Origin of the sequence: Streptomyces sp. NPDC059092 (genome assembly GCF_042756365.1) — a bacterium.
Taxonomy (GTDB): domain Bacteria; phylum Actinomycetota; class Actinomycetes; order Streptomycetales; family Streptomycetaceae; genus Streptomyces.
The window spans coordinates 1-51,040 of sequence record NZ_JBHZEJ010000049.1 but is presented as its reverse complement, the minus strand read 5'-3'; the positions used below and the strand labels follow the sequence as shown (position 1 = coordinate 51,040).

Genomic DNA, 51,040 nt, shown 5'->3' with positions numbered 1-51,040 from the left:
CCGTAGGCCTGTCCGGCCTGCCCATGGCCCCTCCGGCCCGGTGGCGGACCGTGGTGGAATGAGATCGGGCGGTGGCCCGGCCAGTGCGTCTGGCCGGGCGCTCCTGTCTTCCCCAGGGCTGCCGCCCGGTTACCTGATCTCGGTGCGGACCTCGCCGCGCAGCTTGGCCGCCTGGGCGGCGGCGTCCTCCAGGGACATGCTCTTGCCGGTGAGGACACCGGCCGCGTCGCTGTAGACCACGTACGTGACGGTGCTGTGGTCGCCCCAGACGCAGACCGGCGCGGTGACGCTGGTGGGGCCGCCCGTCGTGGCGGCCGAGCCCAGGCCGACCTTCATCTCCTGGCACTTCATGACGCCGTTCTCGAACCCGGCGGGCGTGAACTCCTGTGGCTCACCGACCAGTTCGACCTTCCCCGCGCCACCGCTGTCGCCGCCCGCGCTCTTCGACGCCTCCGTCGACTTGGCGAACATCTTGTCGACGACCGCCGCCGGGTCGTCGATCGTGCCGTAGACCCCGCTGAACTGGATCTGCTTGACCGAGGCGGTGCCCTTGCCGGCCACGTAGTCGCCGGTGACGTTCTTGGGGTCGGAGATGCCCCACCCCTCGGCTTCCTTGACGTCGCTGTCGGTGAATTCGGCGTTGCCCGACGACTTGGCGCTCTTCTCGAACTCGCCGTTCAGCACCGTCGCCGGCGTCGTCAGCTCGTACTTCTTGCCGTCGTCCGCGACCGAGCCGCCGCCCCCGCCCCCGCTGGACGTGAGCATGTACACCCCACCGGCTATCACCGCGAGCGCCACCACGGCGATCCCGATGATCAGCCCGGTCTTCTTCTTCGGGGGGCTCGGAGGGGGCGGGTAGGCGCCGCCGCCGTACGGGGGCTGCTGGCCGTACGGGCCGGGCTGCGGCTGTTGTCCGTACGGACCCGGCTGAGGCGGCTGGCCGTACGGGTTCGGCTGGCCGTACCCCGGGGGCTGCTGCGGCGGGCCGCCCTGCGGGGGCTGCGGCGGGTAACCGTAGCCGGGCTGAGGCGGTCCCTGCGGCGGCTGCTGGCCGTACGGGCCCGGCTGGCCGTACGGTCCGGGCTGCTGCGGCTGCCCGCCGTACGGGCCCGGCTGGTTGTAGCTCATGTGCGCTGTCCCCTCGATCCTTATGTTTTTCGTACATCCTGACGGGAGATCCACTCCGGCGGGGCGCGGGGGGCCGCACTGTTACCGAACATCTCGTTTCTGCACAGCGCCGTGACACCTCTAAACTGGCCCGCGTGACCGAGAACCCAGCGCAGCAGCCAGCCAGCAACCCCGAACTGCCGACCCAGTACGTGCCGGCCGAGGTAGAGGGGAAGCTGTACGAGCGCTGGGTGGACCGCGGTTACTTCGAGGCGGACGAGAAGAGCGAGAAGCCCCCCTTCACGGTCGTCATCCCTCCGCCGAACGTCACCGGCAGTCTGCACCTGGGCCACGCCTTCGAGCACACACTCATCGACGCCGTCACGCGCCGCAAGCGCATGCAGGGGTACGAGACGCTGTGGCAGCCCGGCATGGACCACGCGGGCATCGCCACGCAGAACGTCGTCGAGCGCGAGCTGGCCAAGGAAGGCAAGTCCCGGCACGACCTCGGGCGCGAGGCGTTCGTCGAGCGCGTCTGGCAGTGGAAGGCCGAGTCCGGCGGGCAGATCTCCGGGCAGATGCGCCGCCTCGGCGACGGCGTCGACTGGTCCCGTGAACGCTTCACCATGGACGAAGGTCTCTCCCAGGCCGTCCAGACCATCTTCAAGAAGCTCTACGACGACGAGCTGATCTACCGCGCCGAGCGCATCATCAACTGGTGCCCGCGCTGCCTGACCGCGATCTCCGACATCGAGGTCGAGTACCAGGACGACGACGGCGAGCTGGTCTCGCTCAAGTACGGGGACGGCGAGGACTCCGTCGTCGTCGCGACCACCCGCGCCGAGACGATGCTCGGGGACACGGCCGTCGCCGTCCACCCGGACGACCCGCGGTACGCGCACCTCGTCGGCCGGCGGATCAGGCTGCCGCTCACCGACCGTACGATCCCGGTCGTCGCGGACGCGCACGTCGACCCGGAGTTCGGCACGGGCGCCGTCAAGGTGACCCCGGCGCACGACCCGAACGACTTCGAGATCGGCCGCCGCCACGACCTGCCGAACATCACGGTCATGGACGAGCGCGCCGTCATCACCGTCCCAGGACCCTTCGAGGGTCTGGACCGGTTGGAGGCGCGCAGCGCCATCGTCGCCGCGCTGCGGGCCGAGGGCCGGATCGTCGCCGAGAAGCGCCCGTACACCCACTCCGTCGGGCACTGCTCGCGCTGCAAGACGACCGTCGAGCCCCGGCTGTCCATGCAGTGGTGGGTCAAGGTCGACCCGCTGGCGCGGGCCGCCGGCGACGCCGTCCGCGACGGGAAGGTCGCGATCCATCCGAAGGAGATGGAGCCGCGCTACTTCGCGTGGGTCGACAACCTCCGTGACTGGTGCATCTCGCGCCAGCTCTGGTGGGGCCACCGCATCCCCGTCTGGTACGGCCCGAACGGCGAGGAGATCTGCGTCGGTCCCGACGACGAGGCGCCGACCGGCGAGGGCTGGACCCAGGACACCGACGTCCTGGACACCTGGTTCTCGTCCGGGCTGTGGCCGTTCTCCACGCTGGGCTGGCCCGAACAGACCGAGAGCCTGGAGAAGTTCTATCCGAACTCGGTCCTGATCACCGGCTACGACATCCTCTTCTTCTGGGTCGCCCGGATGATGATGTTCGGCCTGTACGCGATGGACGGCACCCCGCCGTTCCACACCATCGCGCTGCACGGCATGGTCCGTGACCAGTTCGGCAAGAAGATGTCGAAGTCCTTCGGGAACGCGGTCAATCCGCTCGACTGGATGGACAAGTACGGTTCCGACGCGGTCCGTTTCACCCTCGCGCGCGGCGCCAACCCCGGCGTCGACGTCCCGATCGGTGAGGACTGGGTCCAGGGTTCCCGCAACTTCGCCAACAAGGTCTGGAACGCGACGCGCTTCGCGATGATGAACGGCGCGACCGTCGAGGGACCGCTGCCCGACGCGGCCGACATGTCCGCCACCGACCGGTGGATCCTCTCCCGGCTCGGCGCCGTGGTCGCGGAGGTCGACGCGTACTACGAGGACTACCAGTTCGCGAAGCTCTCCGACTCCCTCTTCCACTTCGCGTGGGACGAGGTCTTCGACTGGTACGTCGAGCTGTCCAAGACGTCCTTCTTCGAGGGCGGCGAGTCCGCGAAGGTCTCCGGGCGCGTCCTCGGCGAGGTCCTGGACACCACCCTGCGTCTCCTGCACCCGGTCATCCCGTTCGTCACCGAGACGCTGTGGACCACGCTCACCGGCAAGGAGTCCGTCGTCGTCGCCGAGTGGCCGGCCGACAGCGGGTTCCGTGACGCGGCGGCCGAGCGGGAGATCGAACACCTCCAGCAGGTGATCACCGAGGTCCGCCGGTTCCGCGCCGACCAGGGCCTCCAGCCCGGCCAGAAGGTCCCGGCCCGGCTCGACCTGTCGGGCACCTCGCTCGCCGCGCACGAGGCGGCCATCCGCCAGCTCCTGCGGCTCCAGCCGGAGGGCGACGGCTTCCACGCGACCGCCACGCTGCCGGTCGCCGGGGCCACCGTCGCGCTGGACCTGTCCGGCACGATCGACGTCGAGGCGGAGCGCAAGCGCCTGACGAAGGACCTCGGCGCGGCGGAGAAGGAGAAGGCGCAGGCGCTCGCGAAGCTCGGCAACGAGGCGTTCCTCGCCAAGGCGCCGGACAACGTGGTCGACAAGATCCGCGGTCGGCTCGCCAAGGCGGAGGCCGACATCGAGCGCCTCACCGCGCAGGTGGCGGCGCTGCCGCAGGGCTGACGTCCTCACTCGTACGCGTGTTCCGAAGCGCGACCCGGATCCCCTCCGGCCCACACGGCCAGGGGGGATCCGCGTCGTACGGAAGGTGCGCGGAAGGTGTACGGGGGGCGTCCGTTCCGCCGGGGGAGGGGCGCGCCGGTGTCGGTGTCGGTGGTCCTCCGTAGACTGGCCCTGTGAGCGAGCACCGTCCTTCCGACCAGCCCGGCGAGCCCAGTGATTTCGACGAGTTCGACGAATTCGACGAGATCACCGCGGCCGCGACCGACCGAGACCCCGACCTCGCGGTGATCGAGGCAGGCAGCCGTACGCTGCGCGCCCAGGCCGGGGCGGCGCAGGACGACGGCGTGCCGGCCCGTCCCAAGGACCCCGAGGTGGACAGAGCCCTCCACGCCGTCGAGCAGGAGCTGGCGGGGCGCTGGGGTGAGACCAAGCTCGACCCGTCCCGCGTCAGGATCGAGGCGCTGCTGAACGTGCTGGGCGACCCCCAGCGCACCTACCCGACGATCCACATCACCGGCACCAACGGCAAGACGTCCACGGCCCGGATGATCGAGTCCCTGCTCGGCGCCTTCGCCCTGCGCACCGGCCGCTACACCAGCCCGCACATCCAGTCGATCACCGAGCGGATCAGCCTGGACGGGGCCCCGATCTCCGCCGAGCGGTTCATCGAGACGTACGAGGACATCAAGGCGTACGTCGAGATGATCGACGGCACGCAGGAGCACCGGCTCTCGTTCTTCGAGGTGCTGACGGCCATGGCGTACGCGGCCTTCGCGGACGCCCCGGTGGACGTCGGAGTCGTCGAGGTCGGCATGGGCGGCACCTGGGACGCGACGAACGTCATCGACGCGTCGGTCGCCGTCGTCACCCCCATCGACCTGGACCACACGGACCGGCTCGGCTCCACGCCCGGCGAGATCGCCGCGGAGAAGGCCGGGATCATCAAGGACGGCGCGACGGTCGTCCTGGCGCAGCAGCCGGTGGACGCCGCGCAGGTGATGCTGAAGAAGGCCGTCGACATGGACGCGACGGTGGCCCGCTCCGGCATGGAGTTCGGGGTCGTCGCCCGGGAGATCGCGGTCGGCGGCCAGCTGCTGACGCTGCGCGGCCTCGGCGGGGAGTACGAGCAGGTCTTCCTCCCCCTGCACGGGGCGCACCAGGCGCACAACGCGGCGGTGGCGCTGGCGGCGGTGGAGGCGTTCTTCGGGATCGGCGCCCAGCACGCGCGGCAGCTCGACATGGACACCGTCCGCAAGGCGTTCGCCTCGGTCTCCTCGCCGGGCCGGCTCGAAGTCGTACGGCGCTCCCCGACCGTCGTGCTGGACGCGGCGCACAACCCGGCGGGCGCGCGCGCCGCGGCGGACGGCGTCACCGAGTCGTTCGGCTTCAGCCGGCTGATCGGGGTGGTGGGATCGAGCGACGGCAAGGACGTCCGCGGGGTCCTGGAGGCGCTGGAGCCGATCTGTACGGAGGTCGTGGTCACGCGGAACTCCAGTCAGCGCGCGATGGACGTGGACGAGCTGGCGGCTGTCGCCGTCGAGGTCTTCGGTGACGACCGCGTCCAGGTCGAGCCGCGGCTCGACGACGCGCTGGAGGCGGCGATCACGCTCGCGGAGGAGGAGTCCGAGTTCTCCGGGGCCGGGGTGCTGGTGACCGGATCCGTGATCACGGTCGGCGAGGCCCGGCTGCTGCTGAAGAGGGGCTGAATTCCGTGCGAACGCTCTGCGCGTCGACCTTGATCGGTGAATTCTTCGTGATCGGTTTCGCCGGTCTGGTCGCCATGAAATCGGACGACCTGTCGGTGGGGACGGTCTGGACGGTCTGTGGCGTCGCCATGCTGTTCTCCCTGCTGCTCTGCGGGATGATCACGCGTCCCGGTGGGGTCCAGCTCGGCTGGGCGCTCCAGGCCGGCCTGTTCGCGGGCGGTTTCGTGGTCCCGGCGATGTTCGTGCTGGGGGTGCTGTTCGGGGCGCTGTGGTGGGCTTCGGTGCACTACGGCCGGGTGATCGACGAGGCGAAGGCCCGCTGGGCCGCGCAGGCATCGGCAGAGGCTGACGCTGCGTAACCGGTGATGCGGGGTGCCCTGTAGCCTCAGTGCTCCCGGACGCGGTCTCAGCCTCCGAGGCCCGGATTCCGGCACCCCGCATTCCCCACAGAAGGAGCCCGTACAGTGAGCCAGCGCACGCTCGTCCTGCTCAAGCCCGACGCCGTACGCCGTCACCTCGTCGGCGAGATCATCGGCCGCATCGAGCGCAAGGCGGACTGGACCCTGATCGCGCTGGAGCTGCGCACGCTCGACCAGGACACGCTGGAGCAGCACTACGGCGAGCACAAGGGCAAGCCGTTCTACGAGCCGCTGGTCGCGTTCATGGCGTCCGGCCCCGTCGTCGCGCTCGTCGTCGAGGGCGAGCGGGTCATCGAGGGCATCCGCGCCCTTTCCGGTCCCACTGACCCGATCGCCGCAGCGCCCGGGTCCATCCGGGGGGACTTCGGGACCATCGTCCGGGAGAACCTGATCCACGCCTCGGACTCCGAGGAGTCCGCCATTCGGGAACTGAAGATCTTTTTCCCGGGTCTTTCCTGACCGCATGTCAGCCAAACGGAGCTGAAGACCTGGGGCGACCGAAGGAATTCGGTCGCCTTTGGGTATATCCAAGCCACTTCCGGGAACGCATCGGTCCGACACTTCGTCACCGTTACTGAGGTGGGCCAGCGCGCCGCCGTCGCACCGGCGGCACTACGATGGAACCCTCCACGCCACAGCACCCACCTCGCCATCCTGAAAAGCCGTCAACGCTTGGGAAGGCCAGACGCATCCTCATGGGGAACCACATGTCGTTCATCGGCCGTGACATGGCTGTCGACCTCGGGACCGCCAACACGCTGGTGTACGTCAGGGGCCGCGGGATCGTACTCAACGAGCCGTCCGTGGTCGCCATCAACACCAACACCGGCGGCATTCTGGCGGTCGGCTCAGAAGCCAAGAAGATGATCGGCCGGACACCGGGCAACATCGTTGCCGTCCGGCCGCTGAAGGACGGCGTGATCGCCGACTTCGAGATCACCGAGCGCATGCTGCGCTACTTCATCCTCAAGATCCACAAGCGCCGCTACCTCGCCCGTCCGCGCGTCGTCGTCTGTGTGCCCTCCGGCATCACCGGGGTCGAGCGCCGCGCCGTGATCGAGGCGTCCACCCAGGCCGGCGCGCGCCAGGTGCACATCATCGAGGAGCCGATGGCCGCGGCCATCGGCTCGGGACTCCCCGTCCACGAGGCCACCGGCAACATGGTCGTCGACATCGGTGGCGGCACCACCGAGGTCGCCGTCATCTCGCTCGGCGGCATCGTGACGGCGCAGTCCATCCGCGTCGCCGGCGACGAGCTGGACAACGCGATCATCCAGCACATCAAGAAGGAGTACTCGCTCCTCCTCGGCGAGCGGACCGCCGAAAGCATCAAGATCACCATCGGTTCGGCGTACGACCTCGACAAGGACGAGCACACCGAGATCCGTGGCCGTGACCTGGTCTCCGGCCTGCCGAAGACCGTCGTCATCTCGGCCGCCGAGGTCCGCAAGGCCATCGAGGAGCCGGTCAACGCGATCGTCGACGCCGTGAAGACGACGCTCGACAAGTGCCCGCCCGAGCTGTCCGGCGATGTGATGGACCGGGGGATCGTGCTCACCGGCGGCGGCGCCCTGCTGCGCGGTCTCGACGAGCGGCTCCGTCGGGAGACGGGCATGCCGATCCACATCGCGGAGGACCCGCTCGACTCGGTCGCGCTGGGATCCGGCAAGTGCGTCGAAGAGTTCGAAGCGCTCCAGCAGGTGCTGGACGCACAGCCCCGTCGGTGACGGATTCACCGAAGATCCGCCGAACGGGTGCCTGACGTCCCGTCCGGCGGATCGTTGAATTACAGGCACCACCCATAACAGGCGCCACCCGCGACAGGCACCACCCATAACAGGCACCACCCATTCCTACGAGGAAGGCACGGCCGCCGCACGTGAGGGACACACGAGAGAGCCGTCTGCTCTTGGTGCTGCTGATCGCCATCGCGTTCGCGCTGATCACGGTGGACATCCGCGGCGGTGAGGATTCCCCCGTGGACGGCGCGCGCCAGGCCGCCGCCACGGTTTTCGGCCCGGTGGAGAACGGCGTCGCGGCGGCGGTGAACCCGGTCGGCAACGCCATAGGGGCCGTACGGGACTCCGGCACCCGGCACACCCGGATCGCCGCCCTGGAACGGGAGAACACCGAACTCAAGCAGCGGCTCGGCAGCGACGACCGCAACCGCAGCCAGGTCCGCGAGCTGGACAAGATGCTCCAGCGGGCCGGCGCCGGCCAGTACGGCATCAAGGGCGCCCAGGTCATCGCCATAGGAGCGGCCCAGGGCTTCTCCTGGACGGTCACCATCGACATGGGCCGTAACGACGGCATCGAGCGCGACATGACCGTACTCAACGGGGACGGCCTGGTCGGCCGGGTCACCACCCTCGGCCCCAACACCGCGACCGTGCTGCTCGCCAACGACCCCGGTTTCACCGTCGGCACCCGGATGGAGGGCTCCGACGAACTCGGCTTCGCCACCGGCCAGGGCGACCGGCCGCTCTCCGTACAGCTCCTCAACGGCAAGGCGAAGATCCGCAAGGGCGACCGGCTGGTCACCTTCGGGTCGAGCAGGGACAAGCCGTTCGTACCCGGCGTGCCGGTCGGCGAGGTCGTCCGCGTGGACCCGTCCGGCGGCGACCTCACCCGTACGCTCTCGGTGCGGCCGTTCGTCGGCTTCACCAAGCTGGACATCGTCGGGATCGTCGTCGAGGCGCCGCGCGAGGACCCGCGGGACACGGTGCTGCCGCCCAAGGCCAGACCCGTCCCGACGCCCACCGTCACCGTGACCGTCACCCCGTCGCCGGATGCCAACGCCGACCTGAACGCCGACGCCGACAGCAATCTCGACGTCAACGGGAACACCGCCCCCATCACCGGCGCCGACCCGAACGCGAAGCCCGACCCGAACGCGAACCCGAAGCCCAACGCGAACCCGAACGCCGACCCCGACGCCGCCACGAACGCCGATACGGGCGACGTGGGCAACGGCAACGGCCAAGCAGACGACCAGGAGTAGGGCTGATCCCCATGCGCTTCAACCGGATTCTGCTCTCCACCACCCTGGTCGTGGTCGCCCTCGTCGTCCAGGTGTCCGTCCTCGCCCGGCTCCAGCTGCCCGGCGCCGTACCCGACCTGATGCTCCTCGTCGTCCTCGCCCTGGCCTTCGTGTACGGGCATGTCGCCGGCGCCTTCATCGGCTTCGGCGCCGGTCTGCTCTCCGACCTCGCGCCGCCCGCCGACCACGCGGCCGGACGGTACGCCCTGGTCCTCTGCGTCATCGGTTACGTGGCCGGGCTGGTACGGCCCGAGAAGGGCCAGCTCCGCTCGGCGCTCGCCCCGATGACCGCGGTCGTCGCCGCGGCGATCTGCTCCACCCTGCTGTACGCGGGCGTCGGCGCCCTCGTCGGCGACACCGCCGCCCGCCATGTCGGCCTCGGCGGGCTGATCTTCACCGCGGCGGTCTACGACCTGCTGCTCGCCCCGTTCGTCGTCCCGCTCGTCATGGCCCTGGCAAGACGCGCCGACAACGATCCCCTCGCAGAGTCCCGGGACAGCTCCGCCGGCGACGTGGCCTCCGGCTGGTCCGGCTCCGGTACGGGGCTGCGGATCGGCGGCCAGCGTGGCGGACTGCGGGTCAGGGCGGCCCGTAACCGCGCGGCGCGGGCCGGGCGGATCAAGGGGGTCAAGCGCCTGTGACCGTACCGTCCCCGGTGGCAGCACCGTCCGCCCGCACCGCCCGTACGCCCCGTAGCACCCGTGGGGGGTCGCAGTGAGCAACATCCCGGAGACCGGACGGACGCCCCGGGTCCAGATCCGGCTCGTCGTCATCCAGGTCCTCGTCTTCTCCCTCCTCCTCACCCTCGGCGGCCGGCTCTGGTACCTCCAGGTCCGCAACGGCCAGGAGTACACGGACGAGGCGAAGAACAACCACGTCCAGCAGGTCATCCAGCCCGCCGTCCGCGGCTCGATCCTCGACACGCGCGGGGTCCCGCTCGCCGACAACGAGACCCGCCTCGTCGTCTCCGTCAGCCGCACCGAGCTGATGAAGATGCAGGACAACGGCAAGGCCGCCCTGACCAATCTCGCCGACGTCCTCGACATGAAACCGCAGGACGTCATCTCCAAGGTCCGGCTCTGCGACGCGAAGACCCCCCAGCCCTGCTGGAACGGTTCGCCCTACCAGCCGATCCCCGTCACCGACGAGGCCACCACCCAGCAGGCCCTCCAGATCCGCGAGCGCGCCGAGGACTTCCCCGGCATCACCGCCGAACCCACCGCCGTACGCCGCTACCCCGCGCCCGGGCTCGCCAACACCGCCCAGGTCCTCGGCTACCTCTCGCCCGTCACCGACGACGAGATCACCAAGGCGCACGACACCGAGTCGCCGTACCTCCGCTCCGACCAGGTCGGCCGCTCCGGACTGGAGCGCACGTACGACAAGCAGCTCCGCGGCAAGGCCGGCGTCACCCGGTACGAGGTCGACAACCTCGGCCGGGTCATCGGCGAGGCCAAGAGCGACCAGGCCGAGCCCGGCGCCAACGTCGTCACCTCGATGGACGCCCGCGTCCAGGCCGTCGCCGAGTACGAGCTGAACGAGGCGATGAAGGCCGCCCGCAAGGAGCTGGACCGCAACACCAACGAGAACTACAAGGCGGATTCCGGCGCCGTCGTCGTCATGGAGGCGAAGACCGGCCGCGTCGTCGCGATGGCCTCCCAGCCGACGTACGACCCCAACTCCTGGGTCGGCGGCATCTCCGCGAAGGACTACACGAGGCTCACCGGCAAGAACTCCAACTTCCCGCTGCTGAACCGCGCGATCCAGGGCCAGGCGGCCCCCGGCTCGATCTTCAAGGTCATCTCGTCGACGGCCGCCGTCAACGCGGGCTACCCCTTCAACGGCAACTACCCCTGCCCCAGCTCGTACAACGTCGGCAGCCAGGTCTTCAAGAACTTCGAGTCCAAGGGGTACGGCTCGATCACCATCGGCAAGGCGCTGGAGGTCTCCTGCGACACCGTCTACTACGGCCTCGCCCACAAGGAGTGGCAGAAGGACGGCGGCACCAAGCCGAAGAAGAACTCCAACGACTGGTTCTACAAGACCGCCCACCAGTTCGGCCTCGGCAAGGAGACCGGCATCGACCTCCCCAACGAGGTCACCGGGCGCGTCCCCGACCGTCAGTGGAAGCAGAAGTTCTGGGAGGCCAACAAGGCCGGCTGGTGCAAGCAGGGCAAGAAGGGCGGCACCTACGTCCAGCAGCTCGCCTACGAGGGCTGCCTCGAAGGCAACCTGATGCGCGCCGGTGACTCCGTCAACTACTCGATCGGCCAGGGCGACACCCTCGTCACCCCGATCCAGATGGCCACCATCTACTCGGCCATCTCCAACGGCGGCACCCTCTACAACCCCACCGTCGGCAAGGCCGTCATCAGCCCCGACGGCAAGCGGGTCGAGGAGATCGCCCCGAAGTCGCACGGCAAGCTGCCGATGAACAAGAAGACGCGCGACGAGATCGACGAAGCCCTCGCCGGGGTCGCCACCCGCGGCTCCGCCGCCTGGCGGTTCGGTGGCTGGCCGCAGGACAAGATCCCGATGCACGCCAAGACGGGTACCGCCGAGGTCTACGGCAAGCAGACGACCTCGTGGTTCGCCTCGTACACCAAGGACTACACGATCGTCATGACGATCGCCCAGGGCGGTACGGGCTCCGGGGCCTCCGGCCCCGCCGTCCGCAAGATATACGAGGCGATGTACGGACTGAACGCCAAGGGCGACCAGAACCTGACGAAGGCGCTCATGCCCACCCCGCGCACCGCGCTGCCCACGATCCAGCCGGACGGTTCGATCGACGCGCCCAAGGTCAGGCCGTACGAGCCGGAGAAGGAACTCCCGGCCGATGAGCAGGTGCTGGCGGGCCCGCCCGCCGCACCCGGCCGGAGGGACTGATCCATGGCCGGTACCAGTGGCTTCTCCGTCTCCGGCTACGGTCCGGACCGCGGGGCCTGGGCCAGACTCTCGGCCCGCGACTCGATGGTGCGCCGGCTCGACTGGCCGCTGCTCTTCTCGGCGCTCGCCCTGTCGGTCCTCGGCTCCCTGCTCGTGTGGTCGGCGACCCGCAACCGCACCCACCTCAACCAGGGCGACCCGTACTACTTCCTCTTCCGCCACCTCCTCAACACCGGCATCGGCTTCGCCCTGATGATCGGCACGATCTGGCTCGGGCACCGCACCCTGCGCACCGCGGTCCCGGTGCTGTACGGATTCTCCGTGGTGCTGGTCCTGCTGGTCCTCACCCCGCTCGGCGCGACCATCAACGGCGCCCACTCCTGGATCGTGATCGGCGGCGGCTTCACCCTCCAGCCCTCCGAGTTCGTGAAGATCACGATCATCCTGGGCATGGCGATGATGCTCGCCGCACGGGTGGACGCGGGGGACCAGCTCCACCCCGACCACCGCACCGTCGCGAAGTCCCTCGGTCTCGCGGTGCTGCCGATGGCCATCGTCATGCTGATGCCGGACCTCGGCTCGGTGATGGTCATGGCGGTCATCGTGCTCGGCGTGCTGCTCGCCTCCGGCGCCTCCAACCGCTGGATCCTCGGCCTGGTCGGCGCGGGCGTGGCCGGCGCCGTCGCGGTCGCCGCGCTCGGGGTGCTGGACGAGTACCAGATCAACCGCTTCGCCGCCTTCGCCAACCCGGAGCTGGACCCGGCGGGCGTCGGCTACAACACCAACCAGGCGCGCATCGCCATCGGCTCCGGCGGACTGACCGGCACCGGGCTCTTCCACGGCTCGCAGACCACCGGCCAGTTCGTGCCCGAGCAGCAGACCGACTTCGTCTTCACGGTCGCGGGCGAGGAGCTGGGCTTCCTCGGCGCCGGGCTGATCCTCGTCCTGCTCGGCGTGATCCTCTGGCGCGCCTGCCGGATCGCCCGCGAGACGACCGAGCTGTACGGGACGATCGTGGCCGCGGGGATCATCGCCTGGTTCGCGTTCCAGGCGTTCGAGAACATCGGGATGACGCTCGGCATCATGCCGGTGGCCGGGCTGCCACTGCCCTTCGTGTCGTACGGCGGCACGTCCATGTTCGCCGTCTGGATAGCGGTGGGGCTGCTCCAGTCGATCAGGGTCCAGCGGCCGATAACGGCCTGACCCGCGCAGGTCTGCCCTGTGCAGGGGGTGCCGCGAGGCGCCTCCTGCGGCTAAATTCGGTATATGGCGGACATCAAGCGCGAGATCGAACGGAAGTACGAACTCCCCGAGCGTCCGGACACCGACGAGCCGCCCCGGCTGCCGGACCTCACCGGCGCCCACGGCGTCGCCGCCGTCCGGGCCCAGGGCGTCCTGGAGCTGGACGCCGTCTACCACGACACCCCCGCCCTGCGGCTGTACGCCGACGCGCTCACCCTGCGCCGCAGGACGGGCGGCGACGACGCGGGCTGGCACCTGAAGTTCCCCGTCGCCACCGGCATCCGCGACGAGATCAGGGCGCCGCTCTCCGACACCCTCCCGCCCGAGCTGGCCGGGCTCGTCCGCTCCCGCGTCCGCGACGCCGAGCTGATCCCCGTCGTCCGGCTGCGGACCTCCCGCGAGGTGACCCTGCTGCTCGACGAGCACGGCGCGCACCTCGCCGAGGTCGCCGTCGACACCGTACGGGCACGGCGCCTGCCAGGGACCGGGCGCAAGCGCGCCGACACCACGTGGACCGAGGTCGAGGTGGAGCTGGCCGACGGCGCGGACCCCGCGGTCCTCGACGCCGTGGAGAAGAAGCTCCGCAAGGCCGGGCTGCGCCCGGCCGCCTCCGCCTCCAAACTCGCCCGGGCTCTCGGGGTGGACGCGCGGACGGAAGGGGCCCCGCCCGCGCCCGTCACCGCCGGGGACCACGTCCTGGCCTATCTGCGCGCCCAGGCCACCGCGATCGTCGCCCAGGACCCGGCCGTACGCCGCGACCTGCCGGACTCCGTCCACCAGCTCCGCGTCGCCACCCGGCGGCTGCGCTCCACGTTCCGCACGCACCGCAAGGTCCTGGACCGGACCGTCACCGACCCGGTCGGCGAGGAGCTGAAGTGGCTCGCCGCCGAGCTGGGCGTCGACCGCGACCACGAGGTCCTGAGCGAACGGCTGGCCGGCCTCGTCGGCTCCGTGCCCGTAACCCTGCTGCTGGGCCCGGTCCGCGCGCGGCTGCGGATCTGGAGCGCCGGCGGCCGGACCGGCTCCCGGGCCAGGACCGTCGCCGTACTCGACAGTGAGCGCTACCTGACCCTGCTGGCCACCCTCGACGCGCTGCTCGCGGCCCCGCCCCTGCGGCCGGCCGCGGCGAAGGCGCCGGAGAAGGTGCTCCCGGCGCGGATCGACCGGGCGTACGAGCGACTCGCGGCCCGGATCGACGCCGCGCTCGCCATGGAGCCCGGCGCGGGACGCGATCTGGCGCTGCACGACGCCCGCAAGGCCGCCAAGCGGGCCCGGTACGCGGCGGAGGCCGCCGTCCCCGCCCTGGGGAAGCCGGCCAAGCGGTTCGCGCGGCGGATCAAGGCCGTGCAGACGGTCCTCGGCGACCACCAGGACAGCGTCGTGGCCCGCGAGGTGCTGAGGGACCTCGCGGTCAGGGCGCACGCGGCCGGCGAATCCGCGTTCACCTGGGGGCTGCTGTACGGGCAGGAGGAGACGCGGGCCGAGCGGCGCGAGCACGAACTGCCGCAGGTGTGGGAAGCGGCGGCGGACCCGGCGCTGCGCGCCCAGCTCGGAGCGCATTCGCACAAATAAGCGAACGGAGGGCTCTTCCGGCCGCGTTAGGCTGGGTGGTCGGCCACTGTCCGCTCATCCTGCCGGTCTGGTCACCCTGTCGGTCCACGAAAGATTCCGTGATGCCTGTCACATCGGTCTTCCCGCAGCTCGAAGCTCTGCTCCCGCATGTGCAGAAGCCGATCCAGTACGTCGGGGGTGAACTCAACTCCACCGTCAAGGAGTGGGACGACACCGATGTCCGCTGGGCGCTGATGTACCCGGACGCGTACGAGGTCGGGCTGCCCAACCAGGGCGTCATGATCCTGTACGAGGTACTGAACGAGCGCCAGGGCGTCCTCGCCGAGCGCACCTACAGCGTCTGGCCCGACCTCGAAGAGCTGATGCGCGAGCACCAGGTGCCGCAGTTCACCGTCGACGCGCACCGCCCCGTCTCCGCGTTCGACGTCTTCGGGCTCAGCTTCTCCACGGAGCTGGGCTACACGAACATGCTCACCGCCCTCGACCTGGCGGGGATCCCGCTGGCCGCGAAGGACCGTACCGTCGACCACCCCATCGTGCTCGCGGGCGGCCACGCGGCCTTCAACCCCGAGCCGATCGCGGAGTTCATCGACTGCGCGGTCATCGGCGACGGCGAGCAGGCGGTCCTGGAGATCACCGAGATCATCCGCGCCTGGAAGGCCGAGGACCGTCCCGGCGGACGCGAGGAGCTGCTCTTCCGGCTCGCGCGGACCGGCGGCGTGTACGTGCCGGGCTTCTACGACGTCGAGTACCTGCCGGACGGCCGCATCGGCCGCGTCGTGCCCAAGCGCTCCGGCGTCCCGTGGCGGATCTCCAAGCACACCGTCATGGACCTCGACGAGTGGCCTTACCCCAAGCAGCCGCTGGTCCCGCTCGCGGAGACCGTGCACGAGCGGATGTCCGTGGAGATCTTCCGCGGCTGCACCCGGGGCTGCCGCTTCTGCCAGGCCGGCATGATCACCCGCCCGGTGCGGGAACGCTCCATCACCGGCATCGGCGACATGGTCGAGAAGGGGCTGAAGGCCACCGGCTTCGAGGAGGTCGGGCTGCTCTCCCTCTCCTCCGCCGACCACAGCGAGATCGCGGACGTCGCCAAGGGGCTCGCCGACCGCTACACGGAGGACAAGATCGGGCTCTCGCTGCCCTCCACCCGCGTCGACGCCTTCAACGTCGACCTGGCCAACGAGCTGACCAGGAACGGCCGCAGGTCGGGCCTGACCTTCGCCCCCGAGGGCGGCTCCGAGCGGCTGCGCAAGGTCATCAACAAGATGGTCTCGGAGGAGGACCTGATCCGTACGGTCTCCACGGCGTACGGCAACGGCTGGCGCCAGGTGAAGCTGTACTTCATGTGCGGACTGCCCACCGAGACCGACGAGGACGTCCTCCAGATCGGCGACATGGCCGTCAAGGTCATCGCCGAGGGGCGCCGCGTCTCCGGACAGAACGACATCCGCTGCACCGTCTCCATCGGCGGCTTCGTGCCCAAGCCGCACACCCCGTTCCAGTGGGCGCCGCAGCTCGGCGTCGAGGAGACCGACGCCCGGCTGCTGAAGCTGCGCGACAAGATCCGCGCCGACAAGAAGTACGGCCGCTCCATCGGCTTCCGCTACCACGACGGCAAGCCCGGCATCGTCGAGGGCCTGCTCTCCCGCGGCGACCGGCGCGTCGGCGCGGTCATCCGCGCGGTCTACGAGGACGGCGGCCGGTTCGACGGCTGGCGCGAGCACTTCTCGTACGACCGCTGGATCAGGTGCGCCGAGAAGACACTGCCGGAGTTCGGCGTGGACGTCGACTGGTACACGACGCGGGAGCGCACGTACGAGGAGGTCCTGCCCTGGGACCACCTGGACTCCGGTCTCGACAAGGACTGGCTCTGGGAGGACTGGCAGGACTCGCTCGACGAGACCGAGGTCGAGGACTGCCGCTGGACGCCGTGCTTCGACTGCGGGGTCTGCCCGCAGATGGACACGCAGATCCAGATCGGCCCGACGGGCAAGAAACTGCTGCCGCTGACCGTGCTGAAGTGAGCCGCTGACCAGGCGAAACAGCACCAGGGCCGGAGCGGCGGTGCAACGCTTGAGGAAGGCGGGGAGGGGTGGCCGGGGTCGAACGGGATGTGATTCCGCGCGGCCTCGGGAGGAGGCGGCGAGTTGTCAAGCCTGCCCGGACGCCCGGAACGCCCCTTCCAGCCTCCGGGAGGGGTTCGGGCGTCACCGATGTCATCGGGTGGACCGACGGGCCGTCAGCGGCGAGCCGAGAGGCTTGAGCGGGCGGTTCGTCCGGTGGCACCTGCCGCCGCCGACCGTGGTGAAGTGAGCCGCACCGTCAGGTGACGTACGGGGGTGGGTGAACCGGCCGCCACGATGACCGACACGGGCCCGGCAGGGGCGACAATCCCGGCCGGGTTTCCGGGCGACGGCGGCACAATGGACCGATGCCGCAGTTCATCGCCCCCGACATCCGCGTCCGCGCCTCCTTCCTCGACGCGATGGAGGAGTTCGTCGCGGAGGGCGCCGTCGAACGTTCCCTGCTTCTCCACGAGATGGAGGAGTACGCGGCGACCTGGCACCGCCCCGAGGTCTTCGCCGCGTACTGCGCGCGGCTCAACGCCGAACCGCTGGAGGAGACCCCGCGCGTCGCGGGATGGGTGCCCTGCACCACCCTCTGGTACGTCGACGGCGACACCTTCCTCGGCCGCCTCGCCATCCGCCACCGGCTCAACCCGTTCCTGCGGGAACTCGGCGGCCACATCGGCTACGCCGTCCGCCCCACCGCCCGCCGCCGGGGTCATGCGACGGCCATGCTCACCGCCGCGCTGCCGGTCGCCCGCGCACTCTCCATCGACTCCGTCCTCGTCACGTGCGACACCGACAACACCGCCTCGCGCAAGGTGATCGAGGCGGCCGGCGGGAAACTGGAGGACGAGCGCGGGGGAAAGCTCCGGTTCTGGATCCGGACGGACGGCTGAGGCGTCCTGACGGACATGGAGCTGGACAGGTCGGCCTACGAGCCCAAGATGACCCACGAGGCCGAGCCGGTGTACGAGCCCGGTGCGGGATGTCTCACCGCGGGCGTCAGGATTCCGGTGCGCGTCGTCGTGCTGGTGGTCGTGCTGCCCGTCCGCCTGGTGTGGGACGCCCTCGTCGCCGCCGCGCGCGCCCTCGACCGGATCGCGCTGCGCCCGCTGGGACGGGCCTTCTCGTGGGTGTACGCGTCGGTGCTCACCCCGGTGGCGTGGGGGCTGGCGGTGGCGGTGGGGTGGCTGGCGACGGCGGTGGGACGGCTGGCGACGGCGGTGTGGTGGTGGGCCGTGGTGCCGGTGGTGCGGTACGGGGTGGTGGTGCCGGCGGTGTGGAGCTACCGGTGGCTGCTCACCCCGCTGGGCCACGGGATCCACCGACTGTACGAGACCTTGCTCACGCCGCTGGGCCGGGGCCTGGGCGTCTGTCTGGGCTGGCTGGGCGGGGCGCTGCTGGTGTGGCCGTGGGCAGCGCTGTGGCGGTATGTGGCGGTGCCTGTCGTGACATACGGGCTCGCGCGGCCCGCGGTGTGGGCGTACCGGAGGCTGCTCACCCCGCTGGGACACGGGACCGGCCGGCTGCTGACCGCCCTCGGACGCGGCGCCGCCGCCACCGGGCGGGCGCTGCTCGCCGCCCTGGTGTGGCTGCTGCTCCTCCTGGTGGTCACCCCCGTGACCTGGGCTTACCGCAGGATTCTGGCTCCGGTCGGCCGCGAGGTCGGCGCCGCGTTCGCCGTCGCCTGGCGGATCGCGGGGCAGGTCTCGCGCGCGGTGTGGCGGGCGCTCGGGTGGCTCGCGTGGCAGTTCGTGGGGCGGCCGGCGCGCTGGGCGTACCGCTGGATCTGTACCCCGGTCGGGCAGTGGCTGCGCGACCGTGTCTGGGCTCCGGCCGGAACGGCCGCGGCGGCAGCGGGCCGGAGCGCGCGCGACGGCCTCCGGTGGGCGGCGGAAACCGTCCGCCGGGCGCGCCGGGACGTGTGGGGCGCGCTGGTCGGGGTAGGCGGTGTGCCCCGGCCTGGGGAACCGCCCGAGCACCGGGCGCGTACTCTGGGTAGTACAACGATCGTCCCCGGCGCGGCGCCCGCACCCGAGATCGCCCCGCACAGCGCGGGACCGGTCCGGGACCCGGGGTGAACCACACGTCCAAGGGCGGCGCGTCACCGCGTACCGCCCGCACCGAGGAGAAGAACCACTGGGCAAGCGACAGCCCGAAGGCCCACCGCCCGCACCGGCGGTGCAGCGCATCCGACTGCGCTACACCAAGCGCGGCCGCCTCCGGTTCACCAGCCACCGAGACTTCCAGCGCGCCTTCGAGCGGGCCCTGCGCCGAGCCGAGGTGCCCATGGCGTACTCGGCGGGGTTCACCCCGCACCCGAAGGTGTCGTACGCCAATGCCGCACCCACCGGCACGGGCAGCGAGGCCGAGTTCCTGGAGATCGCCCTGGTGGAGGCCCGCGACCCCGACAAGCTGCGAGAGCTGCTCGACGAGTCGCTGCCGGCGGGCCTGGACATCATCGACGCGGTCGAGGCCCGTACCTCGGGACTCGCCGACCGGCTGACCGCTTCCGTGTGGGAGCTGCGGCTGGACGGCGTCACCGAGGAGGAGGCGGGACACGCCGTCTCCGCGTTCCTCGCCGCCGGCACCGTCGAGGTGGAGCGCCGTGCGAAGAACGGTCTGCGGACCTTCGACGCACGGGCCGCCGTGGCCGGCCTGGAGGTGGCTCGTCCACAGCCTGATAGGCCGGGGGACGGGCCCTGTGCGATACTGCGGCTGGTTGTTCGGCACGTGACACCTGCCGTGCGACCCGACGACGTCCTGTCCGGTCTCCGAGCTGTGGCCGACCTGGCGCCGCCGGTCCCCGCAGCGGTGACCAGGCTGGCGCAGGGGCTCTTCGACGAGGAGTCCGGCACGGTGACCGACCCGCTCGCGCCCGACCGCGAGGCAGCCCGGCCCGCCTCATCCAAGGCCGCCGGACCCGCCGCCGCGACGGCGCCGGAAGGTGCAGGTTCCGCGTAAGGCGGTCGTTGTAGCGCAGCCCTGGGACTCGGGAGCCACCTGGGTCGGGCAGCGTACTGACCAGAAGACTTTCGCCAGGCCGTACGTGACATCGCGTACGGAACCGGCGACCCAGACATAACAGCTCCCGTGCGGCGCCCGCGCCCCGGACGGCGGCAATCGCGCACAGCGCGGGCCGCGGCCGGACCGGAATCAGGCGTGGCGCCCGGGAGCGTGACGGGAGAACCGCCCGCATGCTTGAGTCCACCGAACCCGGCACCCCCGGGGACACCAACGAAGAGAACAACTCACCCAGCGACACGCTGCCGCCGCGCCGCAGGCGCCGGGCCGCGTCCCGCCCGGCGGGACCGCCCACCGCGGCGGCCGAGGTCAAGGACGCGTCGAGCGTCACGGAGACCGTCGCGTCGGCCACACCGGCCGCCGTGGCGGACGAGACTCCTGCCGAGGAGCCCGCCGCGCCGCGTGCGCGTCGTCGCGCGACCCGTAAGACCGCGGCGCCGGAACCGGTCGCCGAGCCGGCCGCCGAGACCCCCACGCCGGACGAGGCCCCCGCCGAGGAGGCCGCCGCGCCGCGTGCGCGTCGTCGGGCCACCCGTAAGACCGCCGCGCCCGAGCCCGTGGCCGAGCCGGCCGCCGAGGCCGTGGACGAGGCTCCTGCCGAGGAGGCCGCCGCGCCGCCGCGTGCGCGCCGCCGCGCCACCCGTAAGGTCACGGCGCCCGAGGCGGCCCCCGAGCCGGTCGAGGCCACCGTCGAGGAAACCCCCGCGCCCGCCGTCGCCGAGGCCGTCGCCGAGACTCCTGCCGAGGAGCCCGCGCCCGCCGCGCGCCCCCGCCGCCGCGCCACCCGCAGGGCCACCGCGCCCGCCGGTTCGCCGGAGGCCGGGGCCACCCCGGCCCAGGACGCCGACGTCGCCGCCGGCGGCGAGGGCCTGCCGCAGGACACCGTCGCCCGGATCGCCGCCGACGAGCCCGAGGTCCAGGCCGCCGAGAAGGCCGCCACCCGGGGCCGTACGCGCCGCAGGGCCACCGCCCCGGCCACCGCGCCCGAGCCGGCCGCCGAGGCCGTGAGCCGGGCCGCCGAGCCCGTCGCCGAGAAGCCCGCCGCACCGGCACAGCAGAGGTCCGCCACGCAGAAGCCCGCACAGCGCGAGCCCGAGCGCGCCCCGCGCCGCCGCGCCGCCGGCCGGCCGGCCGTGGCCGTCTTCCAGGCGCCCGTCTTCACCGAGCCGATGTTCCAGACCCCGGAGAGCGCCGCAGCGGCCGCCGCCGCGGGCGGACGGACCGACGCCGTGGACGAACCGGACGACGACGAAGAGACCGCGACGCCCACGGCCGCCGCCACGCCCGAGCCCGTCGCCGCGCCCGAGCCCTCGGGCCGCCGCAGCAGGCGCCGTCGCCGCGGCGAGGCCGCGGAAGCGGCCGCCGAGGCCGCGCCGGCCGTGACGGAGACGCCGCGTGCGCCCGTCGAGGAGCCCGCGGGCGAGAGCGACGACGAGCCGGAGAGCTCCGCCGACGACACCGCCGAGGACTCCGACGAGTACGGCGACCGCCCCTCCCGGCGCCGTCGCCGGGGCGGCAGGCGCCGTCGCCGGGGCGAGTCGGCGGACGCGGACGACACCACGGACGAGCGGCAGGAGGAGTCCTCCTCCGCCGAGCACACCGACGAGGCCGACGACGACCGGGACGGCCCCGACACCTCCGCCGCCTTCGACGACGAGCAGGACGACCAGGAGTCGTCCTCGGGCTCCTCCAGCAGCCGCCGCCGTCGCCGCAGGCGCCGTCGCAGCGCCGACGCCGGCTCCGAGTCCGAGCAGGGCACCGGGGGCGGTGACGACCCGGAGCGTACGGTCGTCAAGGTCCGCGAGCCGCGCGAGCGCCGCGCGAAGGACACCGAGCGCGAGCCCGGCACCGGCGCCGACGAGGTCCAGTCCATCAAGGGCTCGACGCGTCTGGAGGCCAAGAAGCAGCGCCGCCGTGAGGGGCGCGAGCAGGGCCGCCGCAGGGTGCCGATCATCACGGAGGCGGAGTTCCTCGCCCGCCGTGAGGCCGTCGAGCGCGTGATGGTCGTGCGTCAGCACGGCGAGCGCACCCAGATCGGTGTCCTGGAGGACAACGTTCTGGTCGAGCACTACGTCAACAAGGAGCAGGCGACCAGCTACGTCGGCAACGTCTACCTGGGCAAGGTGCAGAACGTACTGCCGTCCATGGAGGCCGCCTTCGTCGACATCGGCAAGGGCCGCAACGCCGTCCTGTACGCCGGTGAGGTCAACTTCGAGGCGCTGGGCATGGCCAACGGCCCGCGCCGCATCGAGACCGCCCTCAAGTCCGGCCAGCCGGTGCTCGTCCAGGTGACGAAGGACCCGATCGGTCACAAGGGCGCCCGTCTGACCAGCCAGGTCTCGCTGCCCGGCCGCTACCTCGTGTACGTGCCCGAGGGTTCCATGACCGGCATCAGCCGCAAGCTCCCCGACACGGAGCGCGCCCGGCTGAAGACCATCCTCAAGAAGATCGTTCCCGAGGACGCGGGTGTCATCGTCCGTACGGCCGCCGAGGGCGCCAGTGAGGACGAGTTGCGCCGCGACGTCGAGCGGCTCCAGGCGCAGTGGGAGGACATCAAGAAGAAGTCGAAGAGCGGCAACGCGCCGACGCTGCTCTACGGCGAGCCGGACATGACCGTCCGGGTCGTCCGCGACATCTTCAACGAGGACTTCTCGAAGGTCATCGTCAGCGGCGCCGACGCGTGGCAGACGATCAGCGGCTACGTCGCGCACGTGGCGCCGGACCTCTCCGACCGGCTGTCGCGCTGGACCAGCGAGGTGGACGTCTTCGCGACGTACCGCATCGACGAGCAGCTCATGAAGGCGCTGGACCGCAAGGTCTGGCTGCCGAGCGGCGGTTCGCTGGTCATCGACAAGACCGAGGCCATGATCGTGGTCGACGTCAACACCGGGAAGTTCACCGGCCAGGGCGGCAACCTGGAGGAGACCGTCACCAGGAACAACCTGGAGGCGGCCGAGGAGATCGTGCGCCAGCTCCGGCTGCGCGACCTGGGCGGCATCGTCGTCATCGACTTCATCGACATGGTGCTGGAGTCCAACAGGGACCTGGTGCTGCGGCGTCTGCTGGAGTGCCTGGGCCGGGACCGTACGAAGCACCAGGTCGCCGAGGTCACCTCGCTGGGCCTGGTGCAGATGACCCGCAAGCGGGTCGGCCAGGGTCTGCTGGAGTCCTTCTCCGAGACCTGCGTCCACTGCAACGGCCGCGGTGTGATCGTCCACATGGAGCAGCCGGTGGCGTCCGGTGGCGGTGGCAACGGCAAGCGCGCCAAGAAGCGCGGTCGCGGCGGCGCCGGTGCGGACCACGACCACGACCACGAGATGGCGGGTACGGCGGCGGAGTCCGACGCCGACCACGAGACCGAGTCGGAGGCCGAGCTCGCGGCGGAGGTGGCGGCCCCGGTCGCGCTCTCCGAGCCCGACTTCGTGCCGGACGAGGAGCTGTACAGCAGCGTCGCGGAGGCCGAGGCGGCCGTACGGGGCCGCTCGCGCCGCCGTGCGTCGCGCAAGGCGTCGGCCCCGGCCGGTTCGCCGAGGACGGCGGAGCCGGAGGCTCCCGCGGCTCCGGAGACCGTGGTGGTCCCCGAGACCATCGAGGCCGAGGCGGCCCCGGTGGCCGAGGCGCCCGTGGAGGCCGCTGAGGCGCCCGTCGCGGACGCGGCTCCCCAGGGCCGTACGCGCCGCCGTGCCACCCGCAAGGCGTCGGCCCCGGCCGGTTCGCCCAAGGCGGCGGACGCGGAGGCCGAGGTGGTCGTACCCGTCACCGCGGAGCCCGTCACCGCGGAGCCCGTGACCCCGCAGCCCGAGCCGGTCGCCGCCGAGCCGGTCGCCGCCGAGGAGGCACCCGTGGCGGCCCCGCCGCGTGCGCGCCGCAGGGCGACCCGCAAGGCCACCGCCCCGGCCGGTTCGCCGTCGGGCACGGAGGAGGCGGCGACCGTCGTCGTGGAGGCGCCGGCGAAGGCCGACGCGCCCGCCGACACCACCACCACCGCCGACACCACCACCGCCGACACCACCACCGCCGACACCACCACCGACGGGTCCGACGCGTCCGGTGAGGCCGAGGCGCCCGCACCGGCCAAGAAGGCGGTCCGTAAGACGGCCGCGAAGAAGGCCCCCGCGAAGAAGACGGCCGCCAAGAAGACGACGGCCAAGAAGACCGTGGCGAAGAAGACGACCACGGCCAAGAAGGCGCCGGCCAAGGCGGCCAAGACGGCCAAGTCCACGGCCAAGGCGACGAAGAAGACCGCCGCGGCCGAGCAGACGGCGCCCTCCGGCGTCACGGCCACCACCGAGGACTGATCCCCTCGGCAGCCCCACCGCCTCCGGGCGGTGGGGCACCGGGGCCGGTTTGACCCCCTGTACAGCGGCCCCGTACTCTAAACCTTCGGTGTGTTCCTATGCGCGCCCACCTCTGAGCACCCACCTCCCGGATCTCCGGGGGAGGCCGCTCGTCCTGTCAGGACCGCCACGGGCCCCGGCCCGTGCGGGCGGCTGGCTTCAGAGGTTCCGTTCCGAGCGAGAGTGAGTTCCGCGTGTACGCCATCGTGCGCAGCGGTGGTCGCCAGCACAAGGTTGCTGTCGGCGACATCGTTGAGGTTGACAAGATTACTACCGGCAAGGTCGGCGACACCGTCGAGCTCAAGACGCTGCTCGTGGTCGACGGTGACGCGGTCACCAGCGACCCGTGGGTGCTGGACGGCATCAAGGTCCAGGCCGAGATCGTGGACCACCACAAGGGCGCGAAGATCGACATCCTTCGCTACAAGAACAAGACGGGTTACCGCCGTCGTCAGGGTCACCGCCAGCAGTACACGGCGATCAAGGTCACCGGTATCCCCGCGGCTGCGAAGTAAGGGACTGAGGAGACATGGCACATAAGAAGGGCGCATCGTCCACTCGGAACGGGCGCGACTCCAATGCTCAGCGGCTCGGCGTGAAGCGCTTCGGCGGTCAGGTCGTCAGCGCCGGTGAGATCCTGGTCCGCCAGCGCGGCACGCACTTCCACCCGGGCACCGGCGTCGGCCGTGGCGGCGACGACACGCTGTTCGCGCTGAACCCCGGCGCGGTGGAGTTCGGTACCCACCGTGGCCGCAAGGTCGTCAACATCGTTCCCGCCGCCTAGTAACCCTCCGGTACCGCTCTTCTGGTACCGGAGGGCAGGCACGGCGCCTGGAGAACGATTCTTCGCGAGGGCGGACCTCACTTCCCGGAGACGGGAAGCGGGTCCGCCTTTCGCGCGTTACAGGTAAGACAATTCCGTATGTACTGGAGGCAATCCCCATGACCACCTTCGTGGACCGCGTCGAGCTGCATGTCGCCGCGGGTAACGGAGGCCACGGCTGCGCCTCCGTACACCGTGAGAAGTTCAAGCCCCTCGGCGGCCCCGACGGCGGCAACGGCGGCCGGGGCGGCGACGTGATCCTCGTCGTCGACCAGTCCGTGACGACGCTGCTCGACTACCACCACTCGCCGCACCGCAAGGCCACCAGCGGCAAGCCCGGCGAGGGCGGCAACCGCTCCGGCAAGGACGGCCAGGACCTGGTCCTGCCGGTGCCCGACGGCACCGTCGTCCTCGACAAGAGGGGCAACGTCCTCGCCGACCTGGTCGGCGAGGGCACCACCTTCGTCGCCTCCGACGGCGGACGCGGCGGCCTCGGCAACGCGGCGCTGGCCTCGGCCCGCCGCAAGGCCCCCGGCTTCGCGCTGTTCGGCGAGCCCGGCCGGAGCAGCGACATCGTCCTGGAGCTGAAGACGGTCGCGGACGTCGCGCTCGTCGGCTACCCGAGCGCCGGCAAGTCCTCGCTGATCTCCGTGCTCTCCGCCGCCAAGCCGAAGATCGCGGACTACCCGTTCACCACGCTCGTCCCCAACCTGGGCGTGGTCACGGCCGGTTCCACCGTCTACACCATCGCGGACGTCCCCGGGCTGATCCCGGGCGCCAGCCAGGGACGGGGCCTCGGCCTGGAGTTCCTGCGCCACGTCGAGCGCTGCTCCGTACTCGTCCATGTCCTGGACACGGCGACGCTGGAGTCGGACCGCGACCCGGTCACCGACCTCGACGTCATCGAGGAGGAACTGGCACAGTACGGCGGTCTCGGCGACCGGCCGCGCTTCGTCGTCCTCAACAAGGTCGACATCCCGGACGGCAAGGACCTCGCCGAGATGATCAGGCCCGATCTCGAAGCACGCGGCTACCGCGTCCTTGAGGTGTCGGCGGTGGCGCACCTGGGTCTCAAGGAGCTGTCCTTCGCGCTCGCCGAGATCATCGCCACGGCCCGCGCCGAGAAGCCGAAGGAGGAGGCGACCCGTATCGTCATCCGCCCGAGGGCCGTCGACGACGCCGGTTTCACCGTCGTCCTGGAGGAGGACGGCATCTACCGGGTACGCGGCGACAAGCCCGAACGCTGGGTCCGCCAGACCGACTTCAGCAACGACGAGGCCGTGGGTTACCTCGCGGACCGGCTGAGCCGGCTCGGTGTCGAGTCCGCGCTGATGAAGGCCGGCGCGCGGGCGGGCGACGGGGTCGCCATCGGCGCGGAGGACGACGCGGTCGTCTTCGACTGGGAGCCCACGATGATGGCCGGCGCGGAGATGCTGGGCCGCCGCGGCGAGGACCACCGCCTGGAGGAGCCGCGCCCTGCGGAGCAGCGACGCCGGGACCGCGACGCCGAGCGTGACGAGGCGCAGCGGGAGTACGAGAACTTCAAGCCCTTCTGAGCGGCGGTGAGCGGCGGCCCGGCCTTCCGGGCCGGCCGGCCGCGAGCCGTGCCCCGTCGCCGGTTGTGTGGCGGGGCACGGCGGGGCGTGGCGGCGCTCCGCTCCGTACGCGACGGGGCGCGGCCGTGTCCCCTCGGTCCCTGTGTGCCTCTCATCTGTGACCCCCCGCGCTCCGACGTGAATCTTTTGTGGTCTCCTTCACGTACACCTGCCGGCCACGCACCGCGGACGCACCCGTCTTCCCAGGTGAATCAGGGGTTGCGGGCCGGTGGCGCCCGGCTGTGGTCCACCTTGCACGACGATTGCCGCGGGTGGGACCATCGCTACATCCTCTGAGCCCGCAAGGTAGGTCTGTCTGTGTCTGCAACTTCCGCGCCGCCCGCGAAGCCCCGCACCACCGCTGTCGTCCTGGCGGGCGGTACCGGTCAGCGTGTGGGCCTGTCGATCCCGAAGCAGTTGCTGAAGATCGCGGGGAAGGCGGTCATCGAGCACACCCTGTGGATCTTCGAGCAGAGCGACTCGATCGACGACGTCATCGTGCTCATGGCCCCCGGCTACGTGCCCGACGTGGAGAAGATCGTCGCGAAGGCCGGGCTGACCAAGGTCACCCGGGTCATCGAGGGCGGCACGACGCGCAACGAGACCACCGAGCGCGCCATCGCCGCGCTGAGCGAGGGACTGGCGCCGGGCGAGGACCGTAACGTGCTGTTCCACGACGCGGTGCGCCCGCTGCTCTCGCAGCGCGTGATCAAGGACTGCGTGGACGCGCTGGACCGTTACCAGGCGGTGGACGTGGCCATCCCGTCCGCCGACACGATCATCGTGACCCGTACGCACGGCGGCGACGGCGAGTTCATCACGGACGTCCCCGACCGGTCCCGGCTGCGGCGCGGCCAGACCCCGCAGGCGTTCAAGCTCTCCACCGTGCGCAAGGCGTACGAGGTGGCGGCGGACGACCCCAACTTCCAGGCCACCGACGACTGTTCCGTCGTGCTCAAGTACCTGCCGGACGTGCCGATCTACGTCGTGGCGGGCGACGAGTACAACATGAAGGTCACCCAGCCGGTCGACGTCTTCATCGCGGACAAGCTCTTCCAGCTCGCCTCGGCGAGCGCGCCCGAGCAGCCGTCCGAGGAGTCCTACCGCGAGCTGCTCACCGGCAAGACGCTGGTCGTCTTCGGTGGCTCGTACGGGATCGGCGCGGACATCGCCCAGCTCGCCGAGTCGTACGGCGCCAAGGTCTACGCGCTGGGCCGCTCCACCACGGGTACGCACGTGGAGAACCCGGAGCACGTGGACGACGCGCTCTCCCGCGCGTACGGCGAGACCGGCCGGATCGACTATGTGATCAACACCGCGGGTGTGCTGCGCATCGGCAAGCTGGCGGAGACGGACAACACCACCATCCAGGAGGCGCTGAACGTCAACTACCTGGCTCCGGTGCAGATCGCGCGCGCCTCGTACAAGTACCTGGTGGAGACCAAGGGCCAGCTGATGCTCTACACCTCCAGCAGTTACACCCGGGGCCGTGCCGAGTACAGCCTCTACTCGTCCACGAAGGCCGCCATGGTCAATCTGACCCAGGCGCTCTCCGACGAGTGGGCGGGCGAGGGGATCCGGGTCAACTGCGTGAACCCGGAGCGCACCGCCACCCCCATGCGTACCAAGGCGTTCGGCCAGGAGCCGGAGGGCTCGCTGCTCTCCTCCGAGGCGGTCGCGAAGACCTCCCTCGACGTACTGCTCTCGGAGCTGACCGGCCACGTGATCGACGTGCGCCAGCAGGACCCGACCCGCGGCGCCTCGGAGGCGTCCGGCTTCGAGCAGGCCCTCGCCGCCGTACTGGACCGTCAGGGAGATGTGTAATACTTCTTGACAATCTTTGACAGGGCCTCTGTGGGTCGCCTCCGCGCGAACCGCGGAGGCCCCAGTTCGTGAAGCCGACAAGTCGCGCCTTCACTCTTCCCTCGCAAGGTCAACAGCCGGCACGGTCTGGAGCAGGTTTTCCGTGATTTCGACAGCTATCCGACTGGCCCGCGTGGGCAGCGGATCAGAGCTGGCAGCCGCACTTCTTCTGGGTATCAGTTTCCCGTGCGTCATGCTCGCCGCGATAATCCCCAACCTCTGGTTCTTCGCGGCGTCCGCAGCCGTGTCCTATCTCGCGGACACCTACCTGCACCAGCGCGGCAGCTATCTGGTCAACCGGCTCGCCAAGGTGCGTGCCGGTCTCTCCATCCGGTTCCTGATCCGGCAGATGCTCCTGGTGCTGCTGGTCGCCAGGTCGGGCCTCGGTGAGGACCGGATCTTCTACGTGACCGTCGTCATGGTGCTGCTGTTCTACGCGCTCCAGGCACCGCACGGCGCGATCGTCACCCTGCTGCGGCTGCGCCGCAGGCTGCCCGTGGTCACCCGCAACATCGACCTCGCCGCCGCCATCCGGATCCCGGACGCGCCGCCGCGCGGGCTGCTCAACCGCTCCGCCGAGAAGATGCTCCACCTCGACATCTTCGCCATGGTGGGCGTGATCATCACGCTCCAGACCCGCGACAACATCTACGGCTTCACCGGCCTCGGCCTCAGCCTGCTCCTCGCCGTCGGCTACATCCTCGCGCTGCTGCCGTACCTGCGGCCGAGCCGGCTCGTGCCCAAGGCCGAGAAGGTCCTCTCGGCGGTGGACGGCTGGCTCGCCGCGTACAAGCCGACCGTGATGCTCTACTTCTCCGGCTCCAAGGAGTCCGCCTACCAGGTCAACATGTGGCTGGACACGATGGACCGGCTGGAGGGCCGGCCGCTGATCGTGCTGCGGGAGCGGGCCATCGCCCAGCAGCTCGGGACGACGGACGTGCCGGTGCTCTGCGTCCCCGGCGGGGTGCACCTGATGAACCTGGACCTGTCGACCGTCCGGGTCGCGCTGTACGCGGCCAACGTCGGCAAGAACATCCACATGCTGCGCGTGCCCACCATGCAGCACGTCTTCATCGGCCACGGCGACAGCGACAAGCTGGCCAGCGTCAACCCGTACAGCAAGGCGTACGACGAGGTGTGGACCGCGGGCAGGGCCGGGCGCGACCGGTACGCGCTGGCCGACGTCGGGGTGCGCGACGAGGACATCGTGGAGGTGGGCCGCCCGCAGCTCGCCCCGATCGAGCCGTACAGCGGCGCGCAGCGCAACCCCGTCCCCACGGTGCTGTACGCGCCGACGTGGGAGGGCTGGGACGACAACCCCGGCAACACCTCGCTCCTGCTGGCCGGCGAGAACATCGTCAAGCGGCTCCTGAAGGCCGAAGGCCCGGTCCGGGTGCTCTACAAGCCGCACCCCTTCACCGGGACCCGCAGTGCCAAGGCGAAGGCGGTGCACGAGCGCGTCATCGCGCTGGTGGAGAAGGCCGCCGCCGAGCGGGCCACCGACGCCCGCTGGGCGAAGGAGAGCGCCGAGCTGGGCGCGGACCGTACCGCCGCCAAGGCGGAGCTGGCCCGGATCTCCGCGCGCCTCGGCGAGCTGATGGGGGCCGGGGACACGGGGCGTGACGAGGCGGAACAGTCGCGTGACTCCCAGGCGGACCCGGCCAGGCAGGAGGAGCTGACGCGGCTGCGGCGCGAGTGGAACGGCGCGTACTGGCGCTCGTTCGGCTGGTGGGAGCACCGGGTCATCGACGGCTCGGAGCCCGCGCTCTACGACTGCTTCAACGAGTCGGACGCCATGGTCTCCGACATCTCCAGCGTGGTGTCCGACTTCATCGCGAGCGGCAAGCCGTACGCGGTCACGGACTCGGCGGAGCTGGGCACGGAGGAGTTCAAGCGGCAGAACACCGCCGTACGGGCCGCCGTGATCCTCTCCAACAGCGCGCGGGAGCTGGACGAACTGCTCGCCGCGGTCGCCGATCCGGCGGCCGACCGGCTGGCGGCCGAGCGCCTGGAGCTGAAGCGGTATCTGCTGGGCCCCGACGAGCCGACGTCGATGGAGCAGTTCGAGGCGGCGACCCGGGCGCTGTCCGCGAAGTCCCTGGCGCGGAACGTGGGCGTCGAGCAGCGTCTCGGGGAGCCGGAGGCGGCGGCAGCGCCGGACGACTCGGCGCCGAGCGCGGAGAGCAGCGACCTGGACTCGCCGGTGCGGGGCTGACCGGGACGACGGCACCGGCTGAGCGGGAACGACGAACAGGCTGAGCGGGAACGACGGCACCGGCTGACCGGGAACGACGGCACCGGCTGACCGGGAACGACGAACAGGCTGACCGGGAGCGACGGAACACAAGGCCCGGCGGAGCGCTTGGGGGAGCGCGGCGCCGGGCTTTTCCGTGCGCCGGGGGCGGTCCCCGCGTGTGATGGGCCTCACAGAGGCGGGTGATCGGGTAAGACAACCAACAATCAGTACTACTTGTCTTGCTTTCCGATGAACGATATGTCAGTTCCTGATGTGAGTGTGATCGTCGGGGCATATGAAGCTATGCCCTACCTGATCCGCTGCCTGGAATCGGTGGAGGCCCAGACATTAGGGGCCCACCGTATCGAGCTGGTCGCCATCGACGACGGCTCGGCCGACGGCACGGGGGAATTCCTGGAAGAATTCGCGGCCCGGACGTCCATCCCGACCAGGGTGGTACGACAGGCCAACTCGGGCGGCCCCAGCGGCCCGCGCAACGTCGGGCTCGGCCTGGCCCGGGGGCGTTACGTGTTCTTCCTGGATGCCGATGACTACTTGGGGGAGGAAGCTCTGGAGCGCATGGTCGCCATGGCCGACCGCGCTCGTACGGACGTGGTGCTCGGCAAGGTGGTGGGGGTCAACCGGGGCGCTCCCAGCTCGATGTGGCGGCGTACGGCCGACCGCGTCGACGTCCACAACTCGCAGGTCATCTACACGCTGAGCGCGCAGAAGCTCTTCCGCCGCGAGCTGATCGAGCGGCTGGGGCTGCGGTTCGACGAGCAGCTCAGAACGGGCGAGGACGCGCTCTTCACCATCGAGGCCTATCTCCGGGGCGACGGCGTCTCGGTGATCTCCGACTACACCTGCTACTACCTGGTCGGCAGGGACGACGGCAAGCACGTGACCAAGAGCGGCGACTACACGCACCGGTTCGCCGCCGTGACGGCCCTGATGACGCTCATGGCCGAACTGGAACCGGCGGGCCCCAAGCGCGACAGGCTGATGGTCAGACCCTTCACGGTCGGGCTGATCCAGCAGTTCGCGCACGGCGTCGTCAAGGAGTCCGAGGAGGTCAGACGCCACAAACTGGAGCTGGTCGCCCCGCTGATGGAGCGGTACTGGAATCCGGGTGTGGCGCGCCACATCAAGGTCGCGGAGCGGGTGCGACTGGAATGTGTGGCGCTCGGGCGGCTCGATCTGCTCGCCGACATCCTGGCCTTCATCAAGGCGGAGACGGTGCCCGAGGTGGTCCACCGGGGCCGCGCCCGTACGCCGTACCTCGTCCTCCCGCACTTCGGGGACCACCGGTCGGGGCTGAAGGACGCCGCGTACGAGGTGACCACCCGGGACTGGGTGGGCAAGCCGGGGCTGCGCCCCATCGAGCCGCCGCAGGCGGTCCGCCGGCGCAGATCCCTGGCGCGCCGGGTGGTGCGCCGGCTCCGTACCCAGGTACGGAACCTCGCGCCCGTGCGGAACCGCGTCGCCTAGGCGGAGTTGGCGCGAAAAAGGGGGCGCGGCCGGTGGTACCGGACCGCGCCCATACGCGTACGAGCTCCGTCACGCGCCCTTTCGCGCCCCCGCGCCACGCCCCTTCACCCTTCCGGGGTAACCGGTAGCAGACGGGGCAGCGAAGCGTAGGTAAAATCGGACTGTCGGGCGACCCCCGGACAGCATCGCAATCACAGCAGGGGAAACAAGGAACAGTGAAGGCTCTCGTACTGTCCGGTGGGGCAGGTACCCGACTGCGGCCCATTACGCACACATCGGCGAAGCAGCTCGTCCCCGTGGCGAACAAGCCGGTGCTCTTCTACGGCCTCGAAGCCATCGCGGAGGCGGGCATCACCGAGGTCGGCGTGATCGTCGGCGACACCGCGGAGGAGATCCGCACGGCCGTCGGCGACGGCTCGCAGTTCGGTATCAAGGTGACGTACCTCCAGCAGGACGCGCCCCTCGGACTGGCCCACGCCGTCCTCATCGCCCGTGACTTCCTCGGCGACGACGACTTCGTGATGTACCTCGGGGACAACTTCATCGTCGGCGGCATCAGCGGCCTGGTGGACGGCTTCCGTGACGACCGGCCCGCCGCGCAGATCCTGCTCACGAAGGTCCCCAACCCGACCTCCTTCGGCGTCGCCGAACTGGACGGCGAGGGACGCGTGGTGGCCCTGGAGGAGAAGCCGGAGAAGCCCAAGAGCGATCTCGCGCTCGTCGGCGTCTACCTCTTCACCCCGGCCGTCCACGAGGCCGTACGCTCCATCGAGCCTTCCTGGCGCGGCGAGCTGGAGATCACCCACGCCATCCAGTGGCTGATCGACCAGCGGCGCGACGTCCGCTCCACGACCATCTCCGGGTACTGGAAGGACACCGGCAACGTCACCGACATGCTGGAGGTCAACCGCTCGGTGCTGGAGACCGTCGAGCCGCACTGCGAGGGCACCGTCGACGAGGCCAGCGAGATCATAGGGCGTGTGAGGATCGAGAAGGGCGCGAAGGTCACCGGCAGCCGTATCCTCGGCCCCGTGATCATCGGCGCGGACACCGTGATCAGCGACGCGTACATCGGTCCGTTCACCTCGGTCTCCGAGGGATGCGTGATCGAGGACAGCGAGATCGAGTACTCCATCGTGCTGCGCGGCTCCTCGCTCACCGGCGTCCGCCGCGTGGAGGCGTCGCTGATCGGCCGCGACGTCGAGATCACCCCCGCGCCCCGTAATCCGTCCGCCCACCGACTCGTCCTCGGTGACCACAGCAAGGTGCAGATCTCCTCATGACGCACAGGATTCTCGTGACCGGCGGCGCCGGTTTCATCGGCTCGCACTACGTCCGTACGGTGCTCGGCCCGCAGGGCCCCGGCGACGTCGAGATCACGGTTCTCGACAAGCTCACCTACGCGGGAAATCCGGCCAATCTCGACCCGGTCCGTGAGCACCCCGGATTCCGCTTCGTGCAGGGCGACATCTGTGACCCCGAGCTGGTCGGCAAGCTGATGGCCGAGCACGACCAGGTGGTGCACTTCGCCGCCGAGTCGCACGTGGACCGCTCCATCGACGGCGGCGCCGAGTTCGTCCGTACGAACGTCGTGGGCACCCACACGCTGATCGACGCGGCCCACCGGGCGGGCGTGAAGACCTTCGTGCACATCTCCACGGACGAGGTCTACGGCTCGATCGACGAGGGCTCCTGGCCCGAGACGCACCCGCTGGAGCCCAACTCGCCCTACTCGTCGGCGAAGGCGTCCAGCGACCTGATCGCGCTCTCGTACCACCGCACCCACGGCCTCGACGTGCGCGTGACCCGCTGCTCCAACAACTACGGGCACCACCACTTCCCCGAGAAGGTCATCCCGCTGTTCATCACGAACCTGCTGGACGGCAAGAAGGTGCCCCTGTACGGCGACGGCGGCAACATCCGCGACTGGCTGCACATCGACGACCACGTCCAGGGCATCGAGCTGGTCCGTACGAAGGGCCGCGCGGGCGAGGTCTACAACATCGGCGGCGGCACGGAACTCTCCAACAAGGAGCTGACCGGCCTGCTCCTGGAGGCGTGCGGGGCGGACTGGGAGACCAGCGTCGAGTACGTCACCGACCGCAAGGGCCACGACCGCCGCTACTCGGTCGACTGCGCCAAGATCCGCGAGGAGCTGGGGTACGAGCCCCGCAAGGACTTCGCGACCGGCCTCGCGGAGACCGTCGCGTGGTACCGCGAGAACCGTGCCTGGTGGGAGCCGCTGAAGGAGCGTGCGGCCCTGTGAGCACCGGCTCCGAGAGCAGCGGCGGCGCGGGCACCTGGCTCGTCACCGGCGCCGGCGGCATGCTCGGCCAGGACCTCCTGGCCCGGCTCGCCGCCGCCGGGCGGCCCGCGGCCGGCCTGGACCGCGCCGCGCTGGACATCACCGACCCCGTCTCCGTGCGCGCGGCCTTCGAGACCCACGCGCCGGCCGTGGTGGTCAACTGCGCGGCGTGGACGGCCGTGGACGACGCCGAGTCCAAGGAGGACGACGCGCTCGCGGTCAACGGCACGGGCCCCCGGGTCCTCGCCGAGGCCTGCCGGGAGTCGGGCGCGATCCTGCTCCAGGTCTCCACGGACTACGTCTTCGCCGGGGACGGGGAGGCGCCGTACGCGGAGGACGCCCCCACCGCCCCGCGCAGCGCCTACGGGCGGACGAAGCTGGCGGGGGAGCGGGCCGTGCTCGACGCCCTTCCCGAGCGCGGTTACGTGGTCCGTACGGCGTGGCTGTACGGCGCGGGCGGCCCCAACTTCGTCCGTACGATGATCAAGCTGGAGGCCGTCAAGGACACCCTGGACGTGGTGGACGACCAGCGCGGGCAGCCCACCTGGACCGGCGATCTCGCCGACCGGCTGGTCCTGCTCGGCGGGGCGGCGCTCGACGGGACGGCGCCCGCGGGCGTCTACCACGGCACCAGCGGCGGCGGGACGACCTGGTTCGGATTCACCCAGGAGATCTTCCGGCTGCTCGGCGCCGACCCTGCGCGGGTCCGTCCGACGACCAGCGAGGCGTTCGTCCGGCCGGCCCCCCGGCCCGCATACAGCATCCTCGGTCACGACCGGTGGAAACCAGCCGGAATCGAACCCATCCGCGACTGGCGGGCCGCGCTCGCCGAGGCGTTCCCCGCGGTGCTGGCGGCCGAGCGCCAAACGGGGATTACCGGCCAGTAGATGTTTACGTGAAACCTGTGGGCCCACTAAGTTCACTGAGAATCAAACCTATGGATCGTTGATTCTCAGTGAAGGGCCCCTTACGTGGATCGCCACGGCTTCCTGCGCCAACTGCACCGTGTGTACAAGCCCCGCACCTATCTGGAGATCGGGGTCAATGACGGGCGAAGCCTGGCGCTCTCCCGGGTTCCGTCCGTCGCCGTCGACCCGGCCTTCAAAGTGGTCACGGACATCAGTTGCGACGTCCACCTGGTCCGCGCGACCAGCGACGACTTCTTCGCCCGTAAGGACCCGCTGATCCACCTGCGCAACGGGCGCAACCCGTTCCGCGCGCTGGCCCGCCGCGACCCGGTCAACCTGCTCGGGGGGGACCCGAAGCTGGAGCTGTCGTTCATCGACGGCATGCACCTCTTCGAGTTCGCGCTGCGCGACTTCATGAACGTCGAGAAGCACTCCCGCTGGTCCAGCGTGATCGTCCTGGACGACATGCTGCCCCGTGACGTCGACGAGGCGGCGCGCGACCGCCACACGAAGTTCTGGGCGGGCGACGTCTACAAGGTGGCGCAGGTGCTCCGGCGCTACCGCCCCGACCTGCTCGTCGTCGACGTCGACACCGAGCCGACCGGGGTGGTGGCGATCTTCGGCGCCAACCCCGAGTCCACGGTGCTGAAGAACGCCTACGACAAGATCATCGAGGAGTACGTCGTCCCGGACCCGCAGGACGTCCCCGACGAGATCCTGGTCCGCAAGAACGCCGTGCGCCCCGAGGCGCTGCTCGGAGCCGGATTCTGGCCCGCGCTGAACCGGGCCCGCAACCTGCGCCGTCCGCGCTCGGCGTTCACGCCGCTGCGCCGGCAGATCGAGGCCGTCACCAGCTGACCGCCACCTGACGTGGGGAAGGGCCGGAAGCGATCGCTTCCGGCCCTTCCCCACGCTCTACGCGGGCTCATGCTCCCCAGGGGCGCGTCAGGCGCGGGCTGCCAGCTCCGCGTAGTACGCCCGGCACTCCTCGTACGACGGCAGCAGGCCCTGGGCCTCGGCCTCGGCGAGGGTCGGCGCCGCCGCGTCCTTGTCGGAGAGCAGCGGCGTGATCGACTCGGGCCACTCGATGCCCAGCTCCGGGTCCAGCGGGTTCAGCCCGTGCTCACGGCCCGGCGCGTACCCCTCCGAGCAGAGGTAGACCACGGTGGCGTCGTCGGTCAGCGCCATGAAGGCGTGCCCCAGACCCTCGGCGAGATAGACCGAGTGGTGGTCCACGTCGTCCAGGCGTACGGCCTCCCACTTGCCGAACGTCGGCGAGCCCACCCGGATGTCCACGATCACGTCGAGGACCGCGCCGCGCACGCACTTCACGTACTTGGCCTGGCCGGGCGGTACATCGGCGAAGTGGATGCCCCGCAGCGTGCCCCGGCTGGAGACCGAGCAGTTGGCCTGGGCGAGGTTCAGCGGGTGGCCGGCCGCCTCGGCGAAGTCGGGGGCCTTGAACCACTCGTGGAAGCTGCCACGGCTGTCCGGGAAGACCTTCGGTTCATGCACCCAGGCGCCTTCGACGGAGAGCTGCCGCATGTGATCACGTCCTTGCTGTTCTGTTCGGAGTTGCGAGCGGGGATACGGAGCGGGGTACCGGGCGACGGCACGGAGCGGGGTACGGAGGGGTACCGACGCCGGTCAGAGGCGGGCCGCGAGGCGGCGCACCTTCTTGCGTGCCGCCGCGGGCAGTCTGCGGACGATCGGGCCGCCGGCCGAGCGCAGCACCTTGCGCAGCGTGGCTCTGCGGCGCTTCACCGTCACCACGCGCACCAGGAGCGGGTCGACCTCCCCGAGGCCGCTCTGGTCGAGCCGGATCCGGCCGCCCGCCGCCACCGGCACCTCACAGATGTCCAGTTCGGGCCCCTTGGGGCCGTCGAGCCTGACCGAAAGGCGCGCCTGGCCCTCGGCCAGACCGGCCACCTTGCCGGGCACCTCCAGATGCGCCCTGCCGTGGTCGGGGCGGAGCGTCGCCGGGTGCGTGAGCTTCGTACCGTCCGCCGCGGTCAGCACCAGCTCGACCGGGAGGGACGCGGACTTCGTACCGGTGAAGATCTCGAACCGCAGCTCGGACTGGGAGCCGGGCATCCGCAGCGGGGGGCGCTCCGCGAGGTACGTCGCCATCTTCTTGGCGCGGCCCGCGACATCGAGCGTGAGGTTGCCGTGCGGGTCGGTGAAGTACGGGATGACCGGCCGGGCGGGCGAACCGAGCACCGCGGGGAGGCACTTGGCGTCCACGCCGGGGGCGCGGTCGGCGCCGAGCCGGGCCTTGCGGACGATGCCGAGACCGCGCAGCGGGACCCAGATGTCCCAGAAGCCCCGGGAGACCCGGCCACGCCCCTTGACCGCCTCGCTGGTGACCGTACCGGTGCCGTACAGCACGACCTCGAACGTCTCCTCGGCGTCCTCGGCGGAGCCGGCCGGCGGCGCGGCCTTCTCGATCTTCGAGGTGAAGTCGGCGGGGCACGGCCACTCGACGGCCGTCTCCCGGTTGCGCAGGGAGAGTTCGCCCTTGTACGTGTCCATGTCGTCGGTGACGTCGAGGAGTTCACCCTCGGGCAGCAGCCCCTCGGTGATCTCCGGGTGCACGAAGTACCGCTTGTCACGGCGGACCAGCCGCAGCGGCTGCTGGTCCTCGCCGTGCACGAGGCGGCCGGTCACGGAGAGCGCGACCCCGCCGTCCGGCTGCCAGTCGAACTCCTCCAGGCGTGCCGTGGCCTTCACCGACTTGGCGAACCGGGCGAGCTTCACCAGCCCCTGGCGGTCGTCGGCGCGCAGCAGGGTGGAGCGGAGCCTGACCAGCGCGCCGAGCCCGTCGTGCACGCCGTCGTTGATGAAGTCCTTCACGAGCGGCTGGATCGCGTCCACCATCTCGTCCAGGTACGCGGGCTCGTACTTGAGGACCGAGGGCTCGCTCAGCCGGCCGAGCATCTCTACCCGGTAGAAGCGGCGCAGCAGCCGGTCCCGGAACTCGCCCGGCTCGGTGTTGTCCACGACGACGCCGAGCACCTCGCGGAGGTTGCCGTAGTAGCCGGACGGCACGAGCTTCGCGGAGCCGGCGTTCTGGCCGTCGTCCCGCTTCGAGTAGTAGTAGCAGGTGTACGTCCCCAGGATCGACACGACCTTCGCGGGGAAGTACGTCTGCATCATGTAGAGCTGGTCCTCAAGGCGCCGCTTGCCCTCGGGGTACGCGATGTTGTTCTCGCGCAGGAACTCCGTACGGAACATCTTGTGCGGGGTGAGGCTGTCGTACAGCGGAGCGTTGCTCAGGTCGCACTTCTCGCGGTTCGTCTTGAACACGCCGTGCGGGACGCCCCGGAAGTTCGAGGCGACCTTCCCGATCACGATGTCGGAGCCGTTGCGGTGGCCCATCTCGTAGAGCCGCCGCAGCGCGTCCGAGGCCATGTGGTCGTCCTGGTCGACGAACTGGACGTACTCGCCCTCCGCCTCCGCCACACCGATGTTCCTGGGCTTCCCCGGCCACCCCGAGTTGGGGATGTGGATCACCCGGAAGTGCGGGTGCTCGGCGGCCAGCTTGTCCAGCCGCGCGGGGGTGTCGTCCGTCGAACCGTCGTTGACGAAAAGCACCTCGAAGTCCGCGGCCGGCAGCGTCTGGGCCAGCAGTGAATCGATGCACGGATCGATGTACTTACCCGGGTTGTACACCGGAATGACGACGCTCACTTTTACTGGCATTACTTGAAGGCCCATCTGTGTTGTCGGTGCACGAGGTGCTGTGCGAGTGGGGGGAGGCGCGGCCATCGGCGGAGGGTGCGGGCGCCGGGATGCCAGCTTATCTCCGCGGGGGCTCGCGATGTTTCCCGGCCGTTCTCACCCTTGACAGACTTCTGTCACGGCGCTCCGGTTGCACGGAGGGACCGAAATGACACGGCGGATGTCCCCGTCGCCGGTGCGCCGATGTCCCAGCCCCTGAAATGGTCCGCCGTACCGGGTGGCCCGCGCGTAGGCTTCCCGGCGGGGACACACACCGGTGGCGGCGACGGAGCCCGGTGGCGAGAGCAGAGGCAGAGCGCGTGGCAGCGGCACGGCAGCAAGTGGTGGCACGGCAGGACGCGGTCGCGCAGGCCCGCAGAGTCGTCGTCAAGGTCGGCTCCTCCTCGCTCACCACCGCCGCGGGCGGGCTCGACGCCGACCGGGTCGACGCCCTGACCGACGTGCTCGCCGCCGTACGCGCCACCGGCGACCGGGAGATCGTGCTGGTGTCCAGCGGCGCCATCGCCGCCGGGCTCGCACCGCTCGGGCTCGACCGCCGCCCCCGGGACCTGGCCCGCCAGCAGGCCGCCGCCAGCGTCGGCCAGGGGCTGCTCGTCGCCCGCTACACCGCCTCCTTCGCCCGTTACGGCGTACGCGTCGGCCAGGTGCTCCTCACCACGGACGACACCAGCAGACGGGCCTCGTACCGCAACGCGTACCGCACCCTCGACCAGCTCCTCGGCATGGGCGCGCTTCCCGTCGTCAACGAGAACGACACCGTCGCCACCGACGAGATCCGCTTCGGCGACAACGACCGGCTGGCCGCGCTCGTCGCCCATCTCGTACGGGCCGACCTGCTCGTCCTGCTCTCCGACATCGACGGGCTGTACGACGGCGACCCCAGCAGGCCCGGTACCTCCCGGATCGCCGAGGTGCGCGGCCCCGCCGATCTGGCGGGCGTCACCATCGGCAGCACGGGCCGGGCCGGGGTCGGCACCGGTGGCATGGTCACCAAGGTCGAGGCCGCCAGGATCGCCGCCGCGGCCGGCATCCCCGTCGTCCTGACCTCCGCCAGCCACGCCGCCGACGCGCTCGCGGGGCGCGACACCGGCACGTACTTCCACCGCACCGGACGCCGCTCGGCGGACCGGCTGCTGTGGCTCGCGCACGCCTCCACCCCCCGGGGCGCCCTCACACTGGACGACGGTGCCGTACGCGCCGTCGTCGAGCGCCGCACCTCGCTCCTGCCGGCCGGGATCGCCGCCGTCGAGGGCGAGTTCGCCGCGGGCGACCCGGTGGAGCTGCGGGACACCGAGGGCCGCGCCGTCGCCCGAGGTCTGGTCAACTTCGACGCCAAGGAGATCCCCCAGCTCCTCGGCCGCTCCACCCGCGAGCTGGCCCGCGAGCTGGGTCCCGCCTACGAGCGCGAGGTCGTACACCGGGACGATCTGGTCATCCTGCATCCCTGAGCCGCCCCTGAAACGGCTGAAACTCCGGCCTTTGAACGGGGACCTTTACCAAAACCGCCCCATCTTCCGTCCGGGACTGGTCAACTTTGTCCCAGGCGTAGGACCGGGTCACGGCACGACGACGCAGCAAACAGGAGGCCGCTGGTGAGACGAGCGCGCCCGGGGGCGGCGCCCCGAGGGACCGGGGGAAGCGCCCACGCGCGGAGGGCCGCCGGCGGGCAACGGGCCCTGACGAGCGTCGAAGTGGGGGAGCCCACGGCCGCCGGCCCCGACGCCACGGCCGGGACCGACGGCACGTCCGACACCCCCGGTGCGGGCGGAGAGCGACGGCAGGGGGAGGCCGCGGCGACGGCGGACGCCCGCCAGCTCTCCAAGCTCTGGCACATCACCCTCAGCGTCTCGGGCCCGGAGAGCCCGCTGACGGAGGTCAGGCGCGGCCTCGAACAGCTCGCCCACGACCATCCCTTCCTGCTGACGAGCAGGTACGCCACCGACCACGCGGAGATCCGCTACTGGGAGGAGGCCAGGGACCTGCACGACGCCGCCGCGGTGGCGCTGCGGCTCTGGGGCGAGCACCGGTCGACCTCCCAGCTCCCGCCGTGGGTGATCGTCGGGCTGGAGGTCATCGACCGGGAGACGTACCACCAGCGCATCGCCGAGGGATACGGTCCGCCGCCGGCGGCTCCGGTGGGCGTCCACCCGTTCTGAGGACGTGTCCCGCGCCCCCGGGGCGTCTCGCAGTGCGGAATACGTGCGGAATGCCCGCAGGGCGCGCATTACCCTGCGGGCATGACCTCGCTCTCGCCGTACGACAATCTCTCCCCGGTGGTCAGGGCCGCCTACCGGTCCCGCTCCGCCGCCGCCGACCTCGCGCCACTGCCGCGCGCGGCCAAGGACGACGCGCTGCTGGCGATCGCGGACGCGCTGGAGGTCCGTACGCACGAGATCGTCACGGCCAACGCCGAGGACGTCGCGCGCGCCAGGGAAGCCGGCACCGCCGAGTCGGTCGTCGACCGGCTGACACTGACCCCGGAGCGGATGCGCGCCATCGCCGCCGACGTACGCGACGTGGCCGCGCTGCCCGACCCGGTCGGCGAGGTCGTACGCGGCTCGACCCTCCCCAACGGCATCGACCTGCGCCAGGTGCGGGTCCCGCTCGGCGTCGTCGGGATCATCTACGAGGCGCGCCCCAACGTCACCGTGGACGCCGCAGCCCTCTGCCTCAAGTCGGGCAACGCCGTGCTGCTGCGCGGCTCCTCCTCCGCGCTCTCCTCCAACACCGCGCTCGTCCGGGTGCTGCGCGACGCCGTGGGCGGTGCCGGGCTGCCCGCCGACGCCGTCCAGCTCGTGCCCGGCGAGGGCCGCGACGCCGTACAGGAGCTGATGCGGGCCCGTGGCCTGGTCGACGTGCTGATCCCGCGCGGCGGCGCCTCCCTGATCCGTACGGTCGTCGAGGGCTCCACCGTCCCCGTCATCGAGACCGGCACCGGCAACTGCCATGTGTACGTGGACGCCGACACCGATCTCGACATGGCCGTCGACATCCTGATCAACTCCAAGGCGCACCGGCCGAGCGTCTGCAACGCCGCCGAAACCCTCCTCGTCCACCAGGACGTCGCCGCCGCCTTCCTGCCGCGCGCGCTGGACGCCCTGGCCGACGCCGGGGTCACCGTCCACGCCGACGAGCGGGTCCGGGCCTACGCGGGCGGGACGAAGGCCACGGTCGTGGCGGCCACCGAGGACGACTGGGAGACCGAATACCTCTCCTACGACATCGCCGCCGCGGTGGTGGACTCGCTGGACGCGGCCGTCGCCCACATCCGGCTCTGGTCCTCGGGGCACACGGAGGCGATCGTCACCACCTCGCAGGCCGCCGCCCGCAGGTTCACCCAGTTGGTCGATTCGACGACGGTCGCCGTGAACGCGTCCACACGCTTCACCGACGGGGGCCAGTTCGGCTTCGGCGCCGAGATCGGGATCTCCACGCAGAAGCTGCACGCGCGCGGGCCGATGGGGCTGCCGGAGCTGACCTCCACGAAGTACATCGTGACCGGGGACGGCCACACGCGGTGAGCACCGGACGGACGGCGCCCGCCCGCGACCCCTACGGGGGCCGGTGGGCGAGCGGGGTGTGAGCCGGGCGCGTGAGCCGGTTGTGTGAGCCGGTCGTGTGACGAATACGAAGCGGGATAGTTCGGGCTCCGCCTGCCCAAAACCACGTCCCAGGTCTACTCTGAAGAGGTGCCGGACGACGTGGGGGGCAGGCCGTTCCCGGACGGCTGGGAGCCCGACGACGACCGCGGAGGCGCGGATCAGGACTTCGCCTCCGTGGTGTTCGACGAGGACTTCGTCAAGGCCGCCACCATCCACGAACCCTCCGCCGTCGAGCGGCTCCTCTCGGCCGCCCAGGCGCGCGCCGAGGCCGAGGCCGCCCGGGCACGCTCCGGCGGGGGAGCGCCCGAGGACGAGCCGTACGAGGAGCTGTACGGCCGGGACGGCGCGTACGGCCCCGACCCCGGCTACGGAGAGTTCGACCCGGACGACCCCGACGCGTACGCGGGCCCGTACGGCCGCTACGGCGGAACCCTGCGGCCCTACCGGTCCACCGCGCGATGGCACCGGCCCATCGCCTGGCTGCTCGCCCTGCTGATGGGGGTCGGGATGGTCGCGCTCGCCTTCACGGCCGTCTACCGGGGCGCCTCCAGCAGCGGCGACGACCAGGTGCCGCAGCCCGCCAGGACCGGGATCGACAACCCGGGGGCGATCGGGCCCTCGGCCCCCGTGACCCGGAGCGCCCCGGCGGTCTCCGCGGTGCCGCGCACGCCCTGACGGACCCGGCCGCTACCCGAACGGCCGAACGGGTGTCATGCGGAACCTGACGGTCGGCCCGGCGTTTACGTTCGCCTCCGCCGACCTACCCTCAAAGTATGGCAGGGCGTGGAGACCCACCCGAGGGAGAACATCCTGAGGGGCTCCCCGGAGGCGAGGACGACGAGTACCGCTCGGTCGTCTTCGACGAGTCATTCATCCGGGCGGCCCGGCTCCAGGAGTACTCCGCGCGGGAGCGCATGGGCGATCACGCCCACGCCGTCCGCAGGCTGCCGCCAGGACCGCCGCCCGCCGCCCGGCACCGGCGGAGGTTCAGGAACGGCCCGCGGCAGTTCCTGCTGCTCCTGCTGATCCTCGTGGTGGCCTTCGGCACCGCGGTCTACCTGGGGCTGCGCAACCCGTACCGGCCGCCCGCCCTCCGCGCCGTCGAGCAGGCCCGCACCTCGGTGATCCCGCTCGCCCCTGCGGGCCCCGTGCCGGGCGGCGCGCCCGCCGATCTCCTCGCACGCAGCCCCGCCGCGCAGTTCCGCTCCGGCGCGGCGGGCATCACCCTGCCCGCCGCCCGGGACGCCGGGGACTTCGCGGAAGGCCAGGTGGTGGCCGCGCTGTCCATCGTCAAGGACTATCTCGTGGCGTCCTCGCTCGACCCCGACGTCCTCGCGGGACGCACCCTGCGACCCGTACGGGTACTTCTCGACCCCGAACAACTCACCCAGTTCGACCGCAGTTTCACCGACCCGGCCGACGACGGGCGCCACGACCCCATCGGCTGGCTGGTCCGCTTCGACCCGGCGAAGGTGGCGCGCACCGACGAGCAGGTACGCGTCCACGGCACGCTGCGGTACGAGGAGACGGCCCCCGGGACCCTGGAGGTCAGCACGGACCACGTCTTCGTCTATCCGCTGCGGCCCGCCGCCTCGGACAGCCGGCCCGTGCGGGACGCCTCGCTGTTCACCGTCCGGCGCGAGATGCGCTTCCGCTTCGGCGTGGAGGACCTGCCCAGACACCAGACGCAGGTGGTGACCAGCGAGGTCCAGGCCGGACCCCAGTCCTGCTCGGCCGAGCCGCCGGGGACGCTGCGCCCGCTGCTCGCGGGCGAGCGCGCCCGGCCCCACGAACCGGCCGCGACCGATCCGTACGCGACGGGCCCGGCGCATCCGGCGCTCTGCGGGGCGCTCTCCCGCGCGGCGGAGCCGAGCCCGTCGCCGTGACGGCCTTCATGGCCTGACGGTCCGACGGAGGGCGCCGGTCAGTCCTTGCCCGGTCCCTTACCGCTGCCGCCGCCGCTGCCGTTGTCACCGTCGTCCGTGGACGCGTTGCCGTTGCCGCCGCTGCCGTTCCCGCCGCTGTTGCCGCCGCCCGTGAACCGGTCGCGCAGCTTGCCGCCCAGGTCGCCCGCACCGCCCGCGATGTCGCCCACCAGCTTCATCAGCGGGTCCTTGCTGCTGCGGACCGTGTCGGCGTAGTGCGCGGCGGAGTCCCGGAACGAGTCCGTGACCGACGTGTCCTTGTCGTCCTCGCGGCGCGGGTAGTGACCGTCCATGATCCGCTGGTAGTCCCGGCTCTCGGACCACTTCTTCAGCTCGGCGGCCCGGACCGTGGTGAACGGATGCGTGCGCGGGAGCACGTTGAGGATCTTCAGGACGGAGTCACGCAGGTCGCCGCCCTCCTCGTACTCCTTGGCCTGCTCCAGGAACGCGTCCACGTTCATCTCGTGCAGATGGTTGCCACCGGCGATCTTCATCAGACCGCGCATCGACGCCTGCGCGTCCTGGCCGACCAGCAGCCCGGCCCGGTCCGCCGACAGCTCCGACTTGCGGAACCACTCCCGCAGCGCCGTCACTATCGCCATGATCGCCACATTGCCCAGCGGGATCCACGCGACCTTGACGGCCAGGCTCGTGAGGAAGAGCAGTATCGTGCGGTACACCGCGTGCCCGGAGAGGGCGTGGCCCACCTCGTGGCCCACGACCGCGCGCATCTCCTCCTCGTCCAGCAGCTCCACCAGTCCGGTGGTGACCACGATGATCGGCTCGTCCAGGCCGATGCACATCGCGTTGGGCCGCGGGTCCTGCGTCACGTACATCGCGGGGACCTTCTCCAGGTCCAGGATGTAGCAGGCGTCCCGCAGCATGGTGTTCAGATGGGCGAACTGCGCGTCGCCCACCCGCACCGAGTCGGAGAGGAAGAGCAGCCTCAGGCTGCGCTCCGGCAGCAGCGCGCTGAGCGCCTTGAACACCGTGTCGAAACCGCTGAGCTTGCGCAGGGCGACCAGCGCCGAGCGGTCGGCGGGGTGTTCGTACGCCCGGGAGGAGATTCCCGGGAAGCGCTTGCGCTGCCGGCTGGGCACATTCTCGCTGCCCGTCGCCTCGTTGCGGTCTTCGGTCATGGATATCCCCTGTTCGTACGAGTCCAGAATCCAAGGCTCGTCCCCCCTGACGGACCCCAGACTAGGCGCTGGGGCTACCGTGTGGCGGGGGCCTGTGGATGAGGTGCCGGGGCAGTGCCCGGATCTCAGCCGGAAAGAGACCGAGGAGCACCACCGTCATGCCGGAAACCGCCACCCTGATCGCCGCCGTCTCCGATCAGCAGGGAGCGGGCAACACGCTGCGGATCGTGCTGGTCGTTCTACTCGTGGGAGCCGCCCTGCTCGCCTGGTTCCTGCTGCGCGGATACCGCGACAACGACCACAACGACTGAGTCGGCGTGAGCGTGCCCAGGGGGCCCGCATACGATGTGCGCGAAGTCTCCGCGGACCTCAGGAGAGTCCAGCTCTCCGGAGGATCCAGACCCCCGAGGAAAAGGGCCCGTAGAAGATGATCCTCACCGGCACCGCCGCTCACCTGGTCACGCTCGCCGAGGGCGCCGAGATGGGCGGCAACCACGAAAGCCTGAATCCGGTTCTCGTCGGCGGCGGCGCCCTCTTCGCGCTGCTTCTGCTGCTGTGGATCACCACGCGCTTCAACCGGGACCGCTGACACCGGGCCGTACGCGTGTGCCAGTAGGCTCTGGACGTATGGGAGACCAGCAAGCGTCCAGCGGTCGCGCGGCGGCAGGACCGGACAGACCGGAGCAGGGCCCCGGCCCCGGATCCGAGCAAGGCAGGCGCCGACTCGGCGTCATGGGCGGCACCTTCGACCCGATCCACCACGGGCACCTGGTGGCGGCCAGTGAGGTCGCCGCGCTGTTCCGGCTCGACGAAGTGGTGTTCGTACCGACCGGTGAACCGTGGCAGAAGAGCCAGCGCGCGGTGTCGCCGGCCGAGGACCGGTATCTGATGACGGTCATCGCGACCGCGTCCAACCCGCAGTTCTCGGTCAGCCGGATCGACATCGACCGGGGCGGCGCCACCTACACGATCGACACGTTGCGGGATCTGAGGTCCCTCAACGACGACGCCGACCTTTTCTTCATCACGGGAGCCGACGCGCTCTCGCAGATCCTGAGCTGGCGGGATCACGAGGAGCTGTTCTCCCTCGCCCATTTCATCGGGGTCACCCGTCCGGGCCATGATCTGACGGACGACGGACTGCCCAAGGGAGGGGTCTCCTTGGTGGAGGTTCCGGCGTTGGCCATCTCCTCGACCGACTGCCGTGGGAGGGTCGCGAAGGGCGATCCTGTCTGGTACCTCGTGCCGGACGGCGTCGTGCGCTACATCGACAAGCGGCAGTTGTACCGCGGCGCCTGAGCCGCGGAGAGGGGCACCGGTGAACGACCAGCAGCAGCCGTACGACCCGTACGGCCCCTACTACACGCAGCCCCAGATCGTCGGTTACGACGAGTACGGGCAGCCGGTGTACCAGCAGTCCCCGCAGCAGCAGTACGACGCCTACGGGCGGCCCCTGCCGCAGCAACAACAGCAGCAGCAACAGGGGTACGGCTACGACCCGTACGCCCAGCAGCAGGAGCAACAGCCGGCACAGCAGCAGGCGCAGCAGCAACAGATCCCGCAGCAGTACGACCCGTACGCCCAGCAGGTGCCGCAGCAGCAGGCGTACGGCTACGACCCGTACGGGTATGACACCGGCCAACAGCAGGCCCAGCAGGCCCCGCAGGAGCAGCAGGCCCCGGTCGCCGTCGACCGGCCGTCGGCCGCGCGGACGCCCGAGCCCGCCCCCGCGTCCGCCCCCGCCGAGCCCCCGCGCGGAGCGGAGCCCGAGCAGCCCGCCGTACCGGGGCAGCGGCGGCCCGACGGCGAGGAACGCGACTACAAGACCGAGCAGTTCGCGTTCATAGAGGAGCCCACCGAGGACTCCGAGGACGTCATCGACTGGCTCAAGTTCACCGAGAGCCGCTCCGAGCGGCGCGAAGAGGCCAAGCGCCGAGGCCGCAGCCGCGTCGTGGCCCTCGTCGTCGTCCTCGCCCTGACGGTCACCGGCGGCGTCGGCTACCTCTGGTACGCGGGCAAGCTGCCCGGCATGTCCTCGACGGACGGGCCGCAGACCACCGCCTCCGGTACTCAGAAGCGCGATGTGATCGTCGTACACCTGCGCAGCACCAAGCAGAAGGACACCTCCACGGCGCTGCTGGTCAACAACTCCACGACCGGCCAGGGCACCACCGTCCTGCTCCCCAACGTCCTCTCCATCGCCGGCGACGAGGGGGCCTCGACCACACTCGGCAAGTCCGTCGACGAGGACGGCTCGGACGGCACCCGCGAGGGCATCGGCACCCTGCTCGGCACCAAGATCGCCGGTACCTGGCGGCTCGACACGCCCTATCTGGAGAACCTGGTCGAGCTGGTCGGCGGCATCGAGGTGACCACCGACGTCGAGGTGCCCGCCGCCAAGAAGGGCGACGACCCGCTGGTGAAGAAGGGCGAGAAGGAGACCCTGAACGGACGGGCCGCCGTCGGCTACGCCACCTACCGCGCCGCCGACGAGGAGGAGGCCAAGCAGCTCACCCGCTTCGGACAGGTGCTCCAGGGCGTCCTGCGGAAGGTCTCGGACGACCCGCGGGCCGCGACGGTCACCGTCGAGACCCTGGCGCAGATCCTGGACCCGTCACTGACCGAGAAGGACCTCGGCGGAGCCCTGGCCAAGCTCGCCGAGCACGCCAAGGTGGGCGACTACAAGACGACGGTCCTGCCCGTCCAGGCCAACGGCACGCTCAGCGAGCAGTCCACCGAGAGCGTCGTCAAGGACATCCTGGGCGGCTCGGTGACCGCGCCCGAGCAGGGCGACGCCGTACGCGTCGGTGTGAAGAACGCGAGCGGGAACCAGGACGCGGCCGAGTCCGCCAGGATCGCGCTGGTCAACGGCGGCTACGGCTTCGTGGACGCCGGTACGGCCGACGCCGTGACCTCCTCGCGCGTCACCTACGGCGACGCGTCCAAGAAGGAACAGGCGGAGGAGACCGCCAAGACACTGGGGCTGCCGGCGAGCGCGGTCGAGAAGGGCAAACCGGCGGCGAACGCCGATGTCTCCGTCGTCCTGGGGCAGGACTACAAGGTCGACTAGAGCCTGTACGGCCGGGGCACTCCCGGGCGCCGGTCCGCGCCCGGGAGAACGGCTGTGCCGGCTGTCGGTGGTCCGTGAGATCCTGGGCATCTCCACGACCACCGACGAAAGCCTGCCAGTGACCGCTACTGATCGTTCCATCGAGCTCGTCAACGCCGCCGCCCAGGCGGCCGCGGACCGGCTCGCGCACGACATCATCGCGTACGACGTGAGCGATGTGCTGTCCATCACCGACGCCTTCCTGCTCGCCTCGGCGCCCAACGACCGCCAGGTGAAGTCGATCGTCGACGAGATCGAGGAGCGCCTTCAGAAGGAGCTGGGCGCCAAGCCGGTGCGCCGCGAGGGCGACCGCGACGCCCGCTGGATCCTCCTCGACTACGTCGACATCGTCATCCACGTCCAGCACAGCGAGGAGCGCGTCTTCTACGCGCTGGAGCGGCTCTGGAAGGACTGCCCCGAGCTGGAGCTGCCCGAGGACGCCGTCAAGACGCGCGGCAAGGGCAAGGAGCACGCCGAGACGTCGGGCGAGCACGCCGGGATCGCCGGTGACCCGGACGGTGAGCTGAGCTGAACGGCGCCAAAAGCGGCCGGGGCCGCCGTATCGTCCTGTGGCGGCACGGCCAGACCGCCTGGAACCTGGAACGCCGCTTCCAGGGATCCACGGACATCGAGCTGACCGAGGAGGGCGTCGGCCAGGCCCGGAGGGCCGCCCGGCTGCTCGCCTCCCTGAAGCCGGCCGCGATCATCGCCTCCGATCTGCGGCGGGCCGCCGCCACGGCCCGTGAGCTGACCGCCGTCACCGGCCTCGGCGTCACGCACGACGCCGGACTCCGCGAGACGTACGCGGGCACCTGGCAGGGCCTCACCCACGAGGAGATCATCGGGCGGTACGGCGACCAGTACGCGGCCTGGAAGCGCGGCGAGCCCGTGCGGCGCGGCGGTGGCGAGCTGGAGACCGAGGTGGCGGACCGCGCCGCGCCCGTGGTGCTCCGCCACGCCGGGACGCTGCCCGACGACGGCACGCTGGTCGTGGTCAGCCACGGTGGGACGATCCGTACCACCATCGGCCGGCTGCTGGGCCTGGAGTCGTACCACTGGGAAGGGCTCGGCGGGCTCTCCAACTGCTGCTGGTCCGTCCTCGGCGAGGGCGCGCGCGGCTGGCGGCTCCTGGAGCACAACGCGGGCACCCTCCCGGAGCCGGTCCTCGGTGACGACGACTGAGCGTTCGCCGGCGAGGCCACCGGATTTCGCTTTCCGGCAGGTCGCAGGCTAAAGTTCTTCTTGTTCGCAGCGCACGGCGCGGGGAACACGAGGGGCTATAGCTCAGTTGGTAGAGCGCCTGCATGGCATGCAGGAGGTCAGGAGTTCAATTCTCCTTAGCTCCACAATCAGCGTCACGAACCGGATCCCGTCCCCTGCTGGGGGCGGGATTTCTGCTGTACGCACGCTATTTCAGGCTGACCAGCAGTCCTCGGCGTGGCAGAATCGGACGACCGGATGGGGGCCAGGGACCGGACCGGGAGGGAGAGCGCGATGTCCGCCAGCAGTGTCGGTCGTCCCTCGGGCGACTCGTCCTCTGCGGCTCACGTGCTCGATGGCCATCGCGGACATTCCTACGTGTGCACGGCCTGCTGTGGCCACATCTGGAGCTGATTGATGGGCGCGCACAGGCGTAAATGCGACTGGTGCGGCAGCGGTACGCCGATCGTGCGGGACATGGACCCGCTCAACACCGAGTACCAGTACTGGTGCGAGGAGTGCGCGCGGGCCCTGATCATAAAAGGCGACCCCATCGAGACCTACCGTGAGTTGGAGGGCGAGCCGATCTACGGCCGTCTGCTGGAGGAGCACTGCACGCTCAAGCGCTTCTACTCCTTCGCGACCGCCTGACGCGACCGCCTGACCGGGGTGTGATCGAGGGGTGATCGAGGGGTGATCGACGCCCGGTCGGCCTCCGGCGGAATCGATTTGGTGGTGGGGCACAGGGACCGTTAATGTTGGCCATGCCGCCGAGGGGGAAACCCCGGGGCGGGGAACGCAAGGGGCTATAGCTCAGTTGGTAGAGCGCCTGCATGGCATGCAGGAGGTCAGGAGTTCAATTCTCCTTAGCTCCACAACAAGCAGTGAAGATCACGTAGAAGCGGGCCGTCCGATCAGGAC

Annotated in this window: 41 protein-coding genes and 2 tRNA genes; 39 read left to right on the top strand and 4 right to left on the bottom strand. The window is 70.8% G+C overall.

Annotation, left to right across the window (positions count from 1 at the left end; all coding sequences use genetic code 11):
• Positions 1–129: 129 nt before the first annotated feature.
• A complete protein-coding gene (locus ACFXPL_RS25290) occupies positions 130–1,128 on the bottom strand; it encodes a hypothetical protein (RefSeq protein WP_384923748.1) in 999 nt (332 codons plus the stop codon).
• A gap of 134 nt (positions 1,129–1,262) precedes the next feature.
• Here ACFXPL_RS25290 and ACFXPL_RS25285 point away from each other — a divergent pair, with 134 nt between their 5' ends.
• The 25 genes from ACFXPL_RS25285 to ACFXPL_RS25165 all read left to right on the top strand — a co-directional run bounded on the left by ACFXPL_RS25285 (position 1,263) and on the right by ACFXPL_RS25165 (position 36,261).
• Positions 1,263–3,884, top strand: a complete 2,622-nt coding sequence (locus tag ACFXPL_RS25285) for a valine--tRNA ligase (protein WP_384923746.1) — start codon at positions 1,263–1,265, stop codon at positions 3,882–3,884.
• 173 nt (positions 3,885–4,057) lie between these two features.
• Positions 4,058–5,590 (top strand): bifunctional folylpolyglutamate synthase/dihydrofolate synthase, encoded by a 1,533-nt coding sequence (locus tag ACFXPL_RS25280; protein WP_384923744.1) that lies wholly within the window; start codon positions 4,058–4,060, stop codon positions 5,588–5,590.
• A gap of 5 nt (positions 5,591–5,595) precedes the next feature.
• Complete coding sequence (locus ACFXPL_RS25275) at positions 5,596–5,949, top strand: DUF4233 domain-containing protein (protein WP_384923742.1); 354 nt, start codon at positions 5,596–5,598, stop codon at positions 5,947–5,949.
• A gap of 105 nt (positions 5,950–6,054) precedes the next feature.
• On the top strand, positions 6,055–6,468 hold the full coding sequence (gene ndk / locus ACFXPL_RS25270) for a nucleoside-diphosphate kinase (RefSeq protein WP_384923741.1): 414 nt from the start codon (positions 6,055–6,057) through the stop codon (positions 6,466–6,468).
• Between the two features lie 248 nt (positions 6,469–6,716).
• The gene (locus ACFXPL_RS25265; protein WP_329827104.1) at positions 6,717–7,736 is read left to right on the top strand and encodes a rod shape-determining protein; all 1,020 of its coding nucleotides are present in this window, start codon (positions 6,717–6,719) and stop codon (positions 7,734–7,736) included.
• 152 nt (positions 7,737–7,888) lie between these two features.
• Positions 7,889–9,010 (top strand): rod shape-determining protein MreC, encoded by a 1,122-nt coding sequence (gene mreC / locus ACFXPL_RS25260; protein ID WP_384923738.1) that lies wholly within the window; start codon positions 7,889–7,891, stop codon positions 9,008–9,010.
• An 11-nt stretch (positions 9,011–9,021) separates the two neighbouring features.
• A complete protein-coding gene (gene mreD, locus ACFXPL_RS25255) occupies positions 9,022–9,690 on the top strand; it encodes a rod shape-determining protein MreD (protein WP_384923736.1) in 669 nt (222 codons plus the stop codon).
• 73 nt (positions 9,691–9,763) lie between these two features.
• On the top strand, positions 9,764–11,938 hold the full coding sequence (gene mrdA / locus ACFXPL_RS25250) for a penicillin-binding protein 2 (RefSeq protein WP_384923734.1): 2,175 nt from the start codon (positions 9,764–9,766) through the stop codon (positions 11,936–11,938).
• 3 nt (positions 11,939–11,941) lie between these two features.
• On the top strand, positions 11,942–13,141 hold the full coding sequence (gene rodA, locus ACFXPL_RS25245) for a rod shape-determining protein RodA (protein ID WP_384923732.1): 1,200 nt from the start codon (positions 11,942–11,944) through the stop codon (positions 13,139–13,141).
• Between the two features lie 63 nt (positions 13,142–13,204).
• Positions 13,205–14,752: a CHAD domain-containing protein gene (locus ACFXPL_RS25240; RefSeq protein ID WP_384923730.1), complete on the top strand. Its 1,548-nt coding sequence runs from the start codon at positions 13,205–13,207 to the stop codon at positions 14,750–14,752.
• A 101-nt stretch (positions 14,753–14,853) separates the two neighbouring features.
• Positions 14,854–16,779 carry a TIGR03960 family B12-binding radical SAM protein gene (locus ACFXPL_RS25235; RefSeq protein ID WP_384923728.1) on the top strand — a complete coding sequence of 642 codons (1,926 nt, stop codon included), beginning with the start codon at positions 14,854–14,856 and terminating at the stop codon, positions 16,777–16,779.
• 407 nt (positions 16,780–17,186) lie between these two features.
• Positions 17,187–17,720 carry a GNAT family N-acetyltransferase gene (locus tag ACFXPL_RS25230; protein WP_384923726.1) on the top strand — a complete coding sequence of 178 codons (534 nt, stop codon included), beginning with the start codon at positions 17,187–17,189 and terminating at the stop codon, positions 17,718–17,720.
• Between the two features lie 15 nt (positions 17,721–17,735).
• Complete coding sequence (locus ACFXPL_RS25225) at positions 17,736–18,905, top strand: hypothetical protein (RefSeq protein ID WP_384923724.1); 1,170 nt, start codon at positions 17,736–17,738, stop codon at positions 18,903–18,905.
• 100 nt (positions 18,906–19,005) lie between these two features.
• Positions 19,006–19,788 (top strand): TIGR03936 family radical SAM-associated protein, encoded by a 783-nt coding sequence (locus tag ACFXPL_RS25220; RefSeq protein WP_384923722.1) that lies wholly within the window; start codon positions 19,006–19,008, stop codon positions 19,786–19,788.
• 233 nt (positions 19,789–20,021) lie between these two features.
• A complete protein-coding gene (locus ACFXPL_RS25215) occupies positions 20,022–24,146 on the top strand; it encodes an Rne/Rng family ribonuclease (protein WP_384923720.1) in 4,125 nt (1,374 codons plus the stop codon).
• A gap of 233 nt (positions 24,147–24,379) precedes the next feature.
• Positions 24,380–24,700 (top strand): 50S ribosomal protein L21, encoded by a 321-nt coding sequence (rplU, locus tag ACFXPL_RS25210; RefSeq protein WP_384923718.1) that lies wholly within the window; start codon positions 24,380–24,382, stop codon positions 24,698–24,700.
• A 14-nt stretch (positions 24,701–24,714) separates the two neighbouring features.
• Positions 24,715–24,969: a 50S ribosomal protein L27 gene (gene rpmA, locus ACFXPL_RS25205; RefSeq protein WP_329827117.1), complete on the top strand. Its 255-nt coding sequence runs from the start codon at positions 24,715–24,717 to the stop codon at positions 24,967–24,969.
• A gap of 158 nt (positions 24,970–25,127) precedes the next feature.
• Positions 25,128–26,564, top strand: coding sequence for a GTPase ObgE (gene obgE / locus ACFXPL_RS25200; RefSeq protein ID WP_384923716.1), 1,437 nt, complete (start codon positions 25,128–25,130; stop codon positions 26,562–26,564).
• Between the two features lie 357 nt (positions 26,565–26,921).
• A complete protein-coding gene (locus ACFXPL_RS25195) occupies positions 26,922–28,427 on the top strand; it encodes a D-ribitol-5-phosphate cytidylyltransferase (protein WP_384923714.1) in 1,506 nt (501 codons plus the stop codon).
• A gap of 142 nt (positions 28,428–28,569) precedes the next feature.
• The gene (locus ACFXPL_RS25190) at positions 28,570–30,681 is read left to right on the top strand and encodes a hypothetical protein (protein ID WP_384923712.1); all 2,112 of its coding nucleotides are present in this window, start codon (positions 28,570–28,572) and stop codon (positions 30,679–30,681) included.
• Between the two features lie 270 nt (positions 30,682–30,951).
• The gene (locus tag ACFXPL_RS25185; protein WP_384923710.1) at positions 30,952–32,190 is read left to right on the top strand and encodes a glycosyltransferase family 2 protein; all 1,239 of its coding nucleotides are present in this window, start codon (positions 30,952–30,954) and stop codon (positions 32,188–32,190) included.
• A gap of 215 nt (positions 32,191–32,405) precedes the next feature.
• Positions 32,406–33,473 (top strand): glucose-1-phosphate thymidylyltransferase, encoded by a 1,068-nt coding sequence (locus ACFXPL_RS25180; RefSeq protein WP_384923708.1) that lies wholly within the window; start codon positions 32,406–32,408, stop codon positions 33,471–33,473.
• Entirely contained in the window at positions 33,470–34,456 is a 987-nt protein-coding gene (gene rfbB, locus ACFXPL_RS25175; protein WP_384923706.1) for a dTDP-glucose 4,6-dehydratase, read from the top strand. The genes ACFXPL_RS25180 and rfbB overlap by 4 nt, the downstream gene beginning before the upstream one ends.
• Positions 34,453–35,382 carry a dTDP-4-dehydrorhamnose reductase gene (gene rfbD / locus ACFXPL_RS25170; protein ID WP_384923704.1) on the top strand — a complete coding sequence of 310 codons (930 nt, stop codon included), beginning with the start codon at positions 34,453–34,455 and terminating at the stop codon, positions 35,380–35,382. Before rfbB ends, rfbD begins: the two co-directional genes overlap by 4 nt.
• A gap of 84 nt (positions 35,383–35,466) precedes the next feature.
• Positions 35,467–36,261, top strand: a complete 795-nt coding sequence (locus tag ACFXPL_RS25165) for a class I SAM-dependent methyltransferase (protein WP_384923702.1) — start codon at positions 35,467–35,469, stop codon at positions 36,259–36,261.
• A gap of 87 nt (positions 36,262–36,348) precedes the next feature.
• Here the strand turns inward: ACFXPL_RS25165 and rfbC are convergent, their stop codons facing one another.
• Together rfbC and ACFXPL_RS25155 are read right to left on the bottom strand one after the other, a co-directional pair.
• Complete coding sequence (gene rfbC / locus ACFXPL_RS25160; RefSeq protein ID WP_384923700.1) at positions 36,349–36,948, bottom strand: dTDP-4-dehydrorhamnose 3,5-epimerase; 600 nt, start codon at positions 36,946–36,948, stop codon at positions 36,349–36,351.
• A gap of 102 nt (positions 36,949–37,050) precedes the next feature.
• The gene (locus tag ACFXPL_RS25155) at positions 37,051–39,093 is read right to left on the bottom strand and encodes a glycosyltransferase family 2 protein (protein ID WP_384923698.1); all 2,043 of its coding nucleotides are present in this window, start codon (positions 39,091–39,093) and stop codon (positions 37,051–37,053) included.
• Between the two features lie 371 nt (positions 39,094–39,464).
• Between ACFXPL_RS25155 and proB the strand changes: the two genes are divergently transcribed.
• From proB to ACFXPL_RS25130, 5 genes are all read left to right on the top strand, one after another.
• Positions 39,465–40,592, top strand: coding sequence for a glutamate 5-kinase (proB, locus tag ACFXPL_RS25150; protein WP_384923767.1), 1,128 nt, complete (start codon positions 39,465–39,467; stop codon positions 40,590–40,592).
• Between the two features lie 144 nt (positions 40,593–40,736).
• Positions 40,737–41,300 carry a hypothetical protein gene (locus ACFXPL_RS25145; protein ID WP_384923696.1) on the top strand — a complete coding sequence of 188 codons (564 nt, stop codon included), beginning with the start codon at positions 40,737–40,739 and terminating at the stop codon, positions 41,298–41,300.
• Between the two features lie 81 nt (positions 41,301–41,381).
• Entirely contained in the window at positions 41,382–42,665 is a 1,284-nt protein-coding gene (locus ACFXPL_RS25140) for a glutamate-5-semialdehyde dehydrogenase (RefSeq protein WP_384923694.1), read from the top strand.
• A 168-nt stretch (positions 42,666–42,833) separates the two neighbouring features.
• On the top strand, positions 42,834–43,421 hold the full coding sequence (locus ACFXPL_RS25135; RefSeq protein ID WP_384923692.1) for a hypothetical protein: 588 nt from the start codon (positions 42,834–42,836) through the stop codon (positions 43,419–43,421).
• A gap of 98 nt (positions 43,422–43,519) precedes the next feature.
• Positions 43,520–44,632, top strand: a complete 1,113-nt coding sequence (locus ACFXPL_RS25130) for a hypothetical protein (RefSeq protein WP_384923690.1) — start codon at positions 43,520–43,522, stop codon at positions 44,630–44,632.
• A gap of 38 nt (positions 44,633–44,670) precedes the next feature.
• On the opposite strand, the gene ACFXPL_RS25125 is transcribed toward ACFXPL_RS25130, so the two are convergent.
• Complete coding sequence (locus tag ACFXPL_RS25125) at positions 44,671–45,810, bottom strand: M48 family metallopeptidase (RefSeq protein ID WP_384923688.1); 1,140 nt, start codon at positions 45,808–45,810, stop codon at positions 44,671–44,673.
• A gap of 158 nt (positions 45,811–45,968) precedes the next feature.
• On the opposite strand from ACFXPL_RS25125, the gene ACFXPL_RS25120 reads away from it, so the two are divergent.
• From ACFXPL_RS25120 to ACFXPL_RS25080, 9 genes are all read left to right on the top strand, one after another.
• Positions 45,969–46,121: a hypothetical protein gene (locus ACFXPL_RS25120; protein ID WP_384923686.1), complete on the top strand. Its 153-nt coding sequence runs from the start codon at positions 45,969–45,971 to the stop codon at positions 46,119–46,121.
• Between the two features lie 116 nt (positions 46,122–46,237).
• Entirely contained in the window at positions 46,238–46,399 is a 162-nt protein-coding gene (locus ACFXPL_RS25115) for a hypothetical protein (protein ID WP_384923684.1), read from the top strand.
• Between the two features lie 38 nt (positions 46,400–46,437).
• Positions 46,438–47,109, top strand: a complete 672-nt coding sequence (gene nadD / locus ACFXPL_RS25110; RefSeq protein WP_384923682.1) for a nicotinate-nucleotide adenylyltransferase — start codon at positions 46,438–46,440, stop codon at positions 47,107–47,109.
• Between the two features lie 19 nt (positions 47,110–47,128).
• Positions 47,129–48,880, top strand: coding sequence for an LCP family protein (locus tag ACFXPL_RS25105; RefSeq protein WP_384923680.1), 1,752 nt, complete (start codon positions 47,129–47,131; stop codon positions 48,878–48,880).
• Positions 48,881–48,998: 118 nt separating this feature from the next.
• Positions 48,999–49,451, top strand: coding sequence for a ribosome silencing factor (gene rsfS, locus ACFXPL_RS25100; RefSeq protein WP_384923678.1), 453 nt, complete (start codon positions 48,999–49,001; stop codon positions 49,449–49,451).
• Positions 49,448–50,101, top strand: a complete 654-nt coding sequence (locus ACFXPL_RS25095) for a histidine phosphatase family protein (protein WP_384923765.1) — start codon at positions 49,448–49,450, stop codon at positions 50,099–50,101. Before rsfS ends, ACFXPL_RS25095 begins: the two co-directional genes overlap by 4 nt.
• A gap of 91 nt (positions 50,102–50,192) precedes the next feature.
• Positions 50,193–50,265: transfer RNA gene (locus tag ACFXPL_RS25090), tRNA-Ala, on the top strand.
• Between the two features lie 271 nt (positions 50,266–50,536).
• A complete protein-coding gene (locus tag ACFXPL_RS25085; RefSeq protein WP_384923676.1) occupies positions 50,537–50,770 on the top strand; it encodes a hypothetical protein in 234 nt (77 codons plus the stop codon).
• Between the two features lie 151 nt (positions 50,771–50,921).
• A tRNA-Ala gene (locus ACFXPL_RS25080) sits at positions 50,922–50,994 on the top strand.
• Positions 50,995–51,040: the final 46 nt, after the last annotated feature.

Excerpts from the sequence above, each read along its gene's own strand:
- ACFXPL_RS25265 (WP_329827104.1), top strand. The coding sequence starts at position 6,717 with ATGTCGTTCATCGGCCGTGACATGGCTGTCGACCTCGGGACCGCCAAC.
- mreD (WP_384923736.1), top strand. The coding sequence starts at position 9,022 with ATGCGCTTCAACCGGATTCTGCTCTCCACCACCCTGGTCGTGGTCGCC.
- ACFXPL_RS25130 (WP_384923690.1), top strand. The coding sequence starts at position 43,520 with ATGGCAGGGCGTGGAGACCCACCCGAGGGAGAACATCCTGAGGGGCTC.
- ACFXPL_RS25085 (WP_384923676.1), top strand. The coding sequence starts at position 50,537 with ATGGGCGCGCACAGGCGTAAATGCGACTGGTGCGGCAGCGGTACGCCG.
- rfbC (WP_384923700.1), bottom strand. The coding sequence starts at position 36,948 with ATGCGGCAGCTCTCCGTCGAAGGCGCCTGGGTGCATGAACCGAAGGTC.
- ACFXPL_RS25225 (WP_384923724.1), top strand. The coding sequence starts at position 17,736 with ATGGAGCTGGACAGGTCGGCCTACGAGCCCAAGATGACCCACGAGGCC.
- ACFXPL_RS25290 (WP_384923748.1), bottom strand. The coding sequence starts at position 1,128 with ATGAGCTACAACCAGCCGGGCCCGTACGGCGGGCAGCCGCAGCAGCCC.
- ACFXPL_RS25230 (WP_384923726.1), top strand. The coding sequence starts at position 17,187 with ATGCCGCAGTTCATCGCCCCCGACATCCGCGTCCGCGCCTCCTTCCTC.
- rodA (WP_384923732.1), top strand. The coding sequence starts at position 11,942 with ATGGCCGGTACCAGTGGCTTCTCCGTCTCCGGCTACGGTCCGGACCGC.
- rpmA (WP_329827117.1), top strand. The coding sequence starts at position 24,715 with ATGGCACATAAGAAGGGCGCATCGTCCACTCGGAACGGGCGCGACTCC.
- ACFXPL_RS25215 (WP_384923720.1), top strand. The coding sequence starts at position 20,022 with ATGCTTGAGTCCACCGAACCCGGCACCCCCGGGGACACCAACGAAGAG.
- rfbB (WP_384923706.1), top strand. The coding sequence starts at position 33,470 with ATGACGCACAGGATTCTCGTGACCGGCGGCGCCGGTTTCATCGGCTCG.
- nadD (WP_384923682.1), top strand. The coding sequence starts at position 46,438 with ATGGGAGACCAGCAAGCGTCCAGCGGTCGCGCGGCGGCAGGACCGGAC.
- ACFXPL_RS25140 (WP_384923694.1), top strand. The coding sequence starts at position 41,382 with ATGACCTCGCTCTCGCCGTACGACAATCTCTCCCCGGTGGTCAGGGCC.
- obgE (WP_384923716.1), top strand. The coding sequence starts at position 25,128 with ATGACCACCTTCGTGGACCGCGTCGAGCTGCATGTCGCCGCGGGTAAC.
- ACFXPL_RS25125 (WP_384923688.1), bottom strand. The coding sequence starts at position 45,810 with ATGACCGAAGACCGCAACGAGGCGACGGGCAGCGAGAATGTGCCCAGC.
- ACFXPL_RS25240 (WP_384923730.1), top strand. The coding sequence starts at position 13,205 with ATGGCGGACATCAAGCGCGAGATCGAACGGAAGTACGAACTCCCCGAG.
- ACFXPL_RS25115 (WP_384923684.1), top strand. The coding sequence starts at position 46,238 with ATGATCCTCACCGGCACCGCCGCTCACCTGGTCACGCTCGCCGAGGGC.
- ACFXPL_RS25185 (WP_384923710.1), top strand. The coding sequence starts at position 30,952 with ATGAACGATATGTCAGTTCCTGATGTGAGTGTGATCGTCGGGGCATAT.
- ACFXPL_RS25120 (WP_384923686.1), top strand. The coding sequence starts at position 45,969 with ATGCCGGAAACCGCCACCCTGATCGCCGCCGTCTCCGATCAGCAGGGA.
- ACFXPL_RS25235 (WP_384923728.1), top strand. The coding sequence starts at position 14,854 with ATGCCTGTCACATCGGTCTTCCCGCAGCTCGAAGCTCTGCTCCCGCAT.